55 protein-coding genes (2 of these 55 cut by a window edge) are annotated in these 57,357 nt (G+C 61.1%); 35 read left to right on the top strand and 20 right to left on the bottom strand.

Annotation, left to right across the window (positions count from 1 at the left end; genetic code table 11):
* Together dgoD and RL_RS21815 are read right to left on the bottom strand one after the other, a co-directional pair.
* Positions 1-213 carry the 5' end (the start) of a galactonate dehydratase gene (dgoD, locus tag RL_RS21820; protein WP_011653629.1) on the bottom strand. 936 nt of this gene lie to the left of the window's left edge, so the window shows 213 of its 1,149 coding nt (coding positions 1-213); the start codon lies at positions 211-213; its stop codon lies beyond the left edge, outside the window.
* 66 nt (positions 214-279) lie between these two features.
* Positions 280-1,035 carry a FadR/GntR family transcriptional regulator gene (locus RL_RS21815; protein WP_011653628.1) on the bottom strand — a complete coding sequence of 252 codons (756 nt, stop codon included), beginning with the start codon at positions 1,033-1,035 and terminating at the stop codon, positions 280-282.
* Between the two features lie 212 nt (positions 1,036-1,247).
* Between RL_RS21815 and RL_RS21810 the strand changes: the two genes are divergently transcribed.
* The 10 genes from RL_RS21810 to RL_RS21765 all read left to right on the top strand — a co-directional run bounded on the left by RL_RS21810 (position 1,248) and on the right by RL_RS21765 (position 14,449).
* Positions 1,248-2,231, top strand: coding sequence for an arabinose ABC transporter substrate-binding protein (locus RL_RS21810; protein ID WP_011653627.1), 984 nt, complete (start codon positions 1,248-1,250; stop codon positions 2,229-2,231).
* Positions 2,232-2,301: 70 nt separating this feature from the next.
* Complete coding sequence (araG, locus tag RL_RS21805; protein ID WP_041936477.1) at positions 2,302-3,807, top strand: L-arabinose ABC transporter ATP-binding protein AraG; 1,506 nt, start codon at positions 2,302-2,304, stop codon at positions 3,805-3,807.
* 17 nt (positions 3,808-3,824) lie between these two features.
* Positions 3,825-4,775 (top strand): L-arabinose ABC transporter permease AraH, encoded by a 951-nt coding sequence (araH, locus tag RL_RS21800; RefSeq protein WP_011653625.1) that lies wholly within the window; start codon positions 3,825-3,827, stop codon positions 4,773-4,775.
* Positions 4,772-5,662: an aldose 1-epimerase gene (locus tag RL_RS21795; protein ID WP_011653624.1), complete on the top strand. Its 891-nt coding sequence runs from the start codon at positions 4,772-4,774 to the stop codon at positions 5,660-5,662. The genes araH and RL_RS21795 overlap by 4 nt, the downstream gene beginning before the upstream one ends.
* On the top strand, positions 5,663-6,442 hold the full coding sequence (locus RL_RS21790; RefSeq protein ID WP_011653623.1) for an SDR family oxidoreductase: 780 nt from the start codon (positions 5,663-5,665) through the stop codon (positions 6,440-6,442).
* Between the two features lie 208 nt (positions 6,443-6,650).
* A complete protein-coding gene (locus RL_RS21785) occupies positions 6,651-7,082 on the top strand; it encodes an OsmC family protein (RefSeq protein ID WP_003543147.1) in 432 nt (143 codons plus the stop codon).
* A 272-nt stretch (positions 7,083-7,354) separates the two neighbouring features.
* On the top strand, positions 7,355-7,963 hold the full coding sequence (locus RL_RS21780; RefSeq protein WP_011653622.1) for a TetR family transcriptional regulator: 609 nt from the start codon (positions 7,355-7,357) through the stop codon (positions 7,961-7,963).
* Positions 7,964-8,013: 50 nt separating this feature from the next.
* Positions 8,014-9,153: an efflux RND transporter periplasmic adaptor subunit gene (locus RL_RS21775; RefSeq protein WP_011653621.1), complete on the top strand. Its 1,140-nt coding sequence runs from the start codon at positions 8,014-8,016 to the stop codon at positions 9,151-9,153.
* Positions 9,154-9,179: 26 nt separating this feature from the next.
* Positions 9,180-12,326, top strand: a complete 3,147-nt coding sequence (locus tag RL_RS21770) for an efflux RND transporter permease subunit (protein WP_011653620.1) — start codon at positions 9,180-9,182, stop codon at positions 12,324-12,326.
* A gap of 212 nt (positions 12,327-12,538) precedes the next feature.
* Entirely contained in the window at positions 12,539-14,449 is a 1,911-nt protein-coding gene (locus RL_RS21765; RefSeq protein ID WP_011653619.1) for a beta-N-acetylhexosaminidase, read from the top strand.
* Here the strand turns inward: RL_RS21765 and RL_RS21760 are convergent.
* The gene (locus tag RL_RS21760; RefSeq protein ID WP_041936476.1) at positions 14,446-15,360 is read right to left on the bottom strand and encodes an ROK family protein; all 915 of its coding nucleotides are present in this window, start codon (positions 15,358-15,360) and stop codon (positions 14,446-14,448) included. The genes RL_RS21765 and RL_RS21760 overlap by 4 nt on opposite strands.
* Before the next feature lie 396 nt (positions 15,361-15,756).
* Here RL_RS21760 and RL_RS21755 point away from each other — a divergent pair, with 396 nt between their 5' ends.
* From RL_RS21755 to RL_RS21715, 9 genes are all read left to right on the top strand, one after another.
* Complete coding sequence (locus RL_RS21755; RefSeq protein WP_011653617.1) at positions 15,757-16,335, top strand: exopolysaccharide biosynthesis protein; 579 nt, start codon at positions 15,757-15,759, stop codon at positions 16,333-16,335.
* A 149-nt stretch (positions 16,336-16,484) separates the two neighbouring features.
* On the top strand, positions 16,485-17,438 hold the full coding sequence (locus tag RL_RS21750; protein WP_011653616.1) for a sugar-binding transcriptional regulator: 954 nt from the start codon (positions 16,485-16,487) through the stop codon (positions 17,436-17,438).
* A 146-nt stretch (positions 17,439-17,584) separates the two neighbouring features.
* Complete coding sequence (locus tag RL_RS21745; RefSeq protein ID WP_011653615.1) at positions 17,585-18,895, top strand: ABC transporter substrate-binding protein; 1,311 nt, start codon at positions 17,585-17,587, stop codon at positions 18,893-18,895.
* A 141-nt stretch (positions 18,896-19,036) separates the two neighbouring features.
* Positions 19,037-19,909: a carbohydrate ABC transporter permease gene (locus RL_RS21740; RefSeq protein WP_017989489.1), complete on the top strand. Its 873-nt coding sequence runs from the start codon at positions 19,037-19,039 to the stop codon at positions 19,907-19,909.
* 1 nt (position 19,910) lies between these two features.
* Positions 19,911-20,741, top strand: a complete 831-nt coding sequence (locus RL_RS21735) for a carbohydrate ABC transporter permease (RefSeq protein WP_011653613.1) — start codon at positions 19,911-19,913, stop codon at positions 20,739-20,741.
* 20 nt (positions 20,742-20,761) lie between these two features.
* On the top strand, positions 20,762-21,760 hold the full coding sequence (locus RL_RS21730; protein WP_011653612.1) for an ABC transporter ATP-binding protein: 999 nt from the start codon (positions 20,762-20,764) through the stop codon (positions 21,758-21,760).
* An 84-nt stretch (positions 21,761-21,844) separates the two neighbouring features.
* Entirely contained in the window at positions 21,845-23,326 is a 1,482-nt protein-coding gene (locus RL_RS21725; protein ID WP_011653611.1) for a mannitol dehydrogenase family protein, read from the top strand.
* A gap of 94 nt (positions 23,327-23,420) precedes the next feature.
* Positions 23,421-24,110 (top strand): HAD family hydrolase, encoded by a 690-nt coding sequence (locus RL_RS21720; RefSeq protein ID WP_011653610.1) that lies wholly within the window; start codon positions 23,421-23,423, stop codon positions 24,108-24,110.
* Positions 24,110-25,693 (top strand): FGGY-family carbohydrate kinase, encoded by a 1,584-nt coding sequence (locus RL_RS21715; RefSeq protein ID WP_041936475.1) that lies wholly within the window; start codon positions 24,110-24,112, stop codon positions 25,691-25,693. Before RL_RS21720 ends, RL_RS21715 begins: the two co-directional genes overlap by 1 nt.
* A 51-nt stretch (positions 25,694-25,744) precedes the next feature.
* Here RL_RS21715 and RL_RS21710 read toward each other — a convergent pair whose 3' ends face one another.
* Positions 25,745-26,599 carry a MurR/RpiR family transcriptional regulator gene (locus RL_RS21710; protein WP_011653608.1) on the bottom strand — a complete coding sequence of 285 codons (855 nt, stop codon included), beginning with the start codon at positions 26,597-26,599 and terminating at the stop codon, positions 25,745-25,747.
* 234 nt (positions 26,600-26,833) lie between these two features.
* On the opposite strand from RL_RS21710, the gene RL_RS21705 reads away from it, so the two are divergent.
* Positions 26,834-27,547: a sulfate transporter family protein gene (locus RL_RS21705; RefSeq protein WP_011653607.1), complete on the top strand. Its 714-nt coding sequence runs from the start codon at positions 26,834-26,836 to the stop codon at positions 27,545-27,547.
* 3 nt (positions 27,548-27,550) lie between these two features.
* Here RL_RS21705 and RL_RS21700 read toward each other — a convergent pair whose 3' ends face one another.
* Positions 27,551-27,976 carry a VOC family protein gene (locus tag RL_RS21700; RefSeq protein WP_011653606.1) on the bottom strand — a complete coding sequence of 142 codons (426 nt, stop codon included), beginning with the start codon at positions 27,974-27,976 and terminating at the stop codon, positions 27,551-27,553.
* A gap of 83 nt (positions 27,977-28,059) precedes the next feature.
* On the opposite strand from RL_RS21700, the gene RL_RS21695 reads away from it, so the two are divergent.
* Positions 28,060-28,638, top strand: a complete 579-nt coding sequence (locus RL_RS21695) for a TetR/AcrR family transcriptional regulator (protein WP_028742343.1) — start codon at positions 28,060-28,062, stop codon at positions 28,636-28,638.
* On the opposite strand, the gene nth is transcribed toward RL_RS21695, so the two are convergent.
* The gene (nth, locus tag RL_RS21690; RefSeq protein ID WP_011653604.1) at positions 28,603-29,409 is read right to left on the bottom strand and encodes an endonuclease III; all 807 of its coding nucleotides are present in this window, start codon (positions 29,407-29,409) and stop codon (positions 28,603-28,605) included. The two genes, RL_RS21695 and nth, sit on opposite strands and share 36 nt — an antisense overlap.
* Between nth and RL_RS21685 the strand changes: the two genes are divergently transcribed.
* Entirely contained in the window at positions 29,408-29,905 is a 498-nt protein-coding gene (locus RL_RS21685) for a DUF2244 domain-containing protein (RefSeq protein WP_011653603.1), read from the top strand. The two genes, nth and RL_RS21685, sit on opposite strands and share 2 nt — an antisense overlap.
* A 79-nt stretch (positions 29,906-29,984) precedes the next feature.
* The gene (locus RL_RS21680; protein ID WP_024322943.1) at positions 29,985-30,857 is read left to right on the top strand and encodes a methylated-DNA--[protein]-cysteine S-methyltransferase; all 873 of its coding nucleotides are present in this window, start codon (positions 29,985-29,987) and stop codon (positions 30,855-30,857) included.
* A 32-nt stretch (positions 30,858-30,889) separates the two neighbouring features.
* Here the strand turns inward: RL_RS21680 and RL_RS21675 are convergent, their stop codons facing one another.
* Positions 30,890-31,915 carry a sugar-binding transcriptional regulator gene (locus tag RL_RS21675; protein WP_011653601.1) on the bottom strand — a complete coding sequence of 342 codons (1,026 nt, stop codon included), beginning with the start codon at positions 31,913-31,915 and terminating at the stop codon, positions 30,890-30,892.
* A 426-nt stretch (positions 31,916-32,341) separates the two neighbouring features.
* Between RL_RS21675 and tal the strand changes: the two genes are divergently transcribed.
* From tal to RL_RS21635, 8 genes are all read left to right on the top strand, one after another.
* Positions 32,342-33,307 carry a transaldolase gene (gene tal, locus RL_RS21670; protein WP_028742341.1) on the top strand — a complete coding sequence of 322 codons (966 nt, stop codon included), beginning with the start codon at positions 32,342-32,344 and terminating at the stop codon, positions 33,305-33,307.
* Between the two features lie 93 nt (positions 33,308-33,400).
* Positions 33,401-34,069, top strand: a complete 669-nt coding sequence (locus RL_RS21665; protein WP_011653599.1) for a DUF1345 domain-containing protein — start codon at positions 33,401-33,403, stop codon at positions 34,067-34,069.
* Positions 34,070-34,118: 49 nt separating this feature from the next.
* On the top strand, positions 34,119-34,568 hold the full coding sequence (locus RL_RS21660) for a DoxX family protein (protein ID WP_011653598.1): 450 nt from the start codon (positions 34,119-34,121) through the stop codon (positions 34,566-34,568).
* Between the two features lie 126 nt (positions 34,569-34,694).
* Positions 34,695-35,186 carry a hypothetical protein gene (locus tag RL_RS21655; protein WP_011653597.1) on the top strand — a complete coding sequence of 164 codons (492 nt, stop codon included), beginning with the start codon at positions 34,695-34,697 and terminating at the stop codon, positions 35,184-35,186.
* A gap of 131 nt (positions 35,187-35,317) precedes the next feature.
* Positions 35,318-35,596: a hypothetical protein gene (locus tag RL_RS21650; RefSeq protein ID WP_041936474.1), complete on the top strand. Its 279-nt coding sequence runs from the start codon at positions 35,318-35,320 to the stop codon at positions 35,594-35,596.
* A gap of 248 nt (positions 35,597-35,844) precedes the next feature.
* The gene (locus tag RL_RS21645; RefSeq protein WP_011653595.1) at positions 35,845-36,567 is read left to right on the top strand and encodes a response regulator; all 723 of its coding nucleotides are present in this window, start codon (positions 35,845-35,847) and stop codon (positions 36,565-36,567) included.
* Entirely contained in the window at positions 36,564-37,940 is a 1,377-nt protein-coding gene (locus RL_RS21640) for a sensor histidine kinase (RefSeq protein WP_011653594.1), read from the top strand. Before RL_RS21645 ends, RL_RS21640 begins: the two co-directional genes overlap by 4 nt.
* A 159-nt stretch (positions 37,941-38,099) precedes the next feature.
* Complete coding sequence (locus RL_RS21635; protein WP_197729399.1) at positions 38,100-38,759, top strand: DUF3313 domain-containing protein; 660 nt, start codon at positions 38,100-38,102, stop codon at positions 38,757-38,759.
* A 79-nt stretch (positions 38,760-38,838) separates the two neighbouring features.
* Here RL_RS21635 and RL_RS37110 read toward each other — a convergent pair whose 3' ends face one another.
* From RL_RS37110 to RL_RS21600, 7 genes are all read right to left on the bottom strand, one after another.
* On the bottom strand, positions 38,839-39,012 hold the full coding sequence (locus tag RL_RS37110; protein WP_003552965.1) for a DUF1328 domain-containing protein: 174 nt from the start codon (positions 39,010-39,012) through the stop codon (positions 38,839-38,841).
* Between the two features lie 150 nt (positions 39,013-39,162).
* The gene (locus RL_RS21625; RefSeq protein ID WP_011653591.1) at positions 39,163-40,590 is read right to left on the bottom strand and encodes a gamma-aminobutyraldehyde dehydrogenase; all 1,428 of its coding nucleotides are present in this window, start codon (positions 40,588-40,590) and stop codon (positions 39,163-39,165) included.
* Positions 40,591-40,603: 13 nt separating this feature from the next.
* Positions 40,604-41,416 carry an ABC transporter permease gene (locus RL_RS21620; protein WP_011653590.1) on the bottom strand — a complete coding sequence of 271 codons (813 nt, stop codon included), beginning with the start codon at positions 41,414-41,416 and terminating at the stop codon, positions 40,604-40,606.
* Positions 41,406-42,371, bottom strand: coding sequence for an ABC transporter permease (locus RL_RS21615; RefSeq protein WP_003543053.1), 966 nt, complete (start codon positions 42,369-42,371; stop codon positions 41,406-41,408). Before RL_RS21615 ends, RL_RS21620 begins: the two co-directional genes overlap by 11 nt.
* Positions 42,368-43,354 (bottom strand): ABC transporter ATP-binding protein, encoded by a 987-nt coding sequence (locus tag RL_RS21610; protein WP_003543052.1) that lies wholly within the window; start codon positions 43,352-43,354, stop codon positions 42,368-42,370. The genes RL_RS21615 and RL_RS21610 overlap by 4 nt, the downstream gene beginning before the upstream one ends.
* A 212-nt stretch (positions 43,355-43,566) precedes the next feature.
* The gene (locus tag RL_RS21605) at positions 43,567-44,727 is read right to left on the bottom strand and encodes an ABC transporter substrate-binding protein (protein WP_003543051.1); all 1,161 of its coding nucleotides are present in this window, start codon (positions 44,725-44,727) and stop codon (positions 43,567-43,569) included.
* Positions 44,728-44,844: 117 nt separating this feature from the next.
* Positions 44,845-45,753 (bottom strand): LysR family transcriptional regulator, encoded by a 909-nt coding sequence (locus RL_RS21600; protein ID WP_011653589.1) that lies wholly within the window; start codon positions 45,751-45,753, stop codon positions 44,845-44,847.
* A 179-nt stretch (positions 45,754-45,932) separates the two neighbouring features.
* Here RL_RS21600 and RL_RS21595 point away from each other — a divergent pair, with 179 nt between their 5' ends.
* Positions 45,933-46,625, top strand: a complete 693-nt coding sequence (locus RL_RS21595) for a hypothetical protein (RefSeq protein WP_011653588.1) — start codon at positions 45,933-45,935, stop codon at positions 46,623-46,625.
* 12 nt (positions 46,626-46,637) lie between these two features.
* Here RL_RS21595 and RL_RS21590 read toward each other — a convergent pair whose 3' ends face one another.
* Positions 46,638-47,528, bottom strand: a complete 891-nt coding sequence (locus RL_RS21590) for an AraC family transcriptional regulator (RefSeq protein ID WP_011653587.1) — start codon at positions 47,526-47,528, stop codon at positions 46,638-46,640.
* Between the two features lie 132 nt (positions 47,529-47,660).
* Here RL_RS21590 and RL_RS21585 point away from each other — a divergent pair, with 132 nt between their 5' ends.
* Positions 47,661-48,413: an SDR family NAD(P)-dependent oxidoreductase gene (locus RL_RS21585; protein WP_011653586.1), complete on the top strand. Its 753-nt coding sequence runs from the start codon at positions 47,661-47,663 to the stop codon at positions 48,411-48,413.
* Between the two features lie 166 nt (positions 48,414-48,579).
* Here the strand turns inward: RL_RS21585 and lysS are convergent, their stop codons facing one another.
* The 5 genes from lysS to RL_RS21560 form a co-directional block, all read right to left on the bottom strand.
* Entirely contained in the window at positions 48,580-50,076 is a 1,497-nt protein-coding gene (gene lysS, locus RL_RS21580) for a lysine--tRNA ligase (RefSeq protein ID WP_011653585.1), read from the bottom strand.
* Between the two features lie 22 nt (positions 50,077-50,098).
* A complete protein-coding gene (gene gltX, locus RL_RS21575) occupies positions 50,099-51,565 on the bottom strand; it encodes a glutamate--tRNA ligase (protein ID WP_011653584.1) in 1,467 nt (488 codons plus the stop codon).
* Between the two features lie 245 nt (positions 51,566-51,810).
* Complete coding sequence (locus tag RL_RS21570; RefSeq protein WP_028742334.1) at positions 51,811-52,560, bottom strand: TerC family protein; 750 nt, start codon at positions 52,558-52,560, stop codon at positions 51,811-51,813.
* Between the two features lie 218 nt (positions 52,561-52,778).
* Complete coding sequence (locus RL_RS21565; RefSeq protein WP_011653582.1) at positions 52,779-53,618, bottom strand: AraC family transcriptional regulator; 840 nt, start codon at positions 53,616-53,618, stop codon at positions 52,779-52,781.
* 105 nt (positions 53,619-53,723) lie between these two features.
* Positions 53,724-54,404 (bottom strand): TetR/AcrR family transcriptional regulator, encoded by a 681-nt coding sequence (locus tag RL_RS21560; RefSeq protein ID WP_003543038.1) that lies wholly within the window; start codon positions 54,402-54,404, stop codon positions 53,724-53,726.
* Between the two features lie 151 nt (positions 54,405-54,555).
* Between RL_RS21560 and RL_RS21555 the strand changes: the two genes are divergently transcribed.
* Positions 54,556-55,767 carry an HlyD family secretion protein gene (locus RL_RS21555; RefSeq protein ID WP_011653581.1) on the top strand — a complete coding sequence of 404 codons (1,212 nt, stop codon included), beginning with the start codon at positions 54,556-54,558 and terminating at the stop codon, positions 55,765-55,767.
* A 27-nt stretch (positions 55,768-55,794) separates the two neighbouring features.
* On the top strand, positions 55,795-57,357 hold the 5' portion of the coding sequence (locus tag RL_RS21550; RefSeq protein ID WP_011653580.1) for a DHA2 family efflux MFS transporter permease subunit. The gene runs 36 nt beyond the window's last position; only the first 1,563 of its 1,599 coding nucleotides appear in the window; its start codon is at positions 55,795-55,797; the stop codon falls past the right edge of the window.

Genomic DNA, 57,357 nt, shown 5'->3' with positions numbered 1-57,357 from the left:
GCCGCCGCGATACATCACGGTCCAGTGGTCTTCGATCAGGAAGGGATCCTTGCCGATCAGGTAGTCTTCCAGCTCATGGACGGCGGCCTGAACGGTGAGCGCACGGCCTTCGACGACCGGTTCGCCCCAGCCGACGATGCCCTCGTCGGTCTCGACCTTCAAAAACAGCCAGCGCGGGGGGACGATATAGGTGGTGAGTTTGGTGATCTTCATCGCTGTTCTTTCAGTCTCTTCCCGGGTTTGCGATCGGCGGCGCGTCCGCAGATTTGTCGTGATCGGTCATTTCGTTCTGCCGATCGCTTTTTCGGCGGCGGCAAGATCGCGCACCGCTAGATCGAGCATGCGGTTGGCGCATTCGCGGGCGCCAGCCTTGTCGCGCATGCGCAGGGCCTCGACCAGCTGGCCGTGAACGAGTACCGCATCCTCGCGGTTCTCGACGCCGATATTGGAGGCGTGCAGCGCATATTTCAGTGCCGCGTGAATGGCGCTCGACAGGCGGCGGAAGACCTGATTGTGGCTGGCGGTGAGCAGCACCGTGTGGAACATGACGTCGGCATCGGTGAAGCTTTCCGGGTCGCGGGCGCTGTCGCGCATCTGCCGCCAGGCATTGTCGAGATCGGCGATCTCCTGGGCGCTGGCGCGCTCGGCGGCATATTCGGCGGCTGCCGGCTCGATGGTGCGGCGGGCTTCGAGAATGCAGCCGAGCAGGTCGAAATCCTTGATATAGGGACCCATCCATTCAAGCACGTCGGCGTCGAGGATATTCCAGTCATCCTTGTCGCAGACCGTGGTTCCGATGCGCGGCTTGCCACGGACAAGGCCCTTGGATTCCAGCACTTTCAACGATTCGCGAATGACGGTGCGGCTGACGCCGTAGAGTTCGCAGAGATCGTTTTCGCGCGGCAGCGGCGAGCCCGCAGGATAGCGGTCCGCACAGATATCCTGAGCGATTGCCGCCGTGACGTTGCGGCGTACGCGTGGGCGGCGCTCGATGCGGCGGCTTGCGGCCCCGCTCTGTCGCTCGATTGTTTCCAACTCACCTCTCCGCTCTGTCTCGCGTGCTAGGCAACCGAACCTGATTATCCGAATTCGATCCGCTTTGCGACGCTTCCTCCCGCCACCTCGTCAATAATCCTATTATTCCAATCATCATACATTGGCAATTGACTGGTATGATGATTTATCATAATTCAATGGACGTTGCCTGGGAGGCAGCTGCTCGGTTTTTGAAAGTTAGGGAGAGAGACATGCGCTTGTTCAAAGCAGCCATTCTGGCTGGCACTTTCGCCATTCTGGCGGCCGGCTCGGCATTTTCCGCGGACGTCAAGATAGGGTTCATCGTCAAGCAGCCCGAGGAGCCTTGGTTCCAGGACGAATGGAAATTCGCCGGCCAGGCCGCCAAGGAAAAAGGCTTCACCGTCGTCAAGATCGGCGCCGAAGACGGCGAGAAGGTCCAGTCGGCGATCGATAATCTCGGTGCCCAGGGTGCGCAGGGCTTCATCATCTGCACGCCGGACGTCAAGCTCGGCCCCGGCATCGTCGCTAAGGCCGAAGCCAACCAGTTGAAGCTGATGACGGTCGACGACCGCCTCGTCAGCGCCGACGGCAAGCCGCTGGAAGACGTGCCGCATATGGGCATTTCAGCCACCAAGATCGGCGAGACCGTCGGCCAGGCAATCGTCGACGAAATCAAGAAGCGCGGCTGGGACATGAAGAATGTCGGCGCCGTGCGGGTCTCCTATGACCAGCTGCCGACCGCCGTCGACCGCGTCGAAGGTGCGATCTCGGTGCTGAAGTCCGCCGGCTTCCCGGCCGAAAACATCTATGATGCGCCACAGGCGAAGACGGATACGGAAGCGGCGCTCAACGCGGCAACCACCGTTCTCAACAAACATGCCGACGTGAAATACTGGGTCGCCTTCGGCCTCAACGACGAAGCCGTCCTCGGCGCCGTCCGTGCTTCCGAATCCGTCGGCATTCCGGCGGCCAACGTGATCGGTGTCGGCATCGGCGGTGCGGAATCGGCGATCAACGAGTTCAAGAAGCCGGCGGCGACGGGCTTCTTCGGCACCGTCATCATCTCGCCGAAGCGTCACGGCTATGAGACTGCGCTCAACATGTATGACTGGATCGCCAACGACAAGGAGCCGGAAAAGCTGACGCTGACCTCGGGTTCCCTAGCGCTGCGCGACGATTATGAAAAGGTCCGCAAGGATCTTGGCATCGAGTGATCGTCCTTCCAAGATGATATCGTCCGGCGGCCGCTCAGCGTGCCGCCGGGTCTTTCTCGGCGGAGCGATGATGGCTTTCCTCGAATTCAGCAATATCTCCAAGGGTTATCCCGGTGTGCAGGCGCTGGCGAATGTTTCCTTCACCGTCGAGAAGGGCGCCGTCCACGGCCTGATGGGCGAAAACGGCGCCGGTAAATCGACGTTGATCCGCGTACTGTCCGGCGATCAGGCCGCCGATGCCGGCAACATCCTTATCGACGGCGAGGAGCAGAAATACGGATCCGTCCGCGACGCCTTCCATGCCGGCGTCATCGTCATCCACCAGGAACTGCAGCTCGTTCCGGAGTTGACGGTCGCCGAAAATCTCTGGCTCGGACGCTTTCCGGCCAAGGGTGGCGTCATCCATTCGAAGACGCTGATCGAGACGGTGCGGTCGAAGCTCGAAGAGATCGGCATCGATATCGATCCGTCGGCCAAGGTCGCCTCGCTTTCGATCGGCGCACGGCAGATGGTCGAGATCGCCAAGGCCGTCATGCTCGATGCACGGGTGATTGCGCTCGACGAGCCGACTTCCTCGCTTTCCTCGCGCGAAAGCGAAATCCTGTTTTCGCTCATCGACAGGCTGAAGGCGAAGGGAACGGTCATTCTCTACGTCTCGCATCGTCTCGACGAGATTTTCAGGCTTTGCGACAGCCTGACGGTGCTGCGCGACGGCAAGCTTGCCGCCCACCATCCACAGATCGCCGAAACGACGCGCGAACAGATCATCTCGGAAATGGTCGGACGCGAGATCAGCAATGTCTGGGGCTGGCGCGAACGTCCGCTCGGCGGCATTCGGCTGGAGGTCAACGGCCTGTCGGGGCCGAGGCTGCGCCATCCGATCAGCTTTTCCGTCCGCCAGGGCGAAATCCTCGGTTTCTTCGGCCTGATCGGCGCTGGCCGTAGCGAGATGGCGCGGCTGCTTTATGGCGCCGATGCCAGGCATCAGGGCCAGGTGACCATTGACGGCGTTGCCGTTTCGCCGAACAATCCGAAAGCGGCGATCAATGCCGGCATGGTGCTTTGCCCCGAGGACCGCAAGTTCGACGGCATCGTCCAGGGCCGATCGATCGAAGAAAATATCGCGATCTCGTCACGCCGGCACTTTTCGCCCTTCGGCATTCTGAGCCCGAGACAAGAGGCGGCGCTGGCAGATCGGTTCATCGCCAAGCTTCGGGTGCGAACACCGTCGCGCAAGCAGGACATCATCAATCTATCGGGCGGCAACCAGCAGAAGGTCATTCTCGGCCGCTGGCTGTCCGAGCAGGGGATCAAGGTGCTGGTCATCGACGAGCCGACGCGCGGCATCGATGTCGGGGCGAAATCGGAAATCTACGAAATTCTCTATGAGCTTGCGGCCGGCGGCATGGCGATCGTGGTGATCTCCAGCGAGTTGCCCGAAGTCATGGGCATCTCCGATCGCATCATGGTGATGTGCCAGGGCAGGGTGGCGGCCAACGTCGCCCGTCCGGATTTCGACGAGCGCAGCATCCTGACGGCAGCGCTTCCCGACAAGAATGCCGCAGGCACCCTTTAGAACCAGGAATACGGACGATGAATTCGTTGAAAAAAATCCTTCTCGGCGAACAAGGGCTGGTGGTGATCTTTGCTGCCGCCTTCGTGATCGTCTCGCTCTTCGTTCCGAACTTCCTGACCGAGCGAAACATGCTGGGGCTGCTGCAATCGGTCGTCACGATCGGCATCGTTGCCTGCACGATGATGTTCTGCCTGGCGTCGCGCGATTTCGACCTTTCGGTTGGATCGATCGTCGCCTTCTCCGGCATGATCGCGGTGATGGTCTCGAATGCGACGGGCTCCATTCCCGTCGGGCTGCTCGCCGCCCTGCTTTGCGGCGCCGTCGTCGGTTTCGTCAATGGTATCGTCATTGCGCGGTTTCGCATCAATGCGCTGATCACCACGCTTGCGACCATGCAGATCGTGCGCGGGCTGGCGCTGATCGCTTCCGATGGCCGCGCCGTCGGCATCAACGATCCCGCCTTCTACCAGCTTGCCCTGTCGCGATTTCTCACCGTGCCGACGCCGATCTGGATCATGCTGATCCTTTTCATCCTCTTCGGTTTCGTGCTCAACCGCACCGTCTTCGGCAAGAACACCCTGGCGATCGGCGGCAATCCCGAGGCCTCGCGGCTTGCCGGTGTCAATGTCGTCAACATGCGAGTCTGGATCTTTGCGCTGCAGGGGCTTGTCTGCGGCATAGCCGGAATTCTGCTTGCCTCCCGCATCACCTCCGGCCAGCCGAATGCGGCGACAGGGCTTGAGCTTTCGGTGATTTCGGCCTGCGTTCTTGGCGGCGTTTCGCTGGCCGGCGGCCGGGCGGCGATGAGCGGCGTCATTGTCGGTGTGCTGATTATGGGCATCGCCGAAAACGTCATGAACCTCTTGAATATCCAGGCGTTCTATCAGTATGTGGTACGCGGGCTGATCCTGCTGATCGCAGTGTTGCTCGACAATTTGAGGTCTTCGGCTGCGGGACGGCGCGGATGAACCAGGGACAAACCGGCGATGACATCGAACTGAGGCACGGCGATCTCGCCGTCCGGGTCAGCCGTCGGGGTGCCGCCGTCACCGCCGCGACCTATCGAGGCATGCCCTTTCTCGTGGCGGCCGGCGGCCCTGAAGGAACGATGGCGAATTTCGCGATGGTGCCGTTCGGCAACCGCGTGGAAGGCAATATCATGTCCTTTGCCGGACGCGACTATGCCTTCCAGCCGAATACTTCCGATCCGCTCTATCGGCACGGCGACGGCTGGCTCAGCCTCTGGCAACTTGAAGACTCCAGCCCGGAGCATGCGCAGTTCTGCTTTTCCCGCAGCGCCGACAGTGTTTCACCCTATGCCTATTTTACCCGGCAGGAGATCCGTCTCGCCGGCAATGCTCTGGTGCTTAGGCTTTCCGTGGAAAACCGCGGGGAAGCGGCTCTTCCTTTCGGGCTCGGTCAACATCCCTTCTTCGCGCGCACGCCAAAGACGCGACTGACGATTGCGGCCGATCGCTATTGGAGTGAGCGGCCGGACCATCTTCCGGAGATGCCTGGCCCTGTGCCGGACTATTTCGATTTCAGATCCGAAAAGCTTTTGCCGCAGAGATGGATGAACAATGCCTTCGAGGGTTGGAATGGGCGAGCTGCGATCGCCTGGCCGGAGCTTGGAATCCAGGCGGCGCTGGAAGCCGACGGTGCGCTCGATCGCTTCATGCTGTATATGCCGGTCAACCGGAGCGACTTCTTCTGCCTCGAGCCGATGAGCCACCTGCCGAACGGCCACCATCTGCCTGATTTCGGTGGGCTCGCGCCGCTTGCGCCGGGGGAGGTTCTTGCCGGCACGGTGACGATCCTGATGTCGGCGCTGCCGGTTCGATCGGAGGAGGGATAGATGGGCGGCCGCCTGCAGGGCAAGAACATCCTGATAACAGGTGCTGCGCAGGGTATCGGCCTTGCGATCGCGAAGGCTTTCCTGCGGGAGGATGCCGCCGTCTTTCTCGTCGATCGCGATGCGGCGCTGCTGGCGCAGGCGGCGAAAGAGCTCCAGAGCAGTGGCGGCCAGCTTGGTTATCTGCCGGCCGATATTACCGATGCCGGCACGATCACGACATTGGTCGCTCAGGCGAATGAAGAAATCGGGCAGCTGAATGCGCTCGTCAACAATGCCGGGGTGAATGTCTTCGCCGAACCGCTCGAGACGACGGACGAGGAATGGAACCGCTGCTTCGACATCAATCTGAAGGGCGCATGGAACTGCTGCAAGGCGGTGCTGCCGGGCCTGATCGAACAGGGCGGCGGCGTTATCCTCAACATCGCCTCGACGCACGCTTTCACCATCATCCCGCACACATTTCCCTATCCGCTGGCAAAACACGCCCTGCTCGGAATGACGAAATCCTTGGGCCTCGAATATGCCGCCCGCAATATCCGCGTGAACGCGCTGGCGCCGGGCTATGTCTCGACGCAGAAGGTGATCGATTACTGGAACGGCTTTCCTGATCCGGAGGCGGCAAAGGCCGAAACGATGAAACTGCATCCTGGCGGGCGCATCGCGACGCCGGAGGAGATTGCCATGGCGGCCGTGTTCATGATCTCCGACGAGTGCCCGTTCATCAATGCCACCTGCCTGACGATCGATGGCGGCCTCAGCGTGCTGCAGCATCCCGCCTGAAGGGCTTTGATCCCGCTATTTTTACAAGCCTGTCGTCTTCTCGGGATAGAGCATTATATTGCCCATCGGGAAGGCTATCTGATCTCCCGCAGGCATGGAGCGGCACCCTGCCGCTTTCTGGAAAGAGTTGGAGCATGATGTTGTCCGAAAACCGCGCACACTTTTCGGCATCATGTTCTGAAAGCACAATAGAAAACAGGAGGACGGCATGCAGATCAATCGCACGGCTTCGGCTCATTGGACCGGTGGCCTCAAGGACGGAAAAGGCCTGATCTCGACGCAGAGCGGCGCCCTGAAGGATTACCCCTACGGCTTTGCGAGCCGCTTCGAAGGCGTTGCCGGCACCAACCCGGAAGAACTGATCGGTGCCGCCCATGCCGGCTGCTTCACCATGGCGCTGTCGTTGATCCTCGGTGAAGCCGGCTTTACCGCCGAGCATATGGAAACCTCTGCCAAGGTGACGCTCGAAAGCGTCGAGGGCGGTTTTGCCATTACCGCCATCCATCTCTCGCTCTCCGGCCGTATTCCCGGTGCCGACGAGGCGACCTTCACCGAACTCGCCAACAAGGCAAAGGCCGGCTGCCCGGTTTCGAAGGCGCTCGCCTCCGTTCCGATCACACTCGACGTCAAGGTCGTCTGACCCGTCACTCTGAAGTGCCGCGCGCTTCGCCGCGGCACTCTCCATTTGTGGCCTGCCTGCTCGGGTCCGCCTATTCCGACGTCATCGGCTATCAGCATGACGCGTGCAGGCCCCTTCTCCCAGTGCATCGATCTTCTCGAGTTGTCGCTTCCGCCGGACCGCGCTCGCCCCGCGACACATTTTGCTGCGCCGCGGCATTGACAAGTAACGCCTGATATTTTACGACTGACGAAATTCGAAAATCGTCATTCGTAATTCAGGCCCCAAAACTTATGAACGACATTGCGGAAAATACACTCGACGTTACGCGGCAGGAGAATGTCACGCGCATTCTTGATGCGGCCGAGCGGCTGTTCCGGCACTATGGCTACAGCAAGACGACGGTGGCCGACATTGCCCGCGATCTCGGCATGTCGCCGGCCAATATCTATCGTTTCTTCGCCTCGAAGGTCGAAATCCACCAGGCGCTCTGCGGGCGCATGCTCGCCACCGCTTATCAGATCGCCTACGACATCCGCCATCAGCCGATCAGCGCCAGCGAGCGACTGCGCCGCTATGTCGAGACCCAGCATCAGTTGACGCTGGATCTGATGCTCGACGAGATGAAGGTGCACGAGATGATCATCGTCGCGATCGATCGCGACTGGCACGTCATCGAAAAACACATCGATCGCATTCATGATCTCATCGCCGAAATCATTGCCGAAGGCATTGCAGCCGGCGAGTTCGCCGAGCAGGACCCGGTCGTTGCCTCGCGCTGCTTCGGCGCGGCGACGAACACGCTCTGCCATCCGCAGATGGTGGCGCAATGTCTTGCCAAAACGAACCGCGCGAGCGTCGACGAACTGATCGACTACGTGATCAGGGCGCTGAAGAAATAATGGACGGCGGTCGCCGTCGAAACCCCCTAAACGATCCAGGAGTGCGGAAGATGTTTTCGCTCAAGACCCTCAGCCATCGCATGCCGTCCGTCTCCACTCTCGTGCTCTTCGGCGCCATCGGCATCGGCGTTTCCGCCTGCTCGGAGGAGAAGGCTGAGGTCAAGCAAGTCATCCGGCCGGTGAAGGTCGTCGAGATCGCCAAGGCCGGCGACACCCGCAAGCTCGACTATTCGGGCTCGGTCAAGGCGCGCACCGAGATGAACCTCGGATTTCGCGTCGCCGGCAAGATCACCGAACGCCTCGTCGATATCGGCGATAAGGTGAAGCCGGGCGACGTGCTCGCTCGGATGGACTCCACCGATTACCAGCTGGCGGTCAAGACGGCGGAAGCCAATCTCGCAGCCGCTGAAAAAGGCGTCGAAACCGCCGATCTCGTGAACAAGCGCAATCAGCAGCTGTTCGACAAGAATGTTTCGCCGAAATCCCAGCTCGAGCAAGCGTCGCTGAGTTACGATCAGGCCGTTTCAACCCGCGATGCCGCCGTCTCGGCGCTCGATCAGGCGAAGAACCAAGTGAGTTATGCGGAGCTGAAGGCCGACCACAACGGGATTGTCACGACGATCAATGCCGATGTCGGACAGGTCGTTGCGTCGGGCACTCCCGTCGTCGCCGTCGCCGTCGATGGCGAAAAGGAAGTGCAGATTGCGGTTCCGGAAAACGACATTGCCGAATTCAAGCCGGGCAAGACAGTCAGGGCCAGCTTCTGGGCCGACGACAGGCTGGTGCTCGACGGCAAGGTGCGCGAGGTTTCCGGCAGCGCCGACCAGCAGTCGCGTACCTTTGCGGTTCGGGTGAGCCTGCCGAACGATCCGCAGGTGTTGCTCGGCATGACGGCGACGATCGAGGCCGATGTCAGCAACGGCAACAGCTATGTCTCGATCCCGCTCAGCGCATTGGCTGAAAAGGACGGCAAGCAGATGGTCTGGACCGTCGACCGCGACACGGCGACCGTGCATGGCCGCGACATCAAGGTTGCCGATTTCACCGGCGACGGCGTGCATGTGACCGAGGGTCTCGATACCGGCGATCTCGTCGTTTCGGCCGGCACGCAGTTCATGAGCGAAAACCTGAAGGTGAAGGTGCCGGACCAGCAGTCGGCCCTGGCTGCCACGGACCAGACTGTCCGCTGAACGCGCCATAAAGAGGGAACAGGACCATGGACGCCACCACCACCGAAAAGCGGCCCTTCAATCTGTCGCGCTGGGCGATCGGACATCCAAGCATCGCCCGTTTCCTCTTCGGGCTGATCATCATCACCGGCGTGCTCGGCCTGATGCGCATGGGCCAGCGCGAGGACCCCGAATTCACCTTCCGCGTCATGGTCGTTCAGGCGATCTGGCCGGGTGCTTCCATCCAGGAAATGGAAGATCAGGTCGTCAACAAGATCGAGCGCAAGCTGCAGGAAACGCCGCATATCGACTGGGTCAAGTCCTATACGCGGGCCGGCAGCGCGATCATCACCCTGCAGGTCAAGGGCGACACGAATTCGCAAGAAGTGGCGGACGCCTTCTACCAGGTGCGCAAGAAGGTCGGCGACATCTCCAGCGAGCTGCCGCAGGGCCTGCTCGGCCCCTATTTCAACGACGAGTTCGGCGATACTTTCATCACGCTGCATTCGATCAGCGGCGACGGCTATTCCTATCCGGAACTGAAGAAATTCGCGATCCAGGCGCGCGACATGCTGCTGACGACGCCGGGCGTCGAGAAAGCGGTCATCATCGGCGACCAGCCTGAGAAGATCTATATCGACGTCTCATCGAAGGCGCTCGCCGAGCGCGGCCTGACGATCCTCGATCTGCAGAACGCCATCAAGGGCCAGAACAATGTCGATCCGGCCGGCTCGGTCGATACCGGCCTGCGCTCGGTGCGCATATCGGTCGAAGGCGACGTGAAGAAGGCGGCCGATATCCGCGAACTGCGCCTTCGCGCGGGCGGCCAGGTGACGCGCCTCGGCGATATCGCCACCGTCAGTTCCGGTCTCGAAGATCCCTACCAGCGCAAGTACCGTTTCAACGGCCACGACAGCGTTCAGGTCGGCGTCGTGATGGCCAAGGGCTTCAATGTGACCGATGTCGGCAAGGGCGTGGAGGCGACCTATCAGCGCTTCGAGGAGGCGCTGCCCTACGGCGTCGCCGTTGACCAGATCGCCAACCAGCCCGACGTGGTGACGGATGCGGTCAGCGAATTCATGCATGCGCTCGGCGAAGCTCTCATCATCGTGCTGGTCGTCTCGTTCGTGTCGATCGGCTGGCGATCGGGCCTCGTCATCGCCATCGCCATTCCGCTGGTGCTCGCCGCCACCTTTGCGCTGATGTACGAACTCGGCATCGACCTGCAGCGCATCTCGCTCGGCGCGCTGATCATCGCGCTCGGCCTGCTTGTCGACGATGCGATGATCGTCGTCGAGATGATGGAGCGAAAGCTGGAGGAGGGGCTCGTCAAGATCGACGCGGCAAGCTTCGCCTATTCCTCGACCGCCTTCCCGATGCTGACGGGCACGCTGATCACCACGGCCGGCTTCATTCCGGTCGGCTTCGCCGCCTCGACGGCCGGCGAATATGTGCGGTCGCTGTTCTACGTCGTCGGCATCGCGCTTGTCACCTCGTGGTTCGTCGCGGTCTACTTCACGCCGTGGCTCGGCTATATGATCCTCAAGCAGCGCCATCACGCCGGCGAGCATCACGACGCCTTCGACACCGGCTTCTATCGTCGGCTGCGCGGCACGGTCGGCTGGGCGGTGCGCCACCGCGTCATCGTGCTGCTGCTGACGCTCGGCACCTTCGTCACCAGCCTCTGGGCCTTTCAATTCATTCCGCAGAATTTCTTCCCGCAATCTTCGCGGCCGGAAATCCTCGTTGATCTCTGGCTGCCCGAGGGCACCAGCATCAAGGAAGTTGAGGTGCAGGCAAAGGCGCTGGAAGCCAAGATGATGGATGATCCCGACAAGCGGTTCATCGCCACCTATATCGGCGAAGGCGCGCCGCGCTTCTTCCTGCCGCTCGATCAGCAGTTGCGCAATCCGAACTTCGCCCAGCTGCTTGTCATGGCCAATGACGAACCGGCACGCGAGCGGCTGATCGTCAAGCTGCGGACGATCCTTGCGGAAGACTTCCCCGACATTCGCGGCAAGGTCGACCGCCTCTTCCTCGGTCCGCCGACCGGCTGGCCGGTGCAGATGCGCGTCATGGGGCCTGACCGCCAGGAAGTCAGGGAGATTGCCGATCAGGTAAAAGCGCGCTTCCAGGCCAATCCGATGCTCGGCGCCATCCATGACGACTGGCTGGAAGAGGTGCCGGGGATGAAGCTGGTGATCGACCAGGACCGCGCCCGGGCACTCGGCGTCACCTCGCAGCGTGTGCGCCAGATGCTGCAGACCGCCATGTCGGGCACTGCGCTCGACGATTTCCGCGACGGCGAGGAGACGGTCTCAATCGTCGCCCGCGAGCCGGATGCCAGCCGCTCGCTGCTGTCGGCGGTCAACTCGGTCTATGTGCCGACGGATTTCGGCGGCTTCGTGCCGGTCTCGCAGGTTGCCAAGGTCGTGCCCGTCATGGAGCAGGGCATCGAATGGCGGCGCGACCGCCTGCCGACGATCACCGTGCGTGCCACGCTGCCTGACGATGTGCAGGCGAACGACGTGGTGATGAAGATGTATGCCGACATGAAGGACCTGCGCGACAGCCTGCCTGCCGGTTACCATGTCGAGATTCAGGGCGGCGCCGAGGATGCGGCGGAAAGCCAGATGTCGATTGCCGCCAAGGCGCCGATCATGCTCGCCGTCATCATCGTGCTGCTGATGGTGCAGCTGCAGCATTTCGGCAAGGCGATGCTGGTTCTCGCCACCGGTCCGCTCGGGATCATCGGTGCGGCGGCCGCATTGCTGATCAGCGGCGCGCCCTTCGGCTTCGTCGCAATCCTCGGCGTCATCGCGCTACTCGGCATCATCATGCGCAACTCGATCATCCTGGTCGACCAGATCGACCAGGATATCAAGGCCGGCATGCACCGGCAGGAGGCGATCGTCGGCGCGGCCGTGCGGCGTTTCCGGCCGATCATGCTGACGGCGCTGACCGCCGTGCTGGCGCTGATCCCGATCTCGCGCGGTGTCTTCTGGGGTCCGCTCGCCTACGCGATGATGGGCGGCATCCTGGTTGCGACCGTGCTTACCATTCTGGTTCTGCCCGCCGGTTACGCCCTTTTCTTCGGCCGCGAGCCGAAGACAAAGGACGAGCCAGGCCAGCATGCCGACGCCATCCAGGAAGAGGCGGATGACAGACATCCGCCGGCGTTGGCAGCAGAGTGAGGACGGCGCGGCGAAAGCCGCGCCGTTTTCCTTACAGGTCACATCTTCCTCATCAAAGCGCGTCTGCCTACGGCGCCGCGCAGTCTTTAGTGCCTGCTCCGTCTTGGAGCTGCGCGCCGATTCCATTGCCCTCTCGAAAAAGCTAAGCTGCGAAAGCATGCCGGGAGACCAACCGCGATCCCGGCCACTCAGCGACGAGGCAGGACCCGACCATGGCCGATTACCTTCTGGAAGCAAGCTGGAGCCCGATCGAGGGCAGTTTCGGGCGCCTCACCTTCACGCTTTTCAATCTTTCGACCGAGCCGCTGTCCGGCTTCTCGCTCGCCTATACGTCGGAGACGCGGGTTGCCGACAAACATGTCTGTGACGGCGGCAGCCTCAAGCGGCAGGTCGCGCATTTCCATGAATTCCTGCCGCCCGAGGGGCTGAGCGTGCCGCCCGGCGGGCGCTGGCGGTTCACGGTCGAGGGACTGACCAGGGCGCCGAAACATATGACATCAGGCGTCAAGTCGGCCTATCTGACACTTGGCGACGGGCGCCACGTTTCTGTTGGTTTCGGCGATCTCATGCTCGAAGGCCGGGATGGTGGCGTGGCGCCGCCCATTCTGCCGCCGGGCCGGGCCGAGGAACCCTATTCGCTGCTGCCCTGGCCGCTGGCGCTCGGGCTGAAGGCGGGAGAGCTGCCGGTCGTCCTTTATCCGGCCGAGCCGACGCGGCCCGATGCGGTCAAGGCGCTCTCGCTGGTTCTGGAGCTCTATCAGCGGCTCTATCCGGCCGACAATGTGCCGTTTTCCCTCAGTGCCGTCGAAGGCGGGCGGGCCATTCGTTTCGTCATCGAATCGTCGATCGCCGCCTTCGCTTACGAATTGCGTTTTACGGCGCATGAGATCATGCTTTCGAGTGCCGATGCCGCCGGGCGGCACTACGGGCTGATCAGCCTGGCGCAATTGCTGCACGGCGCTCGCGCCGATCGCGAGCGCTTCAAATTCCCCAGTTTCGGCACGATCGCCGACCAGCCGCGTTATGACTGGCGCGGCTGCCATCTCGATGTGTCCAGGCAGTTTTATCCGGTGGCGGACGTCGTGCGGCTGATTGATATTCTCGCCTGGAACAAGCTCAACATCTTCCACTGGCATCTGGCCGATGACGAAGCGTGGCGGCTGGAGATCAAGGCCTATCCGGCGCTGACGGAGATCGGCGCCCGGCGTGGGCCGGATGAAGTGCTCGTGCCGCAGCTCGGCGACGGGGCGCAAACGCGCTCCGGCCATTACACACAGCAGGACGCCAGGCGGATCGTTGCGCATGCAGCCTCGTTGCATATCGAAGTGGTGCCGGAAATCGATATTCCCGGCCATAGCATGGCGACACTGTTCTCACTGCCCGAGCTCGTCGACGGCCAGGAGGCGCCGGACAGTTACCGCTCGGTGCAGGGTTATCCGAACAACGCCCTCAATCCGGCGGTGGAATTCACCTATGAATTTCTCGGCAAGGTGTTCGACGAAATGGTGACGCTGTTTCCCGGCGAATATCTCCATATCGGCGGCGACGAAGTGGCGCATGGCTCCTGGCTTTCCTCGCCGCTTTGCAAGGCACTGATGGAGAGGGAGAAACTTACCGGCACCGCCGAGCTGCAATCCTATTTCCTGAAGCGTATCAAAGCCATGCTGTCCGAGCGCGGCAAGAAACTCGTCGGTTGGAACGAGGTCTCGCATGGGGGCGGGGTCGATCGCGACGGCACGCTGCTGATGGCCTGGGAAAAGCCCGAGGTCGGTATCGAGCTCGCACAGCAAGGTTACGACGTGGTGATGACACCGGGGCAAGCCTATTATCTCGACATGGCGCAGGCGGAGGCCTGGGCCGAGCCGGGCGCCAGCTGGGCGGGCCACGCACCGCCGGAACATACCTACGCTTACGAGGCCGAGGGCGAGCTGCCGGAAGTGCTAAGGGAGAAGATGCGCGGTATCCAGGCCTGCATCTGGACCGAGAACTTCCTCTCGCGCGCCTATTTCAACCGGCTGGTTTTTCCGCGCCTCCCGGCCGTCGCCGAAGCCGCCTGGACGCCTTCTGCGCGCAAGGACTGGGATCGCTTCGCAGCGATCGTGCGAATGTGGCCGGTGCTTTAAGCTGCCGCCTCGGCCTTCAGCCCCAAAAGCGCTGCCCCGATCAGGCCTGGTTCGATGCGGCATTCGCTGCGCACCACCAGCGGGCGGTCGAACTTGCGCAGGATGCGGGCGCGCACAGCGTGGTCGAGTTCGGCAAGCAGCGGCTCGACATTGGAAAGCCCGCCGCCGACCGGCACGATGGTCGCGCCGGTGATGTTGATCGCCAGCGCCAAGGGCGAGGCGACGAGATCGACATAGACGTCGATCGTCCGTGTCGCCTTCTCCTCTCCATGGCGCCACTGGCCGATGATCTCTTCGCTGGCAAGGTCGAGATCGTGCAGCGTCTTGTGCAGGCGCTCCAGGCCGCGGGCGCCGCCGACCGTGTCGACGCAGCCCCTCTGGCCGCAGCCGCAGGCATAGGCGGGAATGGCGACGGGCGGATCGCCGGCCGCAGATGCGATGATCGGCCCGTGACCCCATTCGCCGGCAAAGCCGCCGGCCTCGTTGACGAGGCGTCCGTCGGCAACCAGGCCGCCGCCGACGCCGGTGCCGAGGATGGCGCCGAAGACGATGCGGTGGCCGCGGCCGGCGCCGAGACCGGCTTCGGCCATCGCGAAACAGTCGGCGTCGTTGGCGATCAGCACCGGCAGGCCGAGCTCGGCTTCGAGGTCGGCTGCGAGCGTGCGGTCGTGGATGCAGGGAATGTTGGCGCAGATCAGGCGCTGCGTATCAGGATCGACGACACCGGCGATGGAAAGGACGATGCGGCTCGGCTGCTCACCGGTCTCGGCGATGATGTCGCGCAGGGTTTCGACGAAAGCGGCGAAATCATCCCTGGGTGTCGGGCGGCGGCCGAGGGGAAGGATGTCTGTCTCGGAGCGGGCGATGCCGCCCTTGATGGCGGAGCCGCCGATGTCGAATGAAATGATCATTGCCACTCTGCCGTTTCTCTGGTCTCCCGCGTCTGCTTGCATTGTTGGTGGGGAATTTCAAGCACTCATTCGGCGGTGGTGTCACCGGCTTTATGGTCGTGCCGTGTGCCACCCCCCTGTTCTGCCGGACATCTCTCCCACAGGTGGGGAGATCGGATAGGCGGGACGGGATCTTCCATTCCGTCATGGCAGACGTTGGAGAAATCTGGTGAGCCCAAGCCCATAGGCTCCGATCACAGCCGCAATTTCTAACCCCGCAAGTCATTCAATTGGCATATTGCATCGCCAGAATCCGGCCCTACACTTTCATCAACTGCCGGACCCACGACCATCGATACGAGAGAAAACAGTACCATCCGAAGAGCACGTCCCAAAGGCCGCCGCCTCTCATCTATTTTGCGACAGATGGCCGCCGATCAGAGCCGCGAACGGATCTCGATCGGCGATATATTCGACACGATGGGTGACAGGGCGATCAGCGCGTTGATGCTGATCTTCGCGTTGCCGAACGCCTTTCCCACTCCGCCCGGCACTTCGGCCGTGCTCGGCGCGCCCTTGGTCTTCCTGGCAGCGCAGCTGACCTTCGGGCTGAAACCCTGGCTACCGAAGGTGATTGCCAACCGTTCGATGCGGCGGGAGGATTTCGAGACGATTGTCGGCCGAATCCACCGCTGGCTCGCCTGGGCCGAGCGCATGCTGAAGCCGCGGCTTGCGATCTTCGCCGAACCGCCGGCAGAATATCTTGCCGGTGCGGCATGCCTGCTGCTGTCGATCGTGCTGCTGCTGCCGGTCCCGCTCGGCAATATCCTGCCGGCGGTCACGATCTCGGTCTTCGCGTTCGGGATCTTGGGCCGTGACGGGCTCTTCGCGCTCATCGGCTTCGTAATGACGGCCGTGTCGCTCGTCGTTGCCGGCGGGGTGATTTACGGTCTCGTGAAGGCGGCGATCTATCTCGTCGTGCAATGGTTTGCCTAAACGGAGTTTGCTTGAGTGATGGCGTTATTTGGCCGACCTCTTTGCAACAGGCTCGACATTTGCCGGAATTTTGTTTTGATCTGGCGCGATACAGACTCAAATCATGTTCGGCGGCGGCACGCCGGCTCATTTTGCGCGGTAGGCAATAGATGGTAAAAAGATCCGAGACCCCTGCACGGCTCGACGATGCGGCGCGTGCCGGCTGGCTCTATTACGTCGCCGGGCGTACGCAGGATGAAATCGCCGCTGCGATGGGCATCTCGCGGCAATCGGCGCAGCGGCTGGTGTCGCTGGCGGTCGCCGAGCGTCTGATCAAGGTGCGGCTCGATCATCCGATCGCCGCCTGCCTGGAGCTCGGCAATCAATTACGGCGGAAATTCGGGCTGAAACATGTGGAGGTGGTGCCGAGCGATCCCGCGTCGTCGTCGACGACGGTCGGTATCGCCGAGGCAGCCGCGGCCGAGATCGAGCGCTGGCTGAAACGGGCCGAGCCGATCGTGCTTGCCATCGGTACCGGCCGCACGCTGAAGGCGGCCGTCGACCAGCTGCCGGCGATCGAATGTCCCAATCACCGCATCGTTTCGCTGACCGGCAATATCGCCCCGGACGGATCGGCGGCCTATTACAACGTCATTTTCAGCATGGCCGATGCCGTGAAGGCGCGACACTATCCGATGCCGCTGCCGGTGCTCGTCACCTCGGCCGAGGAGCGGGAGCTGCTGCATGGCCAACAGCTGGTGCGCTCGACGCTTAACATGAGCGCGCAAGCCGATGTCACCTTCGTCGGTATCGGCGAGCTCGGCATCGATGGGCCGCTCTGCGTCGACGGTTTTCTGGAGAAGGACGAGATGATGGAGCTGATGCGCGGAGGTGCTGTCGGCGAGATCTGCGGCTGGATCTTCGATGTCGACGGCAGGTTGATCGACAACCCGATCAACGAGCGCGTCGCGTCGGCGCCGATCCCGTCCCGCGACGCATCGATGGTCATTGGGCTGGCCAAGGGCAAGCGTAAATTCAAGGCGATCAGGGCTGCCGTTGTCGGCCATCAAATCAATGCTCTGATCACTGATGAAGAGACTGCTGAGTTTTTGCTCAGGAATTGAGCAAAAAATATTCTAATTAAATCAACGAGATGACCATGTCCTTCGGCATCGCAGCAACGATTGTCGATTGACATTCTTTGTTGTTTGTTGAGTAATTGCTCATGAGCGAAGCGAATGCTCACACCCCATCTTCTGGGAGGAAGATTATGACATTGAGAACTTTTCTGCTGGGCGCCTGCTCAGCACTGGCGTTTGCCGGTATGGCTTCGGCCGAAACGCTGACGATTGCGACCGTGAACAACGGCGACATGATCCGGATGCAGAAGCTGACGGATGATTTCAAGGCGAAGAATCCCGGCATCGACCTTGAATGGGTCACCCTGGAAGAGAACGTACTGCGCCAGAAGGTCACGACTGATATCGCGACCAAGGGTGGCCAGTACGACGTCTTGACGATCGGCACCTATGAAGTGCCGATCTGGGCAAAGCAGGGCTGGCTGGTGCCGCTCGACAATCTCGGCGCCAATTACGACGTCGACGACCTGCTGCCAGCGATCCGCAGCGGCCTGACCATGGACGGCAAACTCTATGCGGCGCCGTTCTACGGCGAAAGCTCGATGGTGATGTACCGCAAGGACCTGTTCGACGCTGCCGGCCTGAAGATGCCGGACGCCCCGACCTGGGACTTCATTGCCGACGCTGCCCGCAAGATCACCAACAAGGACAAGGAAGTCTACGGCATCTGCCTGCGCGGCAAGGCCGGCTGGGGCGAGAACATGGCCTTCCTGACGGCGATGTCCAACTCCTTCGGCGCCCGCTGGTTCGATGAAAATTGGAAGCCGCAGTTCGATCAGCCCGAATGGAAGGACACGCTCGACTTCTACGTCAAGCTGATGAAGGATGCCGGCCCTCCGGGCGCTTCCTCCAACGGCTTCAACGAGAACCTGGCGCTCTTCCAGACCGGCAAGTGCGGCATGTGGATCGACGCCACCGTTGCTGCGTCCTTCGTCAGCAACCCGAAGGAATCGACCGTCGCCGACAAGGTCGGCTTTGCGCTGGCTCCCGATAAGGGTCTCGGCAAGCGCGGCAACTGGCTGTGGGCCTGGAGCCTTGCCATCCCGGCAGGTTCGCAGAAGGCCGAAGCCGCCGAGAAGTTTGTCGCCTGGGCGACGAGTAAGGATTACACCAACCTCGTTGCCGAGAAGGACGGCTGGCTGAATGCCCCTCCGGGCACCCGCGCCTCGCTCTATGCGAATGCCGAGTACCAGAAGGCGGCTCCCTTCGCCAAGATGACGATCGACTCGATCAACTCGGCCGATCCGAGCAAGCCGACCGTCAAGCCGGTCCCCTATGTCGGCGTCCAGTTCGTGGCGATCCCGGAATTCCAGGGCATCGGCACGGCGATCGGTCAGCAGTTCTCGGCAGCCCTTGCCGGCCAGCTTTCGGTCGATCAGGCGTTGCAGAGCGCACAGCAGCTGGCCACCCGCGAAATGACCAAGGCTGGCTACATTAAGTAAAACCTCCTGAGCAAGTGGCGGGATACTTGACATTCCGCCCCTCTGGGCCGCCGATTGCCCGAACTGCATCGGCGGCCGCTTTTTTCCAGACAAAAGCTGCCTTGCGGCCGCTCCCCGCTTCAGTCCAGATCGGTGATTGCCATGGCAACCTTACATACCCGCTCCTCCGCGCGCCTGATGATTGCGCCCTCCGTGCTGCTGCTCTTTGCATGGATGATCGTCCCGCTGGCGATGACGATCTATTTCTCGCTGCTGAACTACAATCTGCTCAGCCCCGGCATGGAAAGCTTCGTCGGTTTTCTGAATTATCAGTACTTTCTGACGGATCCGGCCTTCTTCGCCGCGCTGATCAATACGCTGCTGCTTGTCGCCGGCGTGTTGTTGATCACCGTCATCGGCGGCATCGCCTTTGCGCTGCTGCTCGACCAGCCGATGTACGGCCAGGGCATCGTGCGCATCCTGGTGATTGCGCCGTTCTTCGTCATGCCGACGGTGGCAGCACTGGTCTGGAAGAATATGTTCATGAACCCGGTCAACGGGTTGTTTGCCCATCTTGCCAAGGCGCTCGGCCTGCAGCCGATCGACTGGCTGGCCAATGCGCCGCTGTTTTCCGTCATTCTGATCGTCGCCTGGCAATGGCTGCCCTTTGCCACCTTAATCATGCTGACGGCGCTGCAGTCGCTCGACGAGGAGCAGAAGGAAGCCTCCGAGATGGACGGCGCCGGGCCGATCTCGAAGTTCATCTACATCATCCTGCCGCATATGGCGCGCGCCATCACCGTGGTGATCCTGATCCAGACGATCTTCCTGCTTTCGGTCTTTGCCGAAATCCTCGTCACCACCAATGGCGGGCCGGGCACCGACAGCACCAACCTCACCTATCTCGTCTATGCCCAGGCGCTTCTCCAGTTCGATATCGGCGGCGCATCGGCCGGCGGCATCGTGGCTGTTATCCTCGCCAATATCGTCGCGATCTTCCTCGTCCGCCTCGTCGGCAAGAATCTGGAGGCTTGAGATGGCCAGAAAAGTCACAACCAAGCGCAAGCTCATCGTCACCGCGATCGCCTGGACTCTCGGCATCCTGATCTTCTTCCCGATCCTGTGGACGTTCCTGACCAGCTTCAAGTCGGAAGCCGACGCCATCGCCTCGCCGCCGCAGTTCCTGTTCTTCCATTGGACGACCGAGAACTACGCCGAGGTGCAGAGCCGGTCGAACTATCTCGGCCACTTCATGAACTCGGTGGTCATCTCCTTCGGCTCGACGCTGATCGGCCTGATCATCGCCATTCCGGCCGCCTGGGCGATGGCGTTTTCGCCGACCAAGCGGACCAAGGACGTGCTGATGTGGATGCTGTCGACCAAGATGATGCCGCCGGTCGGCGCGCTGATCCCGATCTATCTGATGTTCCGCAATTTTGGCCTGCTCGACACGCGCACCGGCCTGGTGATCGTGCTGACGCTGATCAACCTGCCGATCATCGTCTGGATGCTCTACACCTACTTCAAGGAAATCCCCGGCGAGATCCTGGAAGCGGCGCGCATGGATGGGGCGTCGCTGATGAAGGAGATCGTCTACGTGCTGACGCCGATGGCGGTGCCCGGCATTGCCTCGACGCTGCTCTTGAACATCATCCTTGCCTGGAACGAGGCGTTCTGGACGCTCAACCTCACCGCCTCCAAGGCAGCACCGCTGACGGCCTTCATCGCCTCCTATTCCAGCCCCGAGGGCCTGTTTTACGCCAAGCTCTCGGCGGCATCGACGATGGCGATCGCGCCGATCCTGATCCTTGGCTGGTTCAGCCAGAAACAACTCGTCCGCGGCCTGACCTTCGGCGCTGTGAAATAATATATAAAAGGGAGAGAAACATGGGCAGCATTACCCTTCAGAAGGTTTCCAAGGTCTTCGGCGAAGCCAAGGTCATCCCTTCGATCGATCTCGACATCAAGGACGGCGAGTTCGTCGTCTTCGTCGGCCCGTCGGGCTGCGGCAAGTCCACGCTGCTTAGGCTGATCGCCGGGCTCGAGGATGTCTCCGGCGGCAAGATCGTCATCGACGGCAGGGACGCCACCGAAAAGGCGCCGTCTGAGCGCGGCCTTGCCATGGTGTTCCAGTCCTATGCGCTCTATCCGCATATGAGCGTGCGTAACAACATCGCCTTCCCGCTGAAGATGGCGGGCGTCGACAAGGCCGAGATCGACCGCAAGGTCAGCGATGCCGCCCGGGTGCTGAACCTCACCGATTATCTCGAACGCAAGCCGCGCCAACTGTCCGGTGGCCAGCGCCAGCGCGTGGCGATCGGCCGCGCCATCGTGCGCCAGCCTTCGGCCTTCCTGTTCGACGAACCGCTGTCGAACCTCGATGCGGCGCTACGCGTCAACATGCGCCTCGAAATCAGCGAGCTGCATCAGCAGCTGAAGACGACGATGGTCTATGTCACCCACGACCAGGTCGAGGCGATGACCATGGCCGACAAGATCGTCGTCCTGAACAGAGGCAATATCGAGCAGGTCGGCTCGCCGCTCGAACTCTACAGCCGTCCCCGCAACCTCTTCGTCGCCGGCTTCATCGGATCGCCCAGGATGAACTTCATCACCGGCCAACATGCCGCCGCGCTCAACGCCCATACCATCGGCGTCCGGCCCGAGCATGTGCTGCTGTCGATGGAAAGCGGCGAGTGGAAGGGCAGGGTGGTGGTCGCCGAACATCTCGGCTCCGACACCTTCCTGCATATCGATGCCGATGGTATCGGCATGCTGACGGCGCGCGGCAGCGGCGACTTCGCCGCCAAAGCGGGCGATACGGTCTTCCTGACGCCGGACCGTTCGCGTATTCATAAATTCAACGAGGGCGGCCTTGCCATCTGAGGCAGGCGGCCGGGCTGGGGGCAGGCATGCGAGCCGAGCGATGGCGCCCGGCCGTCTCGGCAAGACCTTCAAGAGGACTGAAACATGACGTGCAAACTATCGCTGGCAACGCTTTCGGATGTGGCGCGCACTGCTGCCATCCCTGGATATGACAGGGCGTCGCTGAAAGCCGGCATCGTGCACTTCGGCGTCGGCAATTTCCACCGTGCCCACCAGGCGATCTATCTCGACGATCTCTTCAACGCAGGCACGGATCACGACTGGGCGATCGTCGGCGCCGGCGTGCTGCCGTCGGATGCGGCGATGCGCGAAAAGCTTGCGGCGCAGGATTTCCTGACGACGGTGGTCGAACAGGACAACAACAAGACGGCGGCGCGCGTCACCGCACCGATGATCGACATCCTGCCGGTCGGCGATGCCGCTGCGATCATCGCCAGGCTTGCCGATCCCGAAATCCGCATCGTTTCGATGACGATCACCGAGGGCGGTTATTTCATCGATGCATCAGGCACGTTCAATCCGGCCCATCCGGCGATCGCCGCAGACGGAGAGAACCCCAACGCGCCGAAGACGGTGTTCGGCCTGATCGTCGCCGGTCTGAAGGCGCGCAAGGACAAGGGCATCGGCCCTTTCACCGTCATGTCCTGCGACAACATTCCCCATAATGGCATCGTCACCGCCAATGCCGTCGTCGGCACGGCGGCACTTTCGGACCCTGCCTTTGCCGACTGGATCCGGGCGAATGTCGCCTTCCCGAACGGCATGGTCGACCGAATCACGCCGGCGACCAGCCAGCGCGAGATCGATTTCCTCAGGGACAATTTCCAGATCGAGGACAGTTGGCCGGTCTATTGCGAGGAATTCAAGCAATGGGTGCTCGAGGATAAGTTCACCGCCGGCCGGCCGGCGCTGGAAAAGGTCGGCGTCACTTTCGTTGCCGATGTGACGCCTTACGAGCATATGAAGATCCGCATCCTCAACGGCGGGCATGCCGCGATCGCCTATCCGGCGGCGTTGATGGACATTCATTTCGTTCATGATTCCATGGAAGACCCGCTGATCCGCGCCTTCCTTGCCAAGCTCGAGAAAGACGAGATCATTCCGATCGTGCCGCCGGTACCGAACACGTCGCTGACGGATTATTTCGCGCTGATCGAACATCGCCTGCTCAATCCGAAGATTGCCGACACCATTCCGCGTCTGGCGCAGGACGGCTCGAACCGCCAACCGAAATTCATCCTGCCGTCGACGCTCGACAATCTGGGTCAGGGCAGGGACGTCGTCGGTCTGGCGCTGGTTTCGGCACTCTGGTGCCGTTATTTCGCCGGCAAGACCGACAGTGGCAAGGATATCGTCTTCAACGACGCGAGCGCAGAGCGCCTGCATGCGGCGGCGCTGAAAGCCAAGGACGATCCGTCGGCCTTCCTTGTCTTCGACGATATTTTCGGCGAAGTGGCGAAATCCGAACTTTTCCGCAAGCGTTTCGCTCATGCTCTCAAAACCCTGTGGGAAAAGGGCACGCGGGAGACGCTGCAGCTCTATCTCGACGGCAAGCTCGCAGTGTAAGGAATCTGGATGGCGGTCACTGCCGCCATTCATCCGGCCTTGCGAGTGAAGCGGGACGGCAACGCGTCCGAATTGAACTCAGGTTGGGTCTTCCATGGCTGATGCTGAAACACGGCTAGTGATCTTCGACTGCGATGGCGTACTCGTCGATAGCGAGCCGATCTCGATCAGCGTGCTTGTCGAGGCGATGAACGATCTCGGCGTCTCGATCACCGAGGACCAGGCCTATGAGCGTTTTCTCGGCCGCAGCCTGTCGACCCTCATCGATACGCTGGAAACCGAATTCAACGTCCATGCCGACGAGGAATTCCTCGAGCGTATCCGCATCGAACTCTACGCCCGTTTTCGCACGGAACTGAAGCCGATCGACGGTATCGCCGCGGCGATCGACGGGCTTGGCGTTCGCTGTTGCGTTGCCTCCTCCAGCCAGATGGAACGAATCCGGTTGTCGCTATCGGTGACCGGGCTTCTCGACAGGCTGCCCGACATCTTCAGCGCAACGATGGTCAAGCGCGGCAAGCCGGCGCCCGATCTCTTCCTGCATGCGGCGCGTGAAATGCAGGTCGAGCCGGCTCATTGCCTTGTCGTCGAAGACAGCCCGGCCGGCATTGCCGCCGCCAAGGCGGCAGGCATGACGGTCTTTGCCTTCACCGGCGGGTCACACGCAAATTTCACCGGATATCGTGCCGAACTCGACCGCCTTTCGCCTGATGTGGTGTTTGACGCCATGCCGGATTTGATACACCTTGTCCGCAACCATAAGCTGGACGGGACCAAGACTTGATGCGTGATCATGTGGTTGCGGTGGATATCGGCACGGGCAGCGCGCGTGCCGGCGTCTTCGATGCACGCGGCCGTCTGCTTGCCAAGGCCGAGCATCCGATCGTGATGAACCGGCCGCGCGAAAACCATGCCGAGCATGATTCCGAAGACATCTGGTCGGCCGCCTGCATGGCGGTGCGCAGGGCGATGGAGCAATCCGGCATCGCCGCCGCCTCGGTCGGAGCGATCGGCTTCGACGCCACCTGTTCGCTCGTCGTCCGTGACCGCGAAGGCCGGCAGCTCAGCGTTTCCACAGGCGGCGACCGGCGTTTCGACACGATCGTCTGGCTCGATCACCGGGCGCTGAAGGAAGCCGATTTCTGCACGGCGACGGAGCACAGGGTGCTCGAACATTCCGGCCACGTGATGTCGCCGGAAATGGAAATGCCGAAGCTGATGTGGCTGAAGAAGAAGCTGCCCGCCACATGGGAGAAGGCCGGTTACTTCTTCGATCTCGCCGATTTCATGACGTGGAAATCGACCGGATCGGCCGCCCGTTCGCGCTGCACGCTGACGGCGAAATGGAACTATCTCGCCCATCTCGAAAAGGGCTGGCAGCAGGATTTCCTGGAACGAATCGGCCTCGAGGACCTTCAGGCGCGCGGCCACCTGCCGGATGAGACCACGCCTGTCGGAGACAGCGTCGGCCGGCTTACCGAGGAAGCGGCGGAAGCGCTGGGGCTGACTGTGGACTGCCGTGTCGCCGCCGGGATGATCGACGCCTATGCCGGCGCACTCGGCGCGCTCGGCGGCTATGCCGCTGATCCTGTCAAACGCGAGCACCAGCTGGCGCTGATTGCCGGCACATCGAGCTGCATCGTTACCTTCTCGCGGGAGCGCAAGCCAAGCCATGGCATGTGGGGTCCCTATTACGAGGCCGTCTTCCCGCAATCCTGGCTGGTGGAGGCCGGGCAATCGGCGACCGGCGCGCTGCTCGACCACATCGTGCGCATGCATGCGGCCGGCGGCGAGCCGACGGCGGCGCTGCATCAGAGGATCGTCGCGCGTATCGCCGAATTGCGGGCCGAGAAGGGCGATGCCTTCGGTGCGCGGATCTTCGTGCTGCCGGATTTCCATGGCAACCGTTCGCCGCTCGCCGATCCGCATGCGGTCGGCGTCGTCAGCGGACTGACGCTCGATACGTCCTTCGACGGGCTCTGCGCGCTTTACTGGCGCTCTGCAGTGGGGATTGCGCTCGGCATCCGCCATATCCTGGAAATGATGAAGGCATACGGCTACATGACCGATACGCTGCATATCGCCGGCGGACACGTGAAAAACCCGGTGCTGATGGAGCTTTATAGCGATGCGACCGGCTGCAAGGTCGTGGTGCCGAAGATGAACGAAGCGGTGCTGCTCGGCACGGCGATCGCAGCCTCCGTCGCCTGCGGCTTGTACAAGGATCTGGCGGCGGCCGGCGAGGCGATGTATCCGGGCGCCGACGAACGGCTTCCCGACAAGGCGAAGCAGGCGCTCTACGACCGCGACTACCGCCGTCTTCTCGCCATGCACCGGCACCGCGCCGAATTGGAAACGATGCAATAGAGCGGCGCGCGGCGCTCCATCACTTTAAATCTGCGCATGATCCTTTTAAAATTAGTGGTTCGCCGTCTCGCCGAGGACGGTCGCGAACTCCATCATGCGGCGGCGGCGAAGTGCCGCCTCTTCTCCGACTTGGAGGATGACGGATTCCGACAGGCAATCGAGCAGCGCGATCAGCGGCGGAAGATTGTCGAGATCGGGGGCACGAGCGGGCGGCAGAGGTAGCATGACGTTCGACTGGTCCGCCATCCAGTCCGCTTGCTGCGGCGAAATGAGCACGACCTTATAGCCGTAGCGCCTCGCCGTTCTGGCAAGCAGCCGCGCCTTGGCGAAGCGGCGACAATCGATGATGACGAGCAGCGCGTCGTCGACCGCCAGCCGGGCGAAGAGTTCCGCAAAACGGTTGTCGGCGGCGTCGAGCGTGCGCACGCCGTCGCGGGCTTGCGTCAGCCGCTGGCAGAAATGATTGGCCAGGCTTGCGAGCCGCGCATGAGTGGCGATCGACACTTCGCGGGCAGTGCTGATCATCCCGACGGCTTCCGACCAGTTCGGTTGCGCCGTCAGATGATAGATATGATGGAGGGCCTGGATCTGTTCGGCAACCAGCACGGCGAGCGGTTTGCCCTCCGCGGCGTCGGCATGCAGCTCGCTCATGGCGCTCTGTAATTGCGCCGGCGATGTCGTCACGGTCTCGCGAATCTCCACCTTGACGCTGTCCAATCCCTGATAACCGAGCGAGCGCAGGAAGCGCCCGACGGTCATCGGCGAGAGATCCAGCCTGTCGGCAACGGACGCAGCCGTCTCGAACGGCAGGTCGTTCAGATGTTCGGTGAAATATTTCGCGATACGGCGCTCGGCCGGTGTGCCGGTTTTTGCGTATTGCCTGAGTTTTTGCACAAAGTCTTCCACGGTAGCCTCCCCATCTTCCTCAGAGGCGTTCCGTGGATGCGCTGTTGCGACCCCTTGTCTTTGCAACTATTTCGGAAGCTGCTTCTCAGGCCCGTGCGTATTTCATATATGTCACAATATTATATTAGTATTTAGTTTTCGACAAGTTTTCTATTACTGAATGCAATTTTATTCTCTCTTGTCGGTGGCCTGCCTCTTCCCTACATCTTCGGCGCAACCGGAGACGCCTGAGACATGATTCTTGACGCCGCTCGACTTTCGCTCGCCAATCTGTTCGCCTCGGAAACACGTTCTGTCTTCTGGAAGGTGCTCGGCCTGACGATCCTCGTGCTTGTCGGACTCTGGTTCGCGCTGCGCGGAGCCTTCATGGCCTTTCTCTTTCCCTGGCTCACGAGCTTCTTTCCCGATATGCCTGATTGGGCGGGGTGGTTCGCTCTCATCTTCGCAATTCTCGCCGGTATTGGCCTTGCTCTCATGCTGGCGCTGCTGCTGTCGCCGGTCACGGCGCTGATTGCCGGCCTGTTTCTCGACGACGTCGCCGATGTCATCGAAAAGCGCGACTATCCCAAGGACGCGCCGGGCACCGCCATGCCACTCGGTCCGGCGATGGCAAGCTCGATCAAGTTCCTCGGTGTGGTGATCCTCGGCAATATCCTGGCATTGCTGCTGCTGTTCATACCCGGCGTCAATCTGGTCGCGTTCTTTCTGGTGAACGGCTATCTGCTCGGACGGGAATTCTTCGAATTCGCCGCCATGCGCTTCCGTTCGCCGGATGAGGCGCGGCTCTTTCGCGCCAAACATGCCTCCACCGTCTTTCTCGGCGGGCTGATGATCGCCCTTTTCCTGGCGATCCCGATCGTCAATCTTCTGACGCCGCTTTTTGCCGCCGGCATGATGGTGCATCTGCACAAGTTGGTTTCCGCTAAGGACACCGGTTTGCGTGCCTAAGACTCAAGCGGGCAGGGCGGAGGTGTCGTACATCGCCGCGAATTCGGCGCTCGGCGGGATCGGCTTGATGATGTCGATCAGCACGCCGTTCGGATCGGCGGTGATGAAATGCCGCTGGCCGAAATCCTCGTCGCGGATTTCTCTCAGAATTGGCAGGCCGGCGCTCCGGCAGGCTGCATAGATCGCATCGACATCGCCGACCTCGAAATTGAGGAGCAGGCCGGACACCCTGCCGCGGGCTATGGCCGGGATGGTCTCATGGCTGCCGTCAAGGATGGCAAGCGCGATATGCTCCTCCTCTGCCGATTGCAGGTGAACATACCAGTCGCTTTCGAACAGAGCTTTGAAGCCGAAATGCGTGCAATAGAAGCTGGCGGTGCCGGCAACGTCGTCGGTCATCATGACAGGATAATAGCTCGTCGATTTCATCTCGTTTCCTCCTTTTAATTTACATACAATCTGTATGTTTTTGACTATTAACATACATTCAGTTTGTATGTAAAGAGGTGTGCATGAGCCGCAGCAATCGCGAGAGAACGGAGCAGACGAGACAGGCACTGATCGATGCCGGTCGACGTCTCTTCGTCGAAAAAGGTTATGCCGAAACCGCGACGCCGGAGATCGTCACGACGGCGGGAGTGACGCGTGGCGCGCTCTACCATCATTTTGAAGACAAGAAGGCGCTATTTCGGGCGGTTATCGAATGCGAGGCGCGCGCGGTGGCCGCGGCGATCGAGGCGCGCTCGGCATCCTGCGACGCGCCGCGTGCCATGCTTATCGCCGGCGCCTCGGCCTATTTCGATGCGATGATGGCGCAAGGGCGCACCCGGCTGCTGCTGATCGAGGCACCTGCCGTTCTCGGCCCGCTGGCGAGTGCGGCGATCGATGCAGAGAATGCGGAAGCGACGCTGCGGGCAGGGCTTGCAGCGATGCTTCCAGAGGCCGGCGCTATGCTCGAACCACTGACGTCGCTGCTATCGGCGGCCTTCGATCGCGCGGCGATCGCGATCGAGGTGGGCGCTGAAAGGCGGCATTACGAGCAGGCGATCGCTGTCCTACTCGACGGCCTCGCCGATCACCTGCGGCGGTAGCTCGACCAGCGGCGCCGGCACATCCCAACTCTTCTCCGGCGATTTGCAAAGGTCGGCGATGATACACCGCTCGCATTCGGGCCGGCGCGCCTTGCAGATGTAGCGGCCATGCAGGATCAGCCAGTGATGGGCGTGATAGAGGTAATGGTTCGGGATCACCTTCATCAGCCGCACCTCGACCTCGTCGGGCGTCTTGCCGGGGGCAAGCCTGATGCGATTGGCGATGCGGAAGATGTGCGTGTCGACGGCCATCGTCGCCCGGCCGAAGGCCATGGAAAGCACGACATTGGCGGTCTTGCGGCCGACACCCGGCAACCTCACCAACTCGTCGCGGGTCTCCGGCACCTTGCCGCCGAATTGGTCGACCAGCATCTGCGAGAGCGCGATGACGTTTTTCGCCTTGTTGCGGTAGAGGCCGATCGTCCTGATGTGGTCGCGCAGCCGCTCTTCGCCGAGATCGAGCATCTTTTCCGGCGTGTCGGCGACCTTGAAGAGCGCGCGCGTCGCCTTGTTGACGCCAACATCGGTCGCTTGCGCCGAAAGCGCGACGGCGACGACGAGCGTGAAGGGGTTGGTGTGCTCGAGCTCGCCTCTCGGTTCCGGCCGCTGCACCGAGAAGCGGCGGAAGATCTCCTCGCGCTCGGCCAGCGAATAGGCCGTGCGCACCGCTGCCGCCGGTTTGCGGCGGGCGATCACATTCGCGTCCTGCGGCGTCTTAGTAGCGGATTTGAGTTTCGGATTCGCCATGGAAACTCTATAATCGGCAGCCATGATGGAAAGCAACGCCGACAGCTTCAATGAGCAGCCTGTTTTCGCTGCCGAGCTCTTTCCCCACCGGTCACTTGGCCGCCGGGGCTTCAAGGTGCTGCTTGCCCTTTCCGGTGCCGTCTGCTTGCTCTACGGCACGTTCTTCATCGCGACGGGGGCCTGGCCAATCGGCTTGTTCTTCGGAGTGGATTTTCTGCTTCTTTACGGCGCCTTCTGGCTGAATTACCGCTCCGGGAAAGCGCGCGAACAGGTGTCGGTATCGCGCACGGACGTGTCGGTGCGCAAGTTTGCGCCATCGGGACGGATGGTGGAGCATCATTTCAATCCGTTCTGGACGCGCTTCCTCGTTCGCCGGCACCAGGAAATCGGCATCCTTTCCATGCATATCTTCGGCGAAGGCCGGCGCACGGATATCGGCTCCTTCCTCAATCCTGATGATCGCGAAAGCTTCGCAAAGGCTTTCAAGGGAGCGCTGGCGACGGTCAAGCAGCGGATCTGAGCCTATCCGGCGGATGCGCAAGAATCGGGTGGTTTGCTCATCCCCACTTGACTATCTCCTTGTTACAAGGAGAAAGACGATGAATATGATTGCCAACCTGCAGACAGACATCACGCCTGACGGTCCTGATTATGACATTGTCCGTCGGGTAATCGAACTCATCACCGAAGATTACCGCGACCAGCCTTCGCTGGAGGCGATCGCGGCGCGGCTCAACCAGTCGCCGACCCAGCTGCAGAAGACCTTCACCCGCTGGGCCGGGCTGTCGCCCAAGGGCTTCCTGCAGGCGGTGACGCTCGACCACGCCAAGCGGCTGCTGCGCAAGGAAGACATGCCGCTGCTCGAGACCTCGATCGAGGTCGGCCTTTCCGGGCCGAGCCGGCTGCACGATCTCTTCGTCACCCATGAGGCGATGTCACCCGGCGAATGGAAGGCCAAGGGCGGCGGTCTCACTATCCGCTACGGTTTCCACATCTGCCCCTTCGGCGTGGCGCTGATCATGGTGACCGACCGCGGCCTTGCCGGCCTTGCCTTCAGCGATTCCGGCGACGAGAGGGCCTGCCTCGAGGATATGACCTGCCGCTGGCCGAACGCCTGTTATGTCGAAGACCTCCAGGCGACGGTTCCCTATGCCGCCCGCATCTTCGAGCCCGGCAAATGGTCCTCGGACCAGCCGCTGCGTGTCGTGCTGATCGGCACGGATTTTCAGGTGAGCGTCTGGGAAAGTCTGCTGAAAATCCCGTTCGGCAAGGCCGTCACCTATTCCGATATCGCCAACGATATCGGCCGGCCGACGGCGCAGCGCGCCGTGGGTGCGGCGGTCGGGGCAAACCCGATCTCCTTCGTGGTGCCTTGCCATCGGGCGCTCGGCAAGAATGGCGCGCTGACGGGCTACCATTGGGGCCTCACCCGCAAGCGGGCGATGCTCGGGTGGGAATCGGCGCACGCCTGAGGGGATTTCCGGGCGGAGCGACGTGTCGCCGCTCATCGCTCCGGCACTTCTGCCCGTTGGGGAGAAGACGCTGGCAGTGATGTCTCGGCCAGTTCCAGTAACGCCCGGGCAGCACTTTCGTCGGTGATCAGCGTGTTGCAGCCGATGCGCTTGATCGTCGCGCGAATGGCGACGGCCCGATGGGCGCCGCCGGAGGAGAGCACGATATGCTTTGCCTCCTTCAGCGTGTCGAGATCGACGGACATCACGCGCCGATTGATCGAGTGGTCGACCGAATTGCCGTCCTTGTCGAGAAAGTTGAACATCGTGTCGCAGACGCAGCCGGCATCGATCAGTTCCTGCAGCTCGGCCTTCGAGATCCAGCCCTCCGACAGCGAGGTCGAATGCGGGCCAATATCGCCGCAACTGACGATCGCCAGATCAAGATTCTCGGCGAGGCGGTAGATCGTATCCAGCCCGCATTTCTCAATCAGATTACGCTTGGTCTCGATGGAATCGACGAGAAGCGGCGCCAGAAACATGAAGCATTCGGCGCCAAGCTGGTTTGCCAGCCGCCATGTGTAATCGATCGGGTTCGTCTGGTGCACGGCAACGATGCCGCCGAGCAGCGAGACGACCTTGCAATTGGCGCGGCGCGGCGGCCGGAAGCTCGACAGCGAGGCGGTCATGGTGCGGCCCCAGCCGACGCCGATGGTATAGTCGTCAGGGATGGCTTCGGAGAGGAACTGGCCAAGCGCCAGGCCGACATTTTTAGCCAGCGAATTGACGTCGCCATTGACCGTCGCAGGGACGACGATCGCCTCGTCGAGGCCGTAGGCGCGCTCCAGCTTCACCGAAAGTTCAACGCAGTCGCCGATCGAGTCGTTGATCCAGATCTGGACTTCGCTGCGTTTCATCGCCTCGTCGAGCAGGCGGATGACGGTGGTGCGGCTGATGCCGAGCTGCTCGGCGACGTCCTTCTGGGTTAAGCCCTCGTTGTAATAGAGCCAAGCCGCCCTTAGCCGCAGCGAGGATGCCTCGGAATAGGCCGTGTGCGTGCCGCGTTTGAGCTTGACCACATCTCCTCCGCACGATTTCCTGCCCTAGATCCCTCACAGAATGAAAGGCCTTAGCGACGCTTTTGTTGCCGGGGATAATGACGGGTGTGACACTTATGTCAATTGAAATGCACAAATGTCCTTGACTTTTCGTTAGGCGAATGGCGATAGTCCGGGTGACACACGTCGTTCTTGTCCGTCCGAGGAGGACATAGTGCGGGCATGCCGAAAGTCACGACCGGCCTTCCAGCCGCAAGCGGCATCGCTTGCGTTTGAGCAGCCGTCCGTTCGCGGCCGGAACACGGCCACTGTCCTTCACGTTTATGAATCATCCGCGACGGATGCGCGCATTTTCGCCTGCAGCATGCAAACAACCTGTCGGTAGATCACCTTTGCCCGGCGGAACGCGCGCCGGTCGCAGCCCAAGTTCAACAAGGATTATTGACCATGACATCCAAGCTTGACCAACTTCGCGAGATTACCACCGTGGTCGCCGATACCGGCGACATCGAAGCCGTCGCCCGCCTGAAGCCGGTCGATTGCACGACGAACCCGAGCATCGTGCTCAAGGCTCTCGGCACGCCGATGTTTGCCGACGCCATCAAGGAAGCCGTCGCCTGGGGCAAGAAGCAGGGCGGCAATCCGGAAGCCGTTTCTTCTGCCGTCGCCGATCGTCTCGCCATCTCCGTCGGTGCAGCCCTGGTGAAGCTCGTCCCAGGCCGCGTCTCGACCGAAGTCGACGCCGATCTTTCCTTCGATACCGAGGCTTCGCTTGCCAAGGCGCGCGCAATCATCGCCGCCTACAAGGATCGCGGCATCGGCCAGGACCGCATCCTCATCAAGCTTGCTTCGACCTGGGAAGGCATTCGCGCCGCAGAAGTGCTGCAGAAGGAAGGCATCGACTGCAACCTGACGCTTCTCTTCAGCAAGGCCCAGGCGATCGCCTGCGCCGACGCCAAAGTGTTCCTGATCTCGCCCTTCGTCGGCCGCATCCTCGACTGGTACAAGAAGTCGACCGGCAAGGACTACACCGCCGAGGAAGATCCGGGCGTCGTCTCCGTTCGTGAAATCTACAACTACTACAAGGCGAACGACATCAAGACGATCGTCATGGGCGCCTCCTTCCGCAGTGCCGGCGAAATCGAAGCCCTTGCCGGCTGCGACCGCCTGACCATCAGCCCGAACCTGCTCGACGAGCTGGCCAAGGATGAAGGCAAGCTGGAGCGCAAGCTCTCGCCGGAGAGCCGCAAGCCGGACCCGAAGGTCTCGGTCGACGAGAAGACCTTCCGCTGGATGATGAACGAAGACGCGATGGCGACGGAAAAACTTGCCGAAGGCATCCGCGCCTTCGCCAAGGATCTGGGAACGTTGCGCACCATGGTGCAGAAGGAACTGCAGCTCGCCGCCGCCTGATAAGGCACGGCATGCAATCGAAGGCGCGGCTGCCGGCTGGCAGGCGCGCCTTTTTCGTGCTGTTATCAAGGGCATATGCTGTCGGAGACCGATATGGCGGATGAGGAACGGGCAAATTCGCTGATGGCATTTGCCTACAAGCATGCGAGCTTCATCATCGCCGTCCTTGCCGGACTGGTGGTCTTCTTGGCTGTAACCTCGCGTGAGGTCAGCGCCGGCAACATTCTGTTCGGCTGGAATGTCAGCGCCGGCGTTTTTGTCGCTCTCAGCTGGCGCAAGATGCTGCGGGCCACGGTTGAAAGCATCCGGAAACGTTCCGAGGATCTCGATTTCTCCGACACCGTCCTGCTGGCTCTTTCGATCGGTGCCGCACTTGCCAGCGTTGCCGGCATCGGCCTCGAGCTTCATTCGATCAAGGAGGCGGCACCTGATGTCGCGCTGGCACGGGCAGGTGTTGCGGTTCTGACGATCCTGATCTCCTGGATCTTCCTGCACACGCTCTTTACCATCCACTATGCCCATTATTTCTATGGCGGAGCCGACGAGGAGGGCGGGCTGAAGTTTCCGGACGGGATCGAAGAGCCCGGCTACTGGGATTTCCTCTATTTCTCCTTCACCATCGGCGTTGCCGCACAGACTGCGGATGTCGCGGTCAGTTCGACCAGCATGCGCAAGCTGACGCTGCTGCATGCCGTGCTGTCGTTCCTGTTCAATACGACGATCCTGGCGCTTGCGATCAATGTCGGGGCGAGCCTGCTATAATGCGCCTTGCCATGAGCGGGCTAACCACCCGCTCTTCAAACCGGAGGGTATGATGGAAAACGCCTCAAGCCGGCCCCGACTGGCCGATCTCATTCTTCTCCTCGGCAGGCTCTTGCTGTCGCTGATTTTCCTGCACGAAGGTTGGACGCTCGCGGCAGATATGACGGCGACTTTCGACATTTTCGCAAAACTGGGGCTGTCGGCGCCGGTGGCACTTGCCACCATTGCCCTTCAGATCGGCGCCGGCCTTTCCATCGCGACAGGCTTCCTCAGCCGGCTTGGCGCATTGGCGCTGGCGCTCTTCTGCCTGGCGACCGCCTTTCTCTTTCACACGAATTTTGCGAGCCAGAACGAACTGCTGCACTTCGAGAAGGACCTGGCGATTGCCGGCGGCATGTTCGTGCTCTCGGCTTCCGGTGCGGGATCGATATCGATCGACAAGCTGCTGAGAAAGCAAACAAACAGAATGCATCCGTGGCTCAGGGCGGCGTTGTCGTAAACCTGCACCGAGGTCCGGCCACCCCGGGCTGAGTTTTGCGAGCGCTCCCTGGCGCAATAAAACCGAATAAAACCGAACAAACAGAAGCGTCGATGCGGGCTACACTTTTGGCGACAAGTCAGGAGTGTGCCAGTGATGTCTTCCGCGCAAAGCAATCAGCAAAAGCCAATTCTCGTCTTTCTCGGAAAAGACGCTGCCTGCGATATCGTCTCGAAATTGAATGAGAGCGGATATGTCGCGGCGGCTGTGTCCTCGGTGCCGGAGCTTTTCGACGCCTTGCGTTCGGACCGATATTTTCTGGCCGTAACGATGCGATCGGATATCGATATGGTCCGAAATATCAAGCCGATACCGGTCATCAATCTGGAGGTGTTCTTCCATACTGTCCAGTCGGCCACGAAGTCCGTCCGCTCCTCTAAGGAGTTCGACAGCGACGCATTTCTAAGAAGGGTCGCGGCCCTCACGGAGTCGAGGACAGGCAGGATTGATGCGGTCCAAAAAGCCGCGGCTACGAAGGAGACGTCGATTGCAGGTGCGGCGAGGGCATCTCGGTGGCGTGCTGCCACATCTCTTCTTTTAAGTCGCCGTTCCACATCAAGCGCGGAGCGGGCTGAATAGACGTGGCCGAATTTTCATCGCCGACGCGCCGCGTTCCCGACGGAGCCTATCGGCATCTTTCTACCGGGTTTCGTCGGCTTGAAAGCGTCATTCCGAAACCAGAACTTTTTACGTGGTGCGGGTGTCTTCTCATGTTTCAGTTGCTAGGCGCAGCGTCGGCAAGCGGATATATCATCACGCTATTGTTCCTGCTCGTGGCGATCGGTCGTCTCGCCAGAAACGGTCTCGATAGATTCACCGCACGGCTTCCGAAGCGCTCGGCGTTGAAGCATTACACGACGGCGATCGTCTCTCTGGTGTTCTTTTGCCTGCTGGTCGTTCGGATGTGTTTCATCGCCACCGTCATCATCGACAGCGCCATCCAAGGTGACAAGGTGGAAATCAGCGGCGATCCCGAAAGCCAGTTTTGACGCCGGACCCCGTGTCGAAAATCCTGCAACATATCTCAACATTATCGAATATAGCATTGCACGACACTTGATATGCTGAAGGCGGAGCCGCGTCGGCGGCGACAGATCGTGTGGTGCCTGAACGCTGGGGAGATTAACCACTGCGGTTGACAGTGGCCGAGCCCGCCTGACTGAGACACGGTGAAACGTGGTAATTTCGCGCCGAGGGGCATCTCCCGGCAAGAGAACGAATGACGATGGCATAAGAAATGGCAGTTCCCAATCAGGCTCATATCCTCATCGTCGAAGACGATCCCCCCATCGCGGATATGCTGGTGGACCTTGTCCGAAGCAGCGGCTTCGAGGCCTCGTCGGTGGAGAGCGGTGCGGCTATGGATCGAATGATGGTGCGGCAGCAATTCGATCTCATCGTTCTCGATGCGATGTTGCCGGGCGAGGATGGTTTCAGCATCTGCAGGCGGCTTCGTGCAGCGTGCTCGGTGCCAATCCTGATGCTGACGGCGCTGCAGGAGGATATCGACCGCATTCTCGGCCTGGAGCTCGGAGCCGATGACTATGTCACGAAACCATTCAACTCCCGCGAGCTACTGGCCCGGATCAAGAGTATTCTCCGCAGAGCGTCATATGCTCATCATCAGGAGGAAGCACTTGGACCGATGATGTTCTCGGGGTGGCGCATCGATCCAAAAAGCCGCCAACTCCACGACGCGGATGGAGCGCAGGTTTCCATGACAACCGCGGAGTTCGATATCCTCCTGGCCTTCTGCTGCAATCCCAACAAGGTCTTGACGCGCGAACAGCTGTTGTCGATGACACATGCCGGATCGGCGGGGCCGGTCGAGCGCAGCATCGACGCCCATATCAGCCGGGTCAGGCAAAAGATCGAACCAAATCTGAAAGATCCGACGTTCATAAAGACGGTGCGGCTGGGCGGTTATCTCTTCGCATCCAAGGTAGAGCGTCTCCCTTGAGAAATTTTCGGCGCGCTTCGATCCAAAGCCAGATCCTCATATTGGCGACCTTCCTTGTCGTGCTCGTTTCCGTCGCGGCAACCGCCATGGAGCCCTATATCTACGGCCGTCATGATCGTGGGTTTCAAAACGGCCTGTTTGCTGCCAGAGCGGCGATGGTCGCGGAGCAATTTGCCCAGGCAAGTTCAGCGCAGGACGAAGTCACCGTTCTCAAGAGAGCAGCGGCACTCGGCGTTGGGGTCGAAAAATTGTCCCTGGAGCAGCCACTTGCCGGCAAACAGCAGATGGTATCTCCCAGCGAATTGGTGGCGCGTATCAACACAATGCTTGCCGACAATATTTTTGCGGCATTTCATCGCTTCGTCATCGGTCAATCGCACCCAGATGTCCTGACTGTCGGAATTGACGACAAGCGCGCCCTCGTCTTTCAACTACCGGTTTTTCCCAGCTATGTCTGGTTTGTTCCGGCCGCCGTGAGCGGATTTTTGAAAATCGTCATCCCATTGGTGCTGCTTGCATATTTCAGCAGCTGGCTTATCACCGAGCCTCTGAGGCGCTTTGCCGCCGCCGCAAAGCGAGCAAGCATCGAGAGCAGTTGGGAAAAGCCTTTCGAACCGGACGGCGCAGCCGAGATTCGAAGCCTGGCGGAATCGCTGAACGTCATGAGCGATCGCATCCAGAGCATGGCGGAGGATCGAACAAGAATGCTGAGTGGCGTGGGGCATGATCTCAGGACACCTCTGACGAGATTGCGGATGCGTGCCGAGCGTTCCGGCGAGCCCGAGCTTCGCGGCCTGATGCTGGCCGATATCGCCACCTTGAGTTTCATGATCGACGAGTGCCTGGCCTATTTCAAAGACGCGTCCACTGCGGAGACTGATCGAAAGGTCGATATCTCAAGCCTGCTGCAGACGATTGCGACAGACTTCTCCGACATGGGCGTCGATGTAAGCTTCACCGGTTCGCGGCGGCTGGCGTTTGTCTGCAAACCTCAGGCCCTGACTCGGGCAATCACGAATCTGGTCGACAATGCGTCTCGTTATGCAAAGCAAGTCGAAATCGATCTGCAAGAGAGCGACGATGGCGGGATCAAAATATCGGTGGGCGACAATGGTCCTGGTTTGACCGATGAGGCCAAGGCAAAAGTTCTGGAGCCGTTCTTCAAAGTGGATAAATCCCGCCAGATCGGTGCCCAGGGCGGCTCCGGGCTTGGGCTCGGCCTTCCGATCGCCAAAGGAATTGTCACCAAAGCGCATAATGGACAGTTGATGTTGCTGGACAGGACGCCAACCGGCCTGGTCGTCGTGATCGATCTTCCCGCCCCTCAGGCGATCCAGCCCGAAGGCGCGCCGCCGATCCCTTCATCACAATGACTTATTGCCCGGCCGTCGCGTCATCACGCGTCGCGCTGCCCGGAGCGAACACGGCTCACGAACATTTCCGCATATCATAGCAAACACAGCAACATTCGAATTCCATAAAACCGCTGCCAGCAGATGCCATTCGGTATTTCCAAAGCTGGAGCCAAGTCATTGATAAAAAATTTGAAAGTCGGCGCCGCACTGATGCTCGCCTGTTCGAGCGTTGCCGCATGCACGACCCCTGACCCCACGGTTTATTCCGGGCTGGCTTCGGCATCGCAGCTCCAGCCGAACAGCGAGGATAAAACCGGCCGCGTACCGTATCGCTATCAGACGAAAGTCAACTGGAGCCAGTACAACAGGATCATCGTCGATCCCGTTGCCGTCTATAACGGTCCCGACAACCAGTTCGGCAAGGTCTTAGAAAAAGACAAAGCATTCCTTGCCAATTACATGCAGGTTCAATTCACGGAAAAATTGAAGACGCGCTTTGCTGTCGTCAGCACGCCTGCTCCAGCGACTCTCAGATTGCATCTGACGCTGACGGGCGCCAAGGCAACGACCGCGGTCCTCGGAACGGTCACGCGCATCGACGTCGCAGGCGGATTGTATAACACCGTCCAGGCCGTTCGCGGCCGGGAAGGCTCGATGACCGGCTCGGTGAATTATGCCGTGGAGATCTATGACGCTGCGAGCAATCGCCTCCTGTCTTCCTATGTCACCAAGCAATATCCCAACGCGATGAATATCGGCGCAAGCTTCACGGCGATGGATGCCTCCATGGTGGGCATCCGCAAAGGTGCCGATGCTCTGCGTGCCGAGTTGAAATAGGCCGCAGGGCTTAAAGGGGCTGTGGCGACAACAGACGGCGGGGGCCGCAAGCGCAAGGCGCAGCGGCCCCCGCGACCGCTCACAGGATCGCCTGGCCGGCCATCAGCGCAAGGACAAGGAAGATCAGGAAGATCACCAGCGCGATGCCGAAGAGAACGCGTGCGATTGTCGCGGTCGCTGCGGAGACGCCGGAGAAACCGAAGAAGCCGGCGATGATCGAAATGACAAAAAATATCAGAGCCCATTTCAGCATGACATCATCCTTTGCGTTTGCTTGGGAAAGACGCGGCAACCGGGAAAATGTTCCAGATCGCTTGAATGGAATGGCGATCTCTGGGGAGCACCCTCCCGGTGCTACCGATGGGCATTGCGTCGAATTTCGTACCCTTGCCTTTCCTGCCGGTCAGCCGTGATTGATCATCACGTGGCGTACGGCGGTGTAGTCCTCCAGTGCGTAGACCGACATGTCCTTGCCGTAGCCCGACTGTTTGAGGCCGCCATGCGGCATCTCGTTGGTCAGCATGAAATGGGTGTTGATCCAGGTGCAGCCATATTGCAGGCGGGCGGCTGTCTTCATGCCGCGGCCGATATCCTTGGTCCAGACGGAAGAGGCCAGGCCGTAGTCGCTATCGTTTGCCCAGGCAACAGCATCATCGGCATCGGAGAAGCGGGTGACCGAGACGACCGGGCCGAAGACCTCGCGCCGGACGATCTCGTCGTCCTGCAGGGCGCCTGCAATGACCGTCGGCGTGAAGAAGAAGCCCTTGTCGCCGGAGACCTTGCCACCGGCGGTGATTTCCATGTGCTTGTGCTCGGAAGCACGAGCGACGAAACTTTCGACGCGGTCGCGCTGGCGTTTGGAGATCAGCGGGCCGATCTCGTTTTCGGTATCGTCGGCCTGGTTGAAGCGGATGCTCGAGACGGCCGAGGAGAGGTCGGCGACGAAATTGTCGTAAACCTTGGCATCGGCATAGATGCGGCAGGCGGCGGTGCAGTCCTGACCGGCATTGTAATAGCCGAAGGTGCGGATGCCGGCGACGACCGCATCAATATCGGCATCGTCGAAGATGATGACCGGGGCCTTGCCGCCGAGTTCCAGGTGGGTGCGCTTGACCGTCTTGGCCGCGGCCTGCAGCACCTTCTTGCCGGTTGCGACATCGCCGGTAATCGAGACCATGCCGATCTTGGCGTGATTGATCAGGGCGTTGCCGACACTTTCACCACGGCCGAGGATGACGTTGACGACGCCTTCGGGAAGGATTTCGGAGAGCAGCTTCGCCATCTTCAACGCCGTCAGCGGCGTCTGCTCCGAAGGCTTGAAGACGACTGTATTGCCGCCGGCAATGGCCGGCGCCAGCTTCCAGGCCATCATCAGCAGCGGATAGTTCCACGGCGCGATCGAGCCGACGATGCCGATCGGATCGCGGCGGATCATCGAGGTGTGGCCGGGCAGATATTCGCCGGCCGCCGGTGCGTGCAGGTTGCGCACGGCGCCGGCGAAGAAGCGGTAACAATCGACGATCGCCGGGATCTCGTCATTCAGCACGGCATTGATCGGCTTACCGCAGTTCAAAGCCTCCAGTGCGGCAAAGCCGGCGGCATCCTTCTCGATCGCGTCGGCGATCTTCAGCAGGTAGCCGGAGCGCTCGCCGGGCGTCGTCTGCGACCAGGTCTTGAAGGCCTTTTCGGCGGCGTCGACGGCAGCGTCGACCTGGGAAAGCGACGCTTCGGCAAGGTCCAGCACCGTCTCGCCCGTCTTCGGGTTCAGGACGTGCTCTTCCGTTTCCGTGCCTTTTTCGAAGCGGGAACCGATCAGCATTTGGATATCCATGATGTTCTCCCTTTTATTTGCCGCCGCCAGCGATCTGGTCGCCGTCGCGGGTGAGGTAATAGGCTGCCAGGATCGGCAGGAATGTGACGAGCACGACGACCATGGCGACCACGTTGGTAACGGGACGCTGGCGCGGGCGGATGAGTTCTTCGAGCATCCAGATCGGCAAGGTCGATTGCTGACCGCCGGTGAAGGTCGTGACGATGACCTCGTCGAAAGAAAGCGCGAAGGCGAGCATGCCGCCGGCGAGCAGGGCGGTGCCGATATTCGGCAGGATGACATGGCGGAAGGTCTGGAAGCCGTCGGCGCCGAGATCCATCGAGGCCTCGATCAGCGAACCTGACGTGCGGCGGAAGCGGGCGACCGCATTGTTGTAGACGACCACGACGCAGAAGGTGGCGTGGCCGAGCACGATGGTCCAGACCGAAAACGGGATGTCGAACAGGCTGAAGGCGGAGCGGAGCGCAATGCCGGTGATGATGCCGGGAAGCGCGATCGGCAGGATGACCAGCAGCGAGATCGCCTCCCGGCCAAAGAACTTCGTCTGGCTGACGGCCGCCGCACAGAGCGTGCCGAGGACCAGCGCGATCGCCGTGGCGATGACGGCGACCTGCACGGAAAGGCTGAGCGCCGACCAGACGTCCGGCCGGTTCCAGGCGACCGCGAACCATTGCAGCGTCAGCCCGGGCGGCGGCCATTGATAGCTCTTTTCCTCCGTCGTGAAGGCATAGACGAAGATCAGCAGGATCGGCAGGTGCAGGAAAAGCAATCCGCCGGCGGCTGCGATCTTGAGGGGAAGCGGCGATGTCTTGAGGTCAGAGCGCATCGAAGGCCCCCTGTTTCTTGGCGAGCCAGAGATAGAGCGCCATGATGACGATCGGTACGACGGAGAAGGCGGCCGCCAGCGGCACGTTGCCGGCCGTTCCCTGCTGGGTATAGACCGCCTGGCCGATGAAGAGCCTGGACGAGCCGATGATCTGCGGGATGATGTAATCGCCCAATGTCAGCGAGAAGGTGAAGATCGAGCCGGCGACGATGCCGGGCAGCGCCAAGGGCAGCAGCACGGTGCGGAAGGTCTGGCGCGGCGTGGCGCCGAGATCGGACGAGGCCTCGATCAGGTTGCCGGGCACACGCTCGAGGGCCGCCTGCGTCGGCAGGATCATGTAGGGAAGCCAGATATAGACGAAGACGATGAAGGTGCCGAGGTAGCTCACCGAAAGCGAATTGCCGCCGATGACGGGCAGGTTCAGGATGCCGTCCAGCAGCCAGGAGAGATGCAGCTTCTCGAAGATCCAGGTGAGGATGCCTTCCTTGGCGAGGATCAGCTTCCAGGCGTAGATCTTGACGAGATAGCTCGACCAGAGCGGCAGCATGATGCCGAGATAGAAAAGCGCCTTCCATTTGCCTTGCGCATAACGCGCTGTGTAGTAGGCGATCGGGAAGGCGATCAAGGCGGAAGCGATGGTCACCAGCGCTGCCATGACGAAAGTGCGGATGATGATGTCGAAATTCGTGGGGTTTAGAAGCTGCGCATAGGTCGAAAGGGTGAATTCGTAATTCACCAGGCCTGAGAAGTCGTCGATCGAAAAGAAACTCTGCAGAAGCAGGGCGAGCAGCGAACCGATATAAATGATGCCGAGCCAGAGTAGCGGCGGCGTCAGCATCAGGAAGAGTAGCAGTTTCGGGTGCCGCCAGAAGGCATCGGACAGCCGGCCGAAGAGGCCGCCGCGCCCCGGAAGAATCGATGTCGCCTCATTGGTGGTGATGAAGATCGCCGTCATGCCGCGTCATCCATGTAGTGGATATCGCCGGGCTGCCAGCCAAGGCGTATGCCGGCGCCGACGACAGGCACATCTGCGCCCGCCGGCAGCATCACATGCAGCCGGGCCCCCTGGAGGCCAACGGTGAGGCGCGTGGCTGCGCCGAGGAAGCTCGCATTGTCGACCTGGGCCTCGACGCCGTCGCCTGCCAGCCGGATCGCTTCGGGGCGGAGGCTTGCCCAGCGTCTTTCGCCGCCGAGCGAGGCCATCAGATCAGGTGCGATGACGTTCGACGAGCCGACGAAATCAGCGACGAAGCGGTTCTTCGGGCGGCGGTAGATATCCTGCGGCGTGCCCTCCTGGACGATGTTGCCGTCGTTGAAGACGGCGACGCGGTCGGCCATGGACAGCGCCTCGCCCTGATCGTGGGTGACGAAGACGAAGGTGATGCCGAGCGCGCGCTGCAGGCTCTTCAATTCCTCCTGCATCTGTTCGCGGAGTTTCAGGTCGAGCGCGCCGAGCGGTTCGTCGAGCAGCAGCACCTTCGGCTTGTTGACCAGCGCGCGGGCGAGCGCCACACGCTGGCGCTGGCCACCGGACAGCTGGCCGGGGCGGCGGGTGCCGTAACCCGGCAGCTTGACGAGCTCGAGGGCGTCGCCCGCGGCCTTGATCCGCTCCGCCTTGCCGACGCCCTTGACCATCAGCCCGTAGGCGACATTGTCGAGGATGTTCAGATGCGGGAAGAGCGCGTAGTCCTGGAATACGGTGTTGACGTTGCGGCGATAGGGCGGAACGCCCTCGGCCGTCTCGCCGAAGATCTGGATATGGCCCGATGTCGGCTGTTCGAAGCCGGCTATCAATCGCAGGCACGTCGTCTTGCCTGAGCCGGAGGGGCCAAGCATCGCGAAGAACTCGCCCGGCGCGATCTCGAGATCGACGCCGTCGACGGCGCGAACCTGGCCGAAATGGCGCGATACCTGTTGGAAACGGACGGCGGGTGTCATTGGGGGCTCCGGCTTCTTTGCTTTTAGAGAGGCTGCGGTTTTGGTTTATGACCCCGCCCCAAACCCCTCCCCACAAGGGGGAGGGGCTTAGCCTGCCGTACCCCTTCGCAAATACCTTGGCGTTTCGGCAGGATTCGGCGGGGCCACTCGGAGCCCCTCCCACTTGTGGGGAGGGGTCTCACGCTAAACAGTCATCTCAGTGAGGACGCAAATTACCGCCCGCCGATCACGCCGATATAATCGGACACCCAACGATGGTACGGCACGCATTCGCTCTGCGTCGTGCATTTGGCGACCGGGGTCTTCCAGAACTTGATCTTGTCGAAGTGATCGAAGCCGTTGGTAGCGCAGCCGCTATCGCCCATCAGTTCATTGCCCTTGCAGGCGGCGGGAACGGAGGGCACGGCGCCGAACCAGGCGGCGGCGTCACCCTGGACCTTGGCCTTCAGCGAATGTTCCATCCACATATAGGCGCAGTTCGGATGTTCGCTGTCGGCGTGCAGCATGGTGGTGTCGGCCCAGCCGGTGACGCCTTCATCGGGGAAGGTGGAGGCGATCTTCTGCTTGTCGGCCTGCAGCAGGTTCACCTGGAAAGGCCAGGAGCCGGAGGCGACGACGCCTTCGTTCTTGAAGTCGTCGATCTGGATCATCGCATCGTGCCAGTAGCGGGAGACGAGCTTGCGCTGGCCGCGCAACAGGTCGAGGGCGGCCTTGTACTGGTCCTCGTTCAGCTCGTAGGGATCCTTGATGCCGAGATCCGGCTTGTGGGCCATCAGATACATGGCGGCATCGGCGATGTAGATCGCGCCGTCATAGGCCTGGACGCGGCCCTTGTTCGACTTGCCGTCGGGCAGTGTCTGCTCCTCGAAGACGACGTTCCAGCTGGTCGGCGCCTTGTCCTTGAAGGCATCGGTATTGTACATCAGCACGTTCGGCCCCCAGAGATAGGGCACGCCGTAGTGCACGCCGCCGACCGTATACCACGGTCCGTTCTGCAGGCGCTCGTCGACGGTCTTGAAGCTCGGGATCAGATCGGTGTTGATCGGCTGGACGCGTTTGCCGGCGATGAGGCGGAGCGAGGCGTCGCCCGATGCCGTGACGAGATCGAAGCCGCCCTCGTTCATCAGCGACACCATTTCATCCGAGGTGGCGGCGGTCTTGACGGAAACCTTGCAGCCGCTCTCCTTTTCGAAATCGGTGACCCAGTCGTAGTTCTTGTCGGTTTCGCCGCGCTCGATATAGCCGGCCCAGGCGACGATGCTGACCGCACCTTCGCCCTTGCCCAAGGCCTTCAGCGGTTCGGCGGCGATTCCCTGGGTCGCGAAGCTCAGGCAGGCGAGCGCTGCCGTGCAGGATTTCAACAGATTCGTCATCATCCGTCTCCCGGTTTGCCACTTTCTGTGGCGGTTTGTTCCCGGTTGAAAAGGTGACGCGAAAAAGCCGCTTTCGCAAATTCATTTATCAGAAAGGCGATATCGGAAATTCCGATATCAGCGGATGCGCCCGGATCTTAAGCTCTCGGCGATACCGACGAAGTCGCGCGCCGCCTGCGGCAGGCTGGAGCCCTTGCGCCAGACCATGCCGACCTGGACGACCGGCAGCGAACCGGAGACGTCGCGGCTCTCGATGCGGTCGCCCTCCAGCGACCATGGTCGGTAGACGAGATCGGGAAGCAGGGCCACGCCGGCGCCGGTTGCAACCAGGCTGCGCACCGCCTCCACCGAGCGGGTGCGGAAGGCGACATGCGGGCGGGCGCCGAGTGCCGAGAGCAGCTTGCCGGTGTTCTCCTCGATTTCGTCGACCGTCAGCATGATCAGCGGTTCACGGGCGATATCGGCGACCGAGATGATGTCGGCCGACACCAGCGGATGGCCCATCGGCAGCCATAGTCGATAGGGTGAGGTTTCGAGGATTTCCGCCTGCAGCGCCATACGGTCGCGCAGGTTTGATATCACCATCACGGCGACATCCAATTCGCCGCCGACCAGGAGATGTTCGAGGTAACCGCCATTGTCCTCGATGGCGCTGACCTCGATGCCCGGACAGGCGCGCCGGTATCGCGCCAGGAGATCGGAGAGCACGTAGCCGGCGACAAGCGAAGTGACGCCGATGTTCAGTGTGCCGGAGAGGGCGCTTTGCTGACCGGAAAAGCTGGTGCGCGCATCGGAGACGGAGGCCAGGATCTTCGTCGCATGGCGCAGGAACTGGTGGCCACTATGGGTGATTGTCAGGCCGCGCGGATGGCGCTCGAAGAGCTCGACGCCGAGATCGCTTTCAAGCTCCTTCAGCGCTTCCGTCACCGAGGATTGCGAGATCGAAAGGTTCTGTGCGGCTCGCGTCACCGAACCCTGTTCGGCGACGGCGACAAAATATTGAACCTGGCGAAGAGTGAAGGCCATGGGGTTTTAGAGCATGGCGGAACAGGCCGTGGCAAGCGGTCGGAAAAAGCGGACCTTTTTTGGTATTTTCCTAAAATGGAGCGGGCTTCGCATGCCCACTTAAACTTTCGGAAACGTCATTTCCTTAGCGTTCTCAGCACTTGTCCTGCGTTGGAGTTTCAGATGGCGGAGCAGTTGGCGTGAAGGCCTTACTGCGCATATTCCGGCCTTCCCGGAAATTGGCAATCATCATTGGCGGAGTCGCTCTTCTCATGGGCGTGTCCGGCGGTGCGGCGGTCTATGTCGGCAAGGACAGGCTGATCGGTGCAACTGGTGGTGGCTACGGGCTCGAATGCAGTGACGTCAACCTGGTGACGATCCGCAAGCAGGACCACGTCTGGGTGCGCAAATACATCAAGACCGAACCGACCGACGGGATGACGCGGGTCAAGACCGCGCTTCGTGTCGCTCAGGCGGTTTATGCCGCGCAGAAGCCGGATCTGGTGCAGGTGGTGGTGCTCGACGAAAACGGACCGACGATGCGCGCCGATATTCGCGGCCGGGCGATCGGCGCCGATGTCGTCTATATCCCGCATCCCGACAAGACCGTTCCCGGCCTCGACGACAAGTCCTATACAGCGCGCTACTACGACGGCAAGGCCAGCGAAAACGGGCTGTTCTTCGGCGAGCGAATAGAGATGCCGTTCGACGAGATCGCCATGATCAGCGCCGCTTTCAAGGATCCCGAGGATTGCGTCGACCCGGTCGCGGTTGCTTCCACAAAGAGTGAGGGCAAGGCAGCAGCCGGCGGACACGGCGCAGCGCCCCAGGATGCAGCCACTCCGGCAAAAGCCGCTCCCGAAGAGGCGCCGCCGGCCAAGAGCGGGCACTAAACCCAAAAAGCATCAGGCGGCAGGCCTGATATTTTCCCTTATCAGCGAGGCGTCGCGCGCCGGCGGCTGGCCAAAGAAACGTGCATATTCCCTGGTGAATTGCGAGGCGCTCTCGTAGCCCACCGAGTAGGCGACCGAGGAGGCGTTTCCGGATTGGGAAATCAGAAGCTGGCGGGCCTGCAGCAGGCGGATACGCTTCTGGAACTGGATCGGGCTCATCGCCGTCACAGCCTTGAAATGGCGATGGAAAGCCGAGACGCTCATGGCGGTGAGGGCGGCGAGTTTTTCGACCTCGACCGCTTCGGCATAGTGCTCGCGAACCCAGCGGATGGCGAGCCGTATCCGCGACAGGGCGCTATCGGGTGCTGCGATATCGCGCAGCATCCAGCCCTGCGGTCCCTGCAGCACGCGATAGAGGATTTCGCGTTCGTAGGCCGGGGCAAGGGCAGGGATATCCTGCGGGCGCTCCATGAGTTGCAGCATCCGCAGCCAGGCACCCAGAAGTTCCGGCGTCATGCGACAGACGGAATAGCCACCGCTTTGTCCCTCCTGATAGGATTGCGGCGGAAGATCCAGGAGAAGCGCTGCGACCTTTGCCGGATCGAGCGATAGGCTGACGCCGAGATACGGCCGGTCGGGACCTGACTGCTGCACCATGCCCGTCGCCGGCACATCGATCGATATCACGAAGTAGCTCGCTGGATCGTAATAGTAGTCCTGTCCGGCGATCGTCAGCGTCTTGCTGCCATCAAGGATCAGGTTGACCATAGGCTCATAAACGGCGCCGAGCTTGTGTTCGGGGATCTCCCCTTTGACCATCAGTATGCCGGGTATGCCGGTTTCCGTCGGGCGGTTTTCAGCGTGGGCCGTCAAGCGGCGCATCTCTTCGAGCATTGTTTGCATGGCGAAATCCTGACCCAGCAAGTGACACGGCGCAAGGTAAAAGCAGGAATAGGCAAGAACGAGGCAGTTTCCGGCGAAGTGCAGGCCGGTTGTTTCCCATAGCTTCCGACTACCGAAGCAAAGGAGACAGAAATGAAAATCGCAATCATTACCGGCGGCAGCCGTGGCATTGGTCAATCGGCAGCGCAGGAATGCGCAAGGGGCGGCATGGGTGTCATCCTCACCTACAACAGCCACAAACCAGGTGCGGATGAAGTCATCGCCGCGATCAAGGCAGAAGGTGGTCAGGCCGTCGCGCTTGCCCTCGATGTCGGTGATGCCGACAGCTTTCCGGCCTTCGTGGCGGAGGTTAAGAGGTTGCTTTCCACTTATTGGGGCCGGGATACGTTCGATTGCCTCGTCAACAATGCCGGTTTCGGCATGTTCAATCTGATGGAGACGGTGACGACGGGCCAGTTCGACGCTCTGATGAATGTTCACCTGAAAGGGCCGTTCTTCCTGACGCAGGCGTTGCTGCCGCTGATGGTCGATGGCGGCGTGATCCTCAATGTAACGAGCGCTTCCGTTCGCGTCGCAACAGCAGGTGTTGCGCCCTATGCAGCCCTCAAGTCCGGACTTGAGACGTTGACCCGCTATCAGGCGAAGGAGTTCGGCGATCGCAGGATCCGCGCCAATGCCATCTCGCCCGGTCCTATCCGCACCAATCTTGCCGATGCTGCGCTGGACAAGAACCCGGAGTTTGCCGCGTTGCTCGCCTCACAGACGGCTCTCGGCCGTATCGGCGAAGCCGAGGATGTCGGTCGCGTCATCGCCATGCTCGCGTCCGACGACGGCGCATGGATCAATGCGCAGACGATCGAGGTCGCCGGCGGCTACATGATCTGAGTGTGACGACAACTCGATCATAACAAAAGCCAACGAAATAACGTCATTCCGTGACCGACCAAACCACTGTGTCTTGGTCCATCGGCCGGTTTTTCACCAGTCTGCCTCAAACAAAACGGAGCGTCCTTTCGGGCGCTCCGTTTTTTCATTTTAAAGAATGTGGTTCTCAGTCGGCCTTGCTGCGGCGGGCCGGGAAGAGGATGACGTCGCGAATCGACGGCGCATTGGTCAGAAGCATGATGAGACGGTCGACGCCGATGCCGAGGCCACCTGCCGGCGGCATGCCCTGGTCGATCGCGTCGAGGAATTCCTCGTCCAGCTGCTTTTCCTTTTCGCCGCGGGCATGCGCCTGTTCGAGCTGCTCGACCATGCGGCGGCGCTGCTCTTCGGGATCGTTGAGTTCCGAGAAGGCGTTGCCGAGTTCCCAGGCGTTGCAATAGGTCTCGAAGCGCTCGACGAGGCGCGGCTCGCCCGGCACTTCCTTGGCGAAGGGCGAGATGTCCTTCGGAAAATGCGTGACATGCGACGGCTGAATCAGGGTGGATTCGACTTTTTCCTCGAAGATGAAGGCGAGGCATTCGCCCCAGGTCCAATCCTTCTCGACTGCGAAGCCGGCAGCCTTGGCGGCGACGCGCGCCTCTTCATCGGTCTTGATGGCGCGGAAGTCGATGCCGGTCGCTTCCTTGACGGCATCGGGCATCGGAACGCGCTTGAACGGACCCTTGAAGGACATGGTCTTGTCGCCGAAGGGGAATTCCGTCGTGCCGTGAATGGAGAGCGCCAAGCTCTCGAACAGCCGCTCGACGAGGTCCATGATGTCCTCGTAATCGGCATAGGCCCAGTAACACTCCATCATGGTGAATTCGGGATTGTGTCGGGTGGAGACGCCTTCGTTGCGGAAGTTCCGGTTGACCTCGAAGACCTTGTCGGTGAGCCCCGAGATCAGCGTGCGCTTGAGGAACAGTTCCGGCGCGATGCGCAGGTACATGTCGAGCTTTAGCGTGTTGTGATGGGTCTTGAACGGCTCGGCGGTGGCGCCGCCATAGACCGACTGCAGCATCGGCGTCTCGACTTCCATGAAGCCGTCATTTTCCATGAAGCGGCGGATGCCGGAGAGGATCTTCGAGCGCTGCTGGAAGCGGAGCTTCGAATCCTCGTTGGTCATGATGTCGAGATGGCGCTTGCGATAACGCAGTTCGATGTCGGAGAGACCGTGCCACTTCTCCGGCATCGGCAGCAGCGACTTCGTCAGCATGGTGATCGTCTGCGCATTGATCGTCAGCTCGCCGCGTTTGGTGCGGCGTACGCTGCCGGTGACGCCGATGATGTCGCCGATGTCGATCATCGGCAGAAGCGCACGGGCTTCTTCCGGGGTCGTGTCCTTGTGACTGAAAATCTGGATCTTGCCGCGGGCATCGTGGATGTCCATGAACATGCCGGAGTTGCGCGACGAGTAGACGCGGCCGGCGACGGTAACGACATCCTGCGTCTCGACGTCAGGTTCCAGGTTCTCATATTTCGCGATGAGCTCGGCGTTGGTCATCGTGCGGTGGAAATGCGCCGGATAGACCTCGCCGATCTGCTCACGCAGCAGCTTCAGCTTCTGAGCGCGCACTTCCGTCGCGTCGGAGGAAAGGGTGTTTTCGCTCTTGTTGTCAGCCATTGTCGAAATCCTCTGACTGTTCTTACTTCGAGCCGACGAGGGCGGCGACCGCCTGCGAGGCGAGCTTCAGGCGCTGACGCACAACGGACCGGCCGAGGATCGCCATGGAATCGAAGAGCGGCAGCGAGCGCGACGAGCCGGACACGGCGACGAAAAGCGGTGAGACCACGACCTTCAGCTTCTTGCCCATGCGGTCGGCGATCGCGCGCAGCTCCGCCTCGATCGTCTCGACATTCCATTCCAGGATCTTTTCGAGATCCGGCTGAACGGTGTTGAGGATCTCCAGGATCTCTTCCGGCGGCGACTTGATCTTGGCGAAGTCGGAAGGCTGCAGACCAAGATCGGACTTCAACAGGAAGCCGGCGAGATCGGGTAGTTCGCCGAGCTTGGAAATGCGCGTCTGCGAGAGGCGCAGACCCTCCTTCAGGCGGTCGTTTTCCATCGCCCAGGTCAGCACACGCGCCTGGAATTCCTCTTCCGACAGCTTCTCGCGGATCCAGCGGCCGTTCAGCCAGTCGAGCTTCTGGATGTCGAAGATCGCGCCGGCCTTGGAGAGGTTCTCCGGGTCGAACTTTTCGGACAGCTCGTCCATTGTCAACAGCTCTTCGCCTTCGGCAATCTGGATGAAGAACAGGCCGAGGAAGTTCATCAGCGCTTCCGGGATATAGCCGAGCGCGGAGTAATAGGAGATCGAGGTCGGGTTCTTGCGCTTCGACAGCTTCGACTTGTCGGCATTGCGCATCAGCGACAGATGCATGAAGACCGGCTGGTCCCAGCCGAAATAGCGATAGAGCAAGATGTGCTTCGGCACCGAAGCCAGCCATTCCTCGCCGCGCGCCACGTGGGTGATCTTCATCAGATGGTCGTCGATGACGTTGGCCATGTGATAGGTCGGCATGCCGTCGGCCTTGACGAGGACCTGCATGTCGACGGAATCCCAGGGGATCGAGACTTCGCCATAGACGCCGTCTGTGAAGTCGCACGAACCTTCGGTCGGGATCTTCATGCGGATGACGGTGGTCTCGCCGGCGGCCATGCGCGAGGTGACTTCCTCGGCGGCGAGGTTCAGGCAGAGGCCATCATACTTCGGCGGCTTGCCGGCGGCGCGCTGGGTTTCGCGCATCTGCTCCAGCCGCGCCGGCGTGCAGAAACAGCGGAAGGCATGACCCTTTTCCAGCAATTCCTGGGCGTAAGGTTGGTACATGTCCTTGCGATCGGACTGGCGATAGGGGCCGTAGGGGCCGCCGATATCGGGGCCTTCCTTCCATTCCAGCCCACACCATTTCAGTGCGTCCAACACCTTCGTTTCGAATTCCGGGGTCGAGCGCGTCGCATCGGTATCCTCGATGCGCAGGATGAACTCGCCGCCGTGCTTCTTGGCGAAAAGGTAATTGAAAAGAGCGATGTAAGCGGTGCCGACATGCGGCTCGCCGGTCGGCGAGGGAGCGATGCGGACGCGGACGCCGGTGGCTGTCCCGGAAACTGTCATTGTGTGTGCCCGTCAATGAATGCCGGACGGCTTTCATGGGAAAGCGACGTTCGGCCGGAAGGATGCAGATAGCTTCATCGGCAAACCGGCCGGAAAAGGGCATGCGCCCGCATTATCCGCCGATCGTCCGTTCGGCTGGCCTTAGGCCATATTCAACCCGGCGCGTCAAGAAAAACCACGCTTGCGAAGGCCTGATGGCGGTGCGTGAGGGCGCGCCGGTTCCGCCGCGCCCTCCTGCCCAAGCCTCAATGCGCGGCGTCGCGTTTGCGTTTGCGGGCGTTGCGCGCGAACATGTTCAGCACCTCGACCAGCGCCGAGAAGGCCATGGCGGCGTAGACGTAGCCCTTCGGCACATGGAAGCCCATGCCTTCGGCGATCAGCGTCGTACCGATCATCAGCAGGAAGGCGAGCGCCAGCATGACGATCGTCGGGTTCCTCTCGATGAAGTTGGCAAGCGGGGTCGCGGCAACAAGCATGACGGTAACGGCGACGACGACTGCGACCACCATGATCGGCAGATGCGGCGTCATGCCGACGGCGGTGATGATGCTGTCGACGGAGAAGACGAGGTCGAGCAGCAGGATCTGGCCGATGGCCGATGCAAAGCCGGTCGTTGCCGAACTTGCGATGAAGTCCTCGCCGTGATCTTCCGGATCGACGCTGTGGTGGATTTCCTTGGTGGCCTTCCAGACAAGGAACAGACCGCCGGCAATCAGGATCAGATCCTTCCAGGAGAAGCCGTGGCCGAAGGCTTCAAACAGCGGTTCGGTCAGTTGCACGATCCAGGCGATGGTGCCGAGCAGGGCGAGACGCATGACGAGCGCAAGACCGATGCCGATCTTGCGGGCCTTCTCCCGGTGCTCGGGCGGCAGTTTGTTGGTGAGAATGGAAATGAAGATCAGGTTGTCGATCCCGAGAACAACTTCCATCACCACCAGCGTGATGAGCGCCACCCAGGCGGCCGGATCCTGAATGAGCGTCATGATTTCCTGCATCAGCATATATCCCTTTTGCGTCACGTGAGTAATGACGCTCGCAATGTAATGTCGCCGGCCTGTCAGGCAAGCGCCGCAAGGGGGTATACGAAACCGATGTGACTTTTATTCCCTAGAACAGGATGATTTAAGGCCGGGTCGGCCTTAAATTTGAATCCTGTTCTAAATTAAAGAGTTAGAGCATGATGTCGTCCGAAAACCGCTGACACTTTTCGGCATCATGCTCTAATCGGCAACCAGATTTCGGTGACGCCCATGCCGGTATAGGGGTCGAAGCGCTCGTCGTAGCGTTCGAACATGTCGGGTGTCTCGCCGTGCTCCAGGCCTGAGGTTGGCCACCATGCGCCAAATATCCGGTTCATGGTCGCCGGAATGCCGGAGACATGGCCGCGATGGGCAAAGACGACGTAGCGCTGGCCCGGAAGCTTGAGCGTTGCAAAATCTGCCGGCAGATCGCCGGCATCGGAAATTTCGACCGCGGCCATATAGCGGAATTTCTCTGCTTCACCATCGATATGGGTACAGACGCCGTAGGCGACGTTGCCTTTCTGGCCGGAGATATGACCAAAATGGGCATTGAATTTCTGCCAGAGAGAGGGAATGGCGGCATTGCCGCCATAGGGGTAGGTCTCCTGCAAGCCGGCAAACAGCATCGGTTGAAGGGTTTCGAAGCGGGGCGGTTCGAGGTCGTTGAGGTGGGCGGGGTCCATTCTGATCGGCTCCAGCAAGACAAGGTTACGGGCGTGCCCCTGTCTGCGCACCGCATCCGGCGTCATGCCGAACTGGTCGCGGAAGGCACGGGTGAAGGCTTCGTGCGAGCCGTAGCCGGCGCAAAGCGCAATCTCGAGAATGGTGGATGAGCCGCCGACCAACGCCGGCACGGCGCGGCTGAGGCGGCGCCCTCTTATATAGCCGCTGATCGAGTGACCGGTAACGAGCCCGAAGACGCGCGACAGATGGTAGCGCGACAATCCGGCTGCTTCCGATATCTCTTCCAGCGATATATCGCTTTCGAAATGGCTCTCGATGAACCAGATCGCCCGTCCGACGGCGCTCATTCTCATTCTCCTGGTTGCAGCTTCTTCCTTAGCGGAAGGCCGGCAGCCGGATTTGATCGCTATTGCGGGATTCTGGCCGATGGAGCACGGCGGTCAAGGGTGTGGTCAGGCGGTCTCGTGCCGGCGCGCGCCGTAGGCGGCCATGAAGACCCGGATCGCGCCGCGGATGACGCGCTCGATTTCATCGCGCGACGGCGGTTCTTCCATGCTTCCGAACAGGCGGAGCTTGAAGAAACTACCGCTGGCGAGATCGAGGAACTGGCCGGCGGCCAGATCGATGTCGTCGATCTCAAACCTGCCTTCGGCGATGTAGCGTTCCAGGAAGTCGCGCATGATGGTGCGCAGATTTTCCGGACCCTTGAAGAAGCGTTGACAGAGCACCGGCATGCGGTCGCGAACGCCGAGAACGGTGCGCATCGCGCTGATGACCTTTTCATCGGTCATATGGGTGACGAAGCTTATCCCGAATTCGTACAGGCCGGCTTCGGGATCGTCATGTTCGGCAAGCGCCGTGCGCACGGCCGCCACGAAGGCGGCGCGCTCGGTCTCGATCATCGCCGAAAACAGTTCTTCCTTGTTGGTGAAATAGACGTAGAGCGTTCCCTTGGAGACTCCGGCCTCGCGGGTCACGTCGTTCATGCTGGCGGCGTCGAACCCCATCTTCATGAAGACGCGCTTGGCGCCGGCGAGGATCTGCTGGCGCTTGGCCGGATCTTCGCCTGCGGCAAATCGGCCTCCGGCAGCGGGAGGACTGAATACGGCGGCGTGGTCGGGTTTCAGCGTCATGTCCTCTTAACCGTGTTGACGGTTTCGCATGGTCTTTAAAAGAAATCGAACCGGTTGGTTCTATACATCTTGATATGACGATAAAACAGGTTTAAGTCAACTGAACCGAACCGTTCAGTTCGATTATTTACTCCAGATCGGTAAAGTGGCCATGTCGAGCAACCAGAAGAGCAACGTCGCGCGTATCGTCAGCGAAAACGCCGGAACCGAAGAGGTAAAGGCCGAGGTCGCGGGCGTAGAAGCTCCGACGGCGGAAGCCCGCGAAGTTCCCTCTGCTCCCGCGCAGTCGGCGCCGGCTTCTGTCGCCGCACCCGCGGCTCCCAAGAAGCGCCGCAGCCCGGTGCTGCCGATCGTCGTGCTCGCCCTTCTCGCAGGCGGCGGCTGGTATGGTTACGAATGGTGGACGAACGGCCGCTTCATGGTGTCGACCGACGACGCCTATATCGAAGGCGATATCGCAACGATTTCGCCGAAGGTCACGGGCTACGTCGCGAAGGTGAACGTTGTCGCCAACCAGGAAGTCAAAGCGGGCGACGTGCTTGCCACGCTTGATAACGGCGACTATCAGAACGCCCTCGACTTGGCCCAGGCCCAGATCGTCACCGAACAGCTTTCACTGCAGCGTATCGACGCGCAGATCGAAGGCGCGAATGCAAGCCTCGTGCAGGCGCAGGCGCAGAAGGTAGCACTCGAAGCGGCCGTTCGCGGTGCCGAAATCACCCAGAAGCGCCAGAGCGACCTTCAGGCGAAGTCGGTCGGCACCGCCGCCGATCTCGACAACGCCAATATCGCCCTCGACCAGGCCAAGGCCAATCTTGCCGGCGGCGACGCCAACATCACCGCCGCACAGGCCAACATCACCATTCTCCAGGCCCAGCGCAAGGAAGCCGAAGGCTCGGTCCGTTCGCTGGAGATCTCACGCGACAAGGCCGTCCGCGACCTTTCCTTCACGGTGCTCAAGGCGCCTTATGACGGCATCGTCGGCAACCGCTCCGTCCAGGAAGGCGACCTCGTCTCTCCCGGCCAGCGCCTGATGGCGCTCGTTCCTGTGCGCCAGCTCTATATCGACGCCAATTTCAAGGAAACGCAGATCCAGCATCTGGTGCCGGGCTCGAAGGTCAACGTCCAGGTCGATGCCTATAGCGATCATCCGATCGTCGGCACCGTCGAATCGATCTCGCCGGCTTCCGGCTCGGTCTTTTCGCTGCTGCCGCCGGAGAACGCCACCGGCAACTTCACCAAGGTGATCCAGCGCGTGCCGGTGCGCATCGCGCTGCCGCAGGATGCGCTCGACAGCGGCCGTCTGCGCGCGGGCCTGAGCGTCGTCGTCGACGTCGACACCCGCACGGCGCCGAGCAAGTAAGCCTTCAGGAAAGACAGGGGTGATCTGATGGCCGGGAGCGCGACAGCAACGGCGGGGACGATGCCGGCGGCACCCGCCCATACCGACGAGCGCATGGATCCGAAGAAGCTCATCGCCTTCTTCGCGATGGTGCTCGGCATGTTCATGTCGATCCTCGACATCCAGATCGTCTCGGCCTCGCTTGCGGAGATCCAGGCCGGCCTTTCGGCCGGCAGCGACGAGATCGGCTGGGTGCAGACGTCCTATCTGATCGCCGAAGTGATCATGATCCCGCTCTCGGGCACGCTGGCGCGCATCATCTCGACGCGGTATCTTTTCGCGATCTCGGCCGCCGGCTTCACCATGGCGAGCGCGCTTGCCGCGACCGCGACGAATATCGACCAGATGATCGTCTACCGGGTCATCCAGGGCTTCATCGGCGGCGGCATGATCCCGTCGGTGTTCGCGGCCGCCTTCACCATCTTCCCGCCGTCGAAGCGCAGCATCGTCTCGCCGATCATCGGCTTGATCGCGACGCTGGCGCCGACCATCGGCCCCACCGTCGGCGGTTATCTCAGCCATGCCTTTTCCTGGCACTGGCTGTTCCTCGTTAACATCGTGCCCGGCATCATCGTCACGATCGTCACCTGGAACTTCATCGATTTCGACAAGCCGGAACTGTCGCTCTTCAAGAAGTTCGACTGGTGGGGTCTGGTCTCGATGGGCGTCTTCCTCGGCGCGCTGGAATATGTGCTCGAAGAAGGCAATTCGAACGACTGGTTCAACGACAGTTTCATCACCATCGCCGCGGTTGCCTCCGGCGTTGCAGCCATCGTCTTCTTCTATCGCGCCTTCACGGTGGATTTCCCCGTCGTCGACCTCAAGGCGTTTTCGAACCGGAATTTCTCCTTCGGCTCGGTGTTTTCCTTCGTCATGGGCATCGGCCTCTATGGTCTCACCTATATCTATCCGGTCTATCTCGGGCGCATCCGCGGCTATGAGTCACTGATGATCGGCGAGACGATGTTCGTCTCCGGGCTTGCGATGTTCTTCACCGCGCCGATCGCCGGGCGGCTGTCGACCAAGATGGATCTGCGCCTGATGATGGTGATCGGCTTCGTCAGCTTTGCCGCCGGCACCTTCATCATGATGCATCTAACGGCGGATTGGGATTTCTACGAGCTCTTCATCCCGCAGATCCTGCGCGGCTTCGGGCTGATGATGTGCATGGTGCCGATCAACAACATCGCGCTCGGCACGATGCCGCCCTCGCGCATCCGCGGCGCGTCCGGCCTCTTCAACCTGACCAGAAACCTCGGCGGCGCCGTCGGCCTTGCCGTCATCAACACCGTTCTGACCAACCGGCAGGACGTGCACTACGAGCGGCTGCGGGAGAATATGGACTGGGGCAATCCGGCGGCGATCGACCAGATGAACAGCATGGCCGCCAACTTCAACACCTATGGCATGGATGGCGCCTCGGTTGCCATCAAGCAGATGGTCGGCCTTGCCACCAAACAGGCGATCATTCTTTCCTTCAGTGACGTGTTCCTGATCCTGACCGCACTCTTCCTTGCCATGATCCTCGGTGTCGCCATGATCAAGAAACCC

It is taken from the genome of Rhizobium johnstonii 3841 (assembly GCF_000009265.1).
Taxonomy (GTDB): Bacteria; Pseudomonadota; Alphaproteobacteria; order Rhizobiales; family Rhizobiaceae; genus Rhizobium; species Rhizobium acaciae.
The sequence above is the reverse complement of the archived record's forward strand: the minus strand, read 5'-3'. Positions and strand labels throughout refer to the sequence as shown.

Bases quoted from the DNA above. Each gene is read 5' to 3' on its own strand.
- RL_RS21770 (WP_011653620.1), top strand. From the start codon at position 9,180: ATGGACGCCACCACCACCGAAAAGCGGCCCTTCAATCTGTCGCGCTGG.
- RL_RS37110 (WP_003552965.1), bottom strand. From the start codon at position 39,012: ATGCTGAAATGGGCTCTGATATTTTTTGTCATTTCGATCATCGCCGGC.
- RL_RS21610 (WP_003543052.1), bottom strand. From the start codon at position 43,354: ATGACACCCGCCGTCCGTTTCCAACAGGTATCGCGCCATTTCGGCCAG.
- RL_RS21625 (WP_011653591.1), bottom strand. From the start codon at position 40,590: ATGGATATCCAAATGCTGATCGGTTCCCGCTTCGAAAAAGGCACGGAA.
- araG (WP_041936477.1), top strand. From the start codon at position 2,302: ATGGCTTTCCTCGAATTCAGCAATATCTCCAAGGGTTATCCCGGTGTG.
- RL_RS21700 (WP_011653606.1), bottom strand. From the start codon at position 27,976: ATGAAATCGACGAGCTATTATCCTGTCATGATGACCGACGACGTTGCC.
- RL_RS21780 (WP_011653622.1), top strand. From the start codon at position 7,355: ATGAACGACATTGCGGAAAATACACTCGACGTTACGCGGCAGGAGAAT.
- RL_RS21590 (WP_011653587.1), bottom strand. From the start codon at position 47,528: ATGCAAACAATGCTCGAAGAGATGCGCCGCTTGACGGCCCACGCTGAA.
- RL_RS21745 (WP_011653615.1), top strand. From the start codon at position 17,585: ATGACATTGAGAACTTTTCTGCTGGGCGCCTGCTCAGCACTGGCGTTT.
- RL_RS21750 (WP_011653616.1), top strand. From the start codon at position 16,485: ATGGTAAAAAGATCCGAGACCCCTGCACGGCTCGACGATGCGGCGCGT.
- RL_RS21615 (WP_003543053.1), bottom strand. From the start codon at position 42,371: ATGACGGCGATCTTCATCACCACCAATGAGGCGACATCGATTCTTCCG.
- RL_RS21560 (WP_003543038.1), bottom strand. From the start codon at position 54,404: ATGACGCTGAAACCCGACCACGCCGCCGTATTCAGTCCTCCCGCTGCC.
- RL_RS21730 (WP_011653612.1), top strand. From the start codon at position 20,762: ATGGGCAGCATTACCCTTCAGAAGGTTTCCAAGGTCTTCGGCGAAGCC.
- RL_RS21605 (WP_003543051.1), bottom strand. From the start codon at position 44,727: ATGACGAATCTGTTGAAATCCTGCACGGCAGCGCTCGCCTGCCTGAGC.
- RL_RS21715 (WP_041936475.1), top strand. From the start codon at position 24,110: ATGCGTGATCATGTGGTTGCGGTGGATATCGGCACGGGCAGCGCGCGT.
- RL_RS21565 (WP_011653582.1), bottom strand. From the start codon at position 53,618: ATGAGCGCCGTCGGACGGGCGATCTGGTTCATCGAGAGCCATTTCGAA.
- RL_RS21685 (WP_011653603.1), top strand. From the start codon at position 29,408: ATGATGGAAAGCAACGCCGACAGCTTCAATGAGCAGCCTGTTTTCGCT.
- RL_RS21790 (WP_011653623.1), top strand. From the start codon at position 5,663: ATGGGCGGCCGCCTGCAGGGCAAGAACATCCTGATAACAGGTGCTGCG.
- RL_RS21735 (WP_011653613.1), top strand. From the start codon at position 19,911: ATGGCCAGAAAAGTCACAACCAAGCGCAAGCTCATCGTCACCGCGATC.
- RL_RS21760 (WP_041936476.1), bottom strand. From the start codon at position 15,360: ATGATCATTTCATTCGACATCGGCGGCTCCGCCATCAAGGGCGGCATC.
- RL_RS21665 (WP_011653599.1), top strand. From the start codon at position 33,401: ATGGCGGATGAGGAACGGGCAAATTCGCTGATGGCATTTGCCTACAAG.
- RL_RS21650 (WP_041936474.1), top strand. From the start codon at position 35,318: ATGTTTCAGTTGCTAGGCGCAGCGTCGGCAAGCGGATATATCATCACG.
- RL_RS21600 (WP_011653589.1), bottom strand. From the start codon at position 45,753: ATGGCCTTCACTCTTCGCCAGGTTCAATATTTTGTCGCCGTCGCCGAA.
- RL_RS21645 (WP_011653595.1), top strand. From the start codon at position 35,845: ATGGCAGTTCCCAATCAGGCTCATATCCTCATCGTCGAAGACGATCCC.
- RL_RS21620 (WP_011653590.1), bottom strand. From the start codon at position 41,416: ATGCGCTCTGACCTCAAGACATCGCCGCTTCCCCTCAAGATCGCAGCC.
- RL_RS21680 (WP_024322943.1), top strand. From the start codon at position 29,985: ATGAATATGATTGCCAACCTGCAGACAGACATCACGCCTGACGGTCCT.
- RL_RS21585 (WP_011653586.1), top strand. From the start codon at position 47,661: ATGAAAATCGCAATCATTACCGGCGGCAGCCGTGGCATTGGTCAATCG.
- RL_RS21570 (WP_028742334.1), bottom strand. From the start codon at position 52,560: ATGCAGGAAATCATGACGCTCATTCAGGATCCGGCCGCCTGGGTGGCG.
- RL_RS21660 (WP_011653598.1), top strand. From the start codon at position 34,119: ATGATGGAAAACGCCTCAAGCCGGCCCCGACTGGCCGATCTCATTCTT.
- RL_RS21775 (WP_011653621.1), top strand. From the start codon at position 8,014: ATGTTTTCGCTCAAGACCCTCAGCCATCGCATGCCGTCCGTCTCCACT.
- RL_RS21785 (WP_003543147.1), top strand. From the start codon at position 6,651: ATGCAGATCAATCGCACGGCTTCGGCTCATTGGACCGGTGGCCTCAAG.
- RL_RS21810 (WP_011653627.1), top strand. From the start codon at position 1,248: ATGCGCTTGTTCAAAGCAGCCATTCTGGCTGGCACTTTCGCCATTCTG.
- nth (WP_011653604.1), bottom strand. From the start codon at position 29,409: ATGGCTGCCGATTATAGAGTTTCCATGGCGAATCCGAAACTCAAATCC.
- RL_RS21725 (WP_011653611.1), top strand. From the start codon at position 21,845: ATGACGTGCAAACTATCGCTGGCAACGCTTTCGGATGTGGCGCGCACT.
- RL_RS21765 (WP_011653619.1), top strand. From the start codon at position 12,539: ATGGCCGATTACCTTCTGGAAGCAAGCTGGAGCCCGATCGAGGGCAGT.
- araH (WP_011653625.1), top strand. From the start codon at position 3,825: ATGAATTCGTTGAAAAAAATCCTTCTCGGCGAACAAGGGCTGGTGGTG.
- RL_RS21795 (WP_011653624.1), top strand. From the start codon at position 4,772: ATGAACCAGGGACAAACCGGCGATGACATCGAACTGAGGCACGGCGAT.
- RL_RS21720 (WP_011653610.1), top strand. From the start codon at position 23,421: ATGGCTGATGCTGAAACACGGCTAGTGATCTTCGACTGCGATGGCGTA.
- lysS (WP_011653585.1), bottom strand. From the start codon at position 50,076: ATGGCTGACAACAAGAGCGAAAACACCCTTTCCTCCGACGCGACGGAA.
- RL_RS21555 (WP_011653581.1), top strand. From the start codon at position 54,556: ATGTCGAGCAACCAGAAGAGCAACGTCGCGCGTATCGTCAGCGAAAAC.
- RL_RS21705 (WP_011653607.1), top strand. From the start codon at position 26,834: ATGATTCTTGACGCCGCTCGACTTTCGCTCGCCAATCTGTTCGCCTCG.
- RL_RS21695 (WP_028742343.1), top strand. From the start codon at position 28,060: ATGAGCCGCAGCAATCGCGAGAGAACGGAGCAGACGAGACAGGCACTG.
- gltX (WP_011653584.1), bottom strand. From the start codon at position 51,565: ATGACAGTTTCCGGGACAGCCACCGGCGTCCGCGTCCGCATCGCTCCC.
- RL_RS21740 (WP_017989489.1), top strand. From the start codon at position 19,037: ATGGCAACCTTACATACCCGCTCCTCCGCGCGCCTGATGATTGCGCCC.
- tal (WP_028742341.1), top strand. From the start codon at position 32,342: ATGACATCCAAGCTTGACCAACTTCGCGAGATTACCACCGTGGTCGCC.